This window comes from Rhizobium sp. AN5 (genome assembly GCF_900215255.1).
GTDB classification, from domain to species: Bacteria; Pseudomonadota; Alphaproteobacteria; order Rhizobiales; family Rhizobiaceae; genus Agrobacterium; species Agrobacterium tumefaciens.
Map to the genome: position 1 here is coordinate 804,091 of NZ_OCMJ01000003.1, position 56,787 is coordinate 860,877.

Consider the following 56,787-nt stretch of genomic DNA (forward strand, 5'->3'; position numbering starts at 1 on the left):
GACGATCGCTGGCTCCTCGTCATTGTCTTCCTGGAAGGCACCGGTGATTGCCTCCAGAACGTCGCCAGAGCTGACGATACCTTCGAAATGGCCGTATTCGTCATAGACCAGCACCATATGCACGGTGGAGCGGCGCAATGACTGGATGACATCGACAGCGCTCGTCAGATCCGAGACGACGGGAACTTCGCGCAGAAGCTCGCGCACGTTCAGTTCCTTGCCGGATGCCAGCGCATCGAAAGCGTCCTTGGCAAAAAGCACGCCCAGAATTTCATCGGAAGCGCCGTTGCGCACAGGCAGGCGGGAACGCTGCGTTTCCCGAAGCTGACCACGGATTTCTTCCGCACTGTCTTCAATATCGACGACTTCAACGTCGCGGCGCGGCGTCATCAGGCCACGGGCATTACGGTCGGCAAGGCGCATGACACTGGTGATCATCGCCGATTCCTCGGTTTCGATCACGCCGGCGCTATGAGCTTCCGCCAGAACCGTGCGGATTTCGTCATCCGTGACCGATGCATTGGACGTGCCGCTATGGCCGAGAAGCGCAAGGATGGCCTTGCCGGATTTGTCGAGAAACCAGACCAGCGGCGCGCCGACCTTGGAGAGCATCACCATGGTGGGTGCAACACGGGCAGCGATCTTTTCCGGATCGCGCAGCGCAATCTGCTTTGGCACCAGTTCGCCGACGATAAGCGACAGGTAGGTGATGGCGACGACCACGGAGCCCACGCCCAGCGCATCGGCAACCCGATCGGGAACGCCCTGCACCAACAGCCACGCCGTGAACCGGGCGCCGAGGGTGGCACCGGAAAACGCACCGGAGAGAACGCCGACCAGCGTGATGCCGATCTGCACCGTGGAAAGAAAGCGTCCGGGATTTTCGGAAAGACCGAGCGCCATCGTGGCGCCCTTGCTGCCGTGCGCGGCAAGCACCTTGAGCCTCGCCGGTCTGGAGGAGACAACGGCAAGCTCGGACATGGCAAGCACACCGTTCAATACGGTGAGCAGGACCACGATCATAATTTCAGTAAACAAGTTTAGCTCTTTGGGCTGTTGAACGGCACGTCGCGGTTTTGGCCGCAGCGCCCTCTTTCAAAAAAAAGGGCATGACAGACATACCAATTGAGATAATAGGGAATTGTTCCGCCATTGCAATGACAGCAGTATAAAAAAGCCGTCTCCGGCAGCAATGAAAAATAACTGTCGACACTATATGAGTCAGAAGAAGAATCGGGGAGTGACCCGAAACTTCAAGTGCGATCCACGGCGACCGATGGAGATTTACGATCCTGGGTGCCTACAAATGTAGGTGGGCGCCATGTGTCCAGCCCCACGGGACTGGCCAGGGACAGCTCCCTTTGGATCGAGTATGGCCCCAGGGATTGTGGTTCCTGTCGGGAAGCGCAGAACGCTTCTTAGATATAGGACGTATCCAACCAAACCACCAGAGGGCCACGAAGGAATTTTGCTGCTGGAAAGCTTTGCCGGCGATCAATGCGCCGCAGGCTTTGGCCGCGCCAGGAGTTTTTCGGTAATACCGTTCAGACGGTCGGCCAGATGGCTGATGGCAACGGCGACCATCTCGTCCGATCTTGCCTTGTGTTCGGCCATACCGTCGCGGTTGCGAGAAAGGGACGCGATTTCCCCCTCCAGCTTTTCGATCTTGCGGTTGAGTTCGGAAAGTTCGTCCATCACCATGATGCCCGACATGACGGTCAAGCGCAGATCGCCGATTTCGCCGAACTGGCTCTTTAGATGCCCGACATAACGGTCAAAACGGGTAGCGAGATCGGTCAGGTGCTCTTCCTGCCCTGCCTCGCAAGCCATGCGGTAGGCCTTGCCGTCGATCATAACAGTAACTTGCGCCATGAAACCGCTCCCTATCGATCCAGCACCGCGCGAATAGTCTCCATCGCCGTCACCAGACGGCGGGAAACCTCGCGGTTGACTTCTTCGAGACGGTTGGCGCGAAACTCGGCCTGGTCCAGCTCGTGCGCAAGCCTTGCGCGATCGACATGGACCCGCTTGACCTCGTTATCGATTTCGCCCGTCTCCCTTTGCCGTTCGATACGCATATCGATGGCATTTTCGAGATTTGTGATGGCAGCGCTCAGCTCCGTCACCGCAGATTGTACGGTCTTCTCAGCCGACATCGTTTTTTCCAACTCGCAAGTAACCGGCCGAATCGTCCGGTTTCAGGCCTTTTCAACATCCAAGAGGTTATTACCCGATTTATCATCCCGTCAATCAAACCAGTGCATTGAGGCGTTTTGCTCTGTGGATGAACGAGGAAACGGCGACACATATCGCACGATTTTTCTCGAGACACCCGTTTTGCTAAACGATTTTTATCCTTGAGAGAACCGCAATTGCCCGTGGATTTATTGACTTGCCTGCCTCACCTGCTATGGATCAACCCGCTTTTTGGATAGTTGCGTAAAACTATCTCCCTTCACCCGGAAACAGACGGAAAAGCCATGATTTCTCGCGACAAACACGACCGGATGGCCAATGCAATCCGCTTTCTTGCCATGGATGCAGTAGAGAAGGCCAACTCCGGCCATCCCGGCCTGCCGATGGGCGCAGCTGATGTCGCCACTGTTCTTTTCACCCGCTTTTTGAAGTTCGATCCCAAGAGCTCGCTGTGGCCGGATCGTGACCGCTTCGTGCTGTCTGCGGGCCATGGTTCGATGTTGCTTTACTCGCTGCTCTATTTGACGGGCTACGAGGACATGACGATCGACGAGATCAAGCGTTTCCGTCAGTTCGGCTCCAAGACCGCCGGCCATCCCGAATATGGCCACGCGACCGGCATCGAAACGACGACCGGCCCGCTCGGCCAGGGCATCGCCAACGCCGTCGGCATGGCAATCGCCGAACGCAAACTGGAAGAAGAATTCGGCTCCGACCTGCAGAACCACTTCACCTATGTGCTGTGTGGCGACGGCTGCCTCATGGAAGGCATCAGCCATGAAGCCATCGCGCTTGCCGGCCACCTGAAGCTCAACAAGCTCGTTCTGTTCTGGGATGACAACAACATCACCATCGACGGTGAAGTTGGCCTTTCCGACAGCACCGACCAGATCGCCCGCTTCCAGGCCGTTCACTGGAACACCATCCGCGTCGACGGCCATGATCCGGATGCGATTGCCGCCGCGATCGAAGCTGCACATAAATCCGACCGCCCGACCTTCATCGCCTGCAAGACCGTGATCGGTTTCGGCGCACCCAACAAGCAGGGCACCCACAAGGTTCACGGCAACCCGCTGGGCGCCGAAGAAATCGCCGCCGCCCGCAAGAGCCTCAACTGGGAAGCCGAAGCTTTCGTCATTCCGGAAGACGTTCTGGATGCATGGCGTCTCGCCGGCCTGCGCTCCACCAAGACCCGTCAGGACTGGGAAGCCCGTCTCGAAGCCACTGAAGCCGGCAAGAAGGCCGAATTCAAGCGCCGCTTCGCCGGCGATCTGCCCGGCAACTTCGACAGCGCGATCGATGCCTTCAAGAAGAAGATCATCGAGAACAACCCGACCGTCGCCACCCGCAAGGCTTCCGAAGATGCGCTCGAAGTCATCAACGGTATCCTGCCGGAAATGATCGGCGGCTCGGCCGACCTGACGCCGTCCAACAACACCAAGACCAGCCAGATGAAGTCCATCACGCCGACGGACTTCTCCGGCCGGTACCTGCATTACGGTATCCGCGAGCACGGCATGGCGGCGGCGATGAACGGCATCACGCTCCATGGCGGCCTGATCCCTTACGCCGGCGGCTTCCTGATCTTCTCGGACTATTGCCGTCCGTCGATCCGTCTGGCTGCCCTGATGGGCATCCGCGTCGTCCACGTTCTGACGCATGATTCCATCGGCGTCGGCGAAGACGGCCCGACCCACCAGCCGGTGGAGCAGATCGCCGCGCTGCGCGCCATCCCGAACCTGCTCGTCTTCCGCCCGGCGGATGAAACCGAGACGGCGGAATGCTGGCAGCTGGCGCTTGAGCAGAAGCATCGTCCTTCGGCGCTGGCGCTCACCCGCCAGAACCTTGCGCCTTCGCGCAAGGAATACGAAGAAAAGAACCTTTCCGCTTACGGCGCCTACGAACTCGTATCCGCAAGCGATGCCAAGGTTTCAATCTTTGCATCCGGCTCGGAAGTGGAAGTAGCCCTCAAGGCCGCAGCGACGCTGAAGGACAAGGGCGTTTCCGCCCGCGTCGTTTCCGTTCCCTGCTTCGAGCTCTTCAAGGAACAGCCGGAAACCTACCGCAACGCCATTATCGGCAAGGCTCCGGTCAAAATTGCGGTGGAAGCCGCCATCCGCCAGGGCTGGGATTACTTCATCGGCTCCGACGGCGCTTTCGTCGGCATGCATTCCTTTGGTGCGTCCGCGCCGGCGAAGGATCTCTTCAAGCACTTCGGCATCACGGCGGAAGCTGTCGTCGCCGCAGTCGAGGCAAAACTTGCATGAGGGCTTCCCAAGCCCTCACATTCCGCAAAGACCAAGCACATATCTTGTTCGGGAGACTGTAAATGACTGTAAAAGTTGCCATTAACGGCTTTGGCCGCATCGGCCGCAATGTTCTGCGTGCCATCGTCGAATCCGGCCGCACCGATATCGAAGTCGTTGCCATCAACGACCTCGGCCCGGTTGAAACCAACGCCCACCTGCTGCGCTACGATTCGATCCACGGCAAGTTCCCGGCAGATGTGAAGGTCGAAGGCGACACGATCATCGTTGGCGGCGGCAAGCCGATCAAGGTTACGGCCGTTCGCGATCCGGCAACGCTGCCGCACAAGGAACTGGGTGTCGACATCGCGCTCGAGTGCACCGGCATCTTCACCGCCCGCGACAAGGCCGCTGCCCACCTGACGGCAGGCGCCAAGCGCGTCATCGTTTCCGCTCCTGCTGACGGCGCTGACCTCACGGTCGTCTTCGGCGTCAACGACGATCAGCTGACGAAGGACCATCTGGTCATTTCCAACGCTTCCTGCACCACCAACTGCCTCGTGCCTGTTGTGAAGGTTCTCGATGACGTCGTTGGCATCGATCATGGCTTCATGACGACGATCCACTCCTACACGGGCGACCAGCCGACGCTGGACACCATGCACAAGGATCTGTACCGCGCCCGCGCCGCAGCCCTTTCCATGATCCCGACCTCGACGGGTGCAGCCAAGGCCGTTGGCCTCGTTCTGCCGCACCTCAAGGGCAAGCTGGACGGCACGTCGATCCGCGTTCCGACCCCGAACGTTTCGGTCGTCGACTTCAAGTTCATCGCCAAGCGCGACACGACGGTTGAGGAAGTCAACGAAGCGATCAAGTCCGCTTCCAACGGCAAGCTGAAGGGCATTCTCGGCTACACCGAAGAGCCTTTGGTCTCCCGCGACTTCAACCACGACAGCCACTCCTCGATCTTCGCGATCGACCAGACCAAGGTCATGGAAGGCAAGTTCGTGCGCGTTCTTTCCTGGTACGACAACGAGTGGGGCTTCTCCAACCGCATGTCGGATACGGCCGTCGCATTTGCGAAGACCATCTGAACAGGAATTACGGTTCGCGATCAGAAAAACCGGCAGGCGCAATCCTGCCGGTTTTTCTTTGCCAAAAAATTGCCGGCGGGGCGAGGGACCCGCCGGCATCGATCCTGAAGCAAGGCGGGGCGCTTCGGATCGAAAACCATCGCCCGGCAAGAGGCGCATGAGACCAAGCCGACCAAGTCTGATGAACCACACCACCCGTTATTTCTTGTTGTTGATGATAATTTGATCCGAACTGCTACCGCTCCAGATCGTATCGAAAGTCTGTTGCCTCAAATCGCTCTGCTGCATGGAAAGCTTCATCATGCAGTCAGCGAAATCACGCGAACCTTCAGGGTAACCAAACACCTGGCAACGCTCGCGTTGCGCGGCCATGTTTTCAGCCGTCTGTTCCGTGCTCGAACAGCCCGAAACAATTGGGCCGACCGCCAGCAAGGCAATAAATATAGTAATGGATTTCCGTTTCATCCGATCGCTCCGGTCATGGTGAAAGCAACTCGGACGCGACAACTAACGTAGCGGCATTGTCTCTATGTTACGTCGAAACGCCGGCATGCGAATTGTTTGCGCGGAACGTCCACAGCGCTGCCCGCCATGAACGTTTCGCCCGCGCGCCGAAAAAAATCCCATTTCCTGCCTTCGTCTGGTCCACTTTGAAACGGACAAGAAGAACAGGGACAACGGTCGTGCGCAATGCACTTCGGCCCTGCCGTATCATTCGATACACCCCGCCTTGCGTCGCCTTTCATCGCCACCCACAACAGCGCTGACAGACCGCAACCCGTGGCGCATTGACTGCAAACGTGCAGGGCATTGATTGCGACGGCCAGCGCGGTTTGAAAGAGGCGGTGGACGTGGAATCATTTTATCTTCTGTTGCTGGTGGCAACTGTTCTGGTTCTCGTCGCAGCGTTCTCAAGCCTCATCGCCTTCCGGTTCGGCGCACCTCTTCTGCTGCTCTTCCTGATGATTGGCCTTGCGGCAGGCGTGGATGGCCTCGGTATCCAGTTCACCAACAATCCGCTGGCCTATATGCTCGGCTCGCTCGTTCTCGCCGTCATCCTTTTTGATTCCGGTTTCGGTACGTCGATACAATCCTTCCGGCTTTCGGCAGCGCCCGCCGTCGCCCTCGCCACCGTCGGCGTCATCCTCACATCCGTGTTTTTCGCAGGCGCTGCCGCTCTGCTGCTCGGACTGTCGTGGCTGGAAGGCCTGCTGCTCGGCGCCATCGTCGCCTCCACGGATGCGGCAGCCGTATTCTTCCTCTTGCGCATCGGCGGCATTCATATCCGCGATCAGGTGCGCTCAACGCTTGAGGTCGAATCCGGCACCAATGATCCCATGGCGATTTTCCTCACCGTCGCGCTGGTAGAGATCATCGCCAAGGGACAGGGACTGGCCGGCATCGACACCGGCTTCCTGCTGCTGTTCGTCGAGGAAATGGGTCTCGGTGTTATTTTCGGCCTGCTCGGCGGCGTCATGATCGCCACAGTCGTCAACCGTTTCGCTGCCGACCGCGGGCTGGCGCCGATCTTCGTGCTGGCTCTTGCCCTGCTGGTCTTCTCCTTCACCGGCGCCATTGGCGGCAGCGGATTTCTTGCGGTCTATGTGGCGGGCATCGTTGCCGGCAACCGCCGGATTTTCGCCAAGGAGACCATCCGCCGTTTCCATGAGGGGCTCACCTGGCTTGCCCAGATCATCATGTTCCTGATGCTCGGCCTTCTGGCAACGCCATCGCAATTTCCAGCGATTGCCATTCCGGCCGTGCTGCTTGCACTTTTCCTGATCTTCGTCGCCCGCCCGCTTGCGGTGTGGCTCAGCCTCATGCCCTTCAACTATACCCAGCAGGAAACCTCCTTCGTGGCATGGGTGGGCCTTCGTGGAGCGGTTTCCATCTTGCTCGCCATCATGCCCATTCTTGGCGGGCTGGACGATGCGCAAATCTATTTCAATGCCGCCTTCATCATAGTGCTCGTGTCGCTTCTGCTGCAAGGTTGGACCATCAAGCCGGTGGCAACACGGCTCGGGCTGATCGTGCCGCCGCGCATGGGTGATGTCGACAAGCTGGAAGTGGACCTTCCCGGCACTGCCAATCACGAACTGATTTCCTACCGCGTGGCCAAAGGCAGCGCCATCATGCAGGGCGAGCGTATTCCCCGCTGGGCGATGCCCTCGCTCGTAGTGCGCGACGGCAAATCTATCCGCTACCAATATGCCGGGCGCCTTCGCGAAAATGATCTCGTCTATCTTTTTATCGCGCCCGGTTATACGCGGCTGATCGACCGGCTGTTTGCAAGCGCCCTGCCGGTTGCGGATGACGACGCCGATTTCTTCGGAATCTTTGCAATCTCTCCCGCGCGTCCGGCCACGGAGCTTGACGCCGCCTACGGCCCCGGTCTTATTTCGGCAAACGAGCATGCCATGAGCATCGCGGAACTGATCGAGGCCCGCCTTTCTGGCAAGGCAGATTATGCCGACCGGGTGCGCCTCGGTTCCATCGTTCTCATCGTTCGGGCGCTGGACGAACATGAGGCGATTACCGGGATCGGAATTTCGCTTGAGCCGGTCGAACCGGCTATCGGCCTGCCGATCTTTATCAGCTTTTCGGAAATTCTCCGCCGCGTGCGCGCGTATCTGGCGCAACGGCGCCAGTCGGGTTCCACCGATGTCGGCAAGGGCATTTCCGCGCCTTCAGACGGGGCAAGAGAAAATGAGGCCTGACCGGCTTGCGTCGGCAATCAGGCATAGTATGGTCCGTCCCGAACTCGCAACGAAATCAGGATCGACCTATGCCCGCCTTCAAGACCATCGATGACCTTAACGATATTGCCGGAAAGCGCGTCCTTGTCCGTGTTGATCTCAACGTGCCGGTTGCGGATGGCAAAGTGACGGACAGGACCCGTATCGAGCGGGTTGCACCGACCATTCTGGAGCTTTCCGAAAAAGGCGCAAAAGTCATTCTGCTCGCCCATTTCGGTCGCCCCAAGGGTGAACCGGTCGCCGACATGTCGCTATCCCAGATCGTGCCTGCGGTCGAGGAAGTGCTGGATCACGCCGTTTTCTTCGCAGCCGATTGCATCGGTGCGCCGGCAGCCGACGCAGTCGCGAAAATGAATGATGGCGACATCCTGCTTCTGGAAAACACCCGCTTCCACAAGGGCGAAGAGAAGAATGACACCGCCTTCGTCGAGGCTCTGGCAGCCAATGGCGATATCTATGTGAACGACGCCTTCTCTGCCGCGCACCGTGCGCACGCTTCCACCGAGGGCTTGGCGCGTCATCTGCCCGCCTATGCCGGTCGCACCATGCAGGCCGAGCTTGAGGCGCTGGAAAAAGGCCTTGGCCAGCCTGTTCGCCCGGTCGTCGCCATCGTCGGCGGCGCCAAGGTTTCCAGCAAGATCGATCTCCTGATGAACCTCGTCAAGAAGGTCGATGCCCTCGTCATCGGCGGTGGCATGGCCAACACCTTCCTTGCCGCGCGTGGCGCACAAGTCGGTAAGTCCCTCTGCGAGCACGACCTTGCCGAAACCGCAAAACAGATCATGATCGAGGCGGCGACATCCGGCTGTGCGATCGTACTGCCGGAAGACGGCGTGGTTGCCCGCGAATTCAAGGCCGGTGCGGCAAATGAAATCGTCGATATCAACGCCATTCCCTCTGACGCCATGGTTCTCGATGTCGGCCCAAAATCGGTCGAAAGCATCAAAGCCTGGATTTCGCGCGCGGAAACGCTGGTCTGGAACGGCCCGCTTGGCGCCTTCGAAATCGAGCCCTTCGATGCGGCAACCGTTGCTGCCGCAAAACATGCCGCCGAATGCACGAAGGCCGGCAAGCTCGTCTCCGTCGCCGGTGGCGGCGATACGGTCGCGGCACTCAACCATGCCGGAGTCTCGGACGATTTCACCTATATCTCGACGGCAGGCGGCGCCTTCCTCGAATGGATGGAAGGCAAGGAATTGCCGGGCGTTGCCATCCTGACCGCCGCCAAGTAGACTTCCCACACTTGCCTGACACGAGGCCGGACAAGCGATGCTTGGCCGGCCTTGTTTTTTGGTAAGTGCGCATGGGAGGAAAGTTTCAAACGATTGAAATGATTTCAATCGTTTCAATGAGTTAGCATGCCATTTCCCTGCCCTGGAACTTCTGTTATCGGGAATTTATTGTGCCTTGGGAGAATAGCAAATGACCGAACGTCTCGAAGACATCGCAATCAAAATGGTTGCAGACGGCAAAGGCCTGCTCGCCGCCGACGAATCCACAGGAACGATCAAGAAGCGTTTCGACAGCATCAACCTGGAATCAACCGAGACCGCCCGCCGCGATTATCGCGAAATGCTGTTCCGCTCCGACGACGCCATGAAGAAGTGCATCTCCGGCGTCATCCTTTACGAAGAAACCTTGTTCCAGAAGGCCGCCGACGGTACGCCGTTCGTGGACATCATCAAGGCCGCCGGCAGCCTGCCGGGCATCAAGGTGGATATCGGCGCCAAGCCGATGGCTTTCCACCCGGGTGAATTCATTACCGAAGGCCTTGACGGCCTGTATGAGCGCCTGCGCAAATACCATGAAGCCGGCGCGCGTTTCGCCAAGTGGCGCGGCGTCATCACCATCGGTGATCAGCGTCCGAGCTGGGGTTCGATCAAGGCAAACTCCCAGTCGCTCGCCCGTTACGCTGCCCTCTGCCAGCAGGCAGACATCGTGCCGATCGTGGAACCAGAAGTGCTGATGGACGGCGAACCCGGTACGCACGATATCGATCGCTGTGCGGAAGTCACGCAATGGGTTCTCCAGACCGTGTTCGCGGATCTGTTCGACGCCCGCGTCAACCTTGAAGGCATGATCCTCAAGCCGAACATGATCATCGACGGCAAGAATGCCCGCAAGGCTTCCGTTGATGAAGTGGCGGAAAAGACCGTGAAGGTTCTGAAGGCGACCGTGCCTTCTGCCGTTCCCGGCATCGCTTTCCTTTCCGGCGGCCAGTCCTCCGAAGAGGCAACGGCGCATTTGTCCGCCATGAATGCCGGTTACGACCTGCCCTGGTCGCTGACCTATTCATACGGCCGCGCCCTTCAGGACACCGCACTCAAGGCTTGGGGCGGCAAGCAGGAAAATGTCGCCGCCGGCCAGCGTGCTTTCACACACCGCGCCATGATGAACACCCTGGCTGCCAAGGGCAACTGGAAGCAGGAACTCGAAAAGGCTGCCTGAGGCATAGCCCCCAGGCATTCAGAAAAATTGAAGCCGCCCCTTTGGGCGGCTTTTTCTTTAAGGGCGCAAAAGCAACGTCGCCGACCAGATGACGAAGGCGGCAACCGCTATCTTCCAGCAATCGCCTCTTTTCTTGAGACCTGGCAGGCCCAAGGGGCGGATGATCTGCACAATCATCGCCAGCAGTAAAAAAAGGCCGATCGCCTTTGTCATTTATTGAGCCTTTTCTTTATTTCTGCATCGTCACAGGCTGGACATTTTTACCGTTCACCAGAAGAGTGCAACTCATTCGGGTAACCCCCGTCTTATGGCCTGCCGACCATACGTTCGAACGCATGAGAGTGTCTTCATGAGCAGAAATCTTCTACCCGTATTCGCTCTTTTATCCAGCACTCTGTTTCTTTTTCTCGGTAACGGCCTTCAGGGTCTCGTGCTACCCATGCGCGGTTCGGCGGAAGGCTATTCCAATGAAATTCTGGGCTTTCTCGGCACATCCTGGGCGGCAGGCTTCGTCATTGGCTGTTTTGTGGCGCCCGCCATCGTGCGCCGTGCGGGGCATGTGCGGGCATTTGCCTCCTTCGTGGCGCTTGTCTGCCTGACCGTGCTGATGACCGGCCTCGTTATCGATGATGTCTGGTGGATTACGCTCCGCGCGCTTACGGGCTTCTGCACCGCCGGCACTTCCATGATCATCGAGAGCTGGCTGAACGAGCGCGCGACCAATGAGAGCCGCGGCATGATCTTTTCGCTCTATATCGCCATAACGCTGCTTGGCGTCGTGGCAGGGCAGATGATCGTGCCGATGGGCGATATCAGCAATAGCTCGCTGTTCATGATCTGCGGCATCATCTATTGCATCGCCATTCTGCCGGCCACGCTTTCTAAGGCTGCCAGTCCCCAGCCCTTGCAAAAGGTGAAGCTGGACTTACCCGCCCTCTATCGGAATTCGCCGGTCTCCTTCGTCGGTATCCTGATGATCGGCATCGCCAATGGTGCTTACGGTACGCTTGGCGCCGTTTTCGGCGCGCGGGCGGGCCTTGATCCGACCATGATCGCCATCATGGTTTCCGTCACGATTTTCGTCGGCGCACTCGCCCAGTTTCCTGCAGGCCGCCTTTCGGACCGGATTGACCGCCGTTATGTGCTTGCCGGACTGGCGGGGCTTGGCGCGGTTGCGGGCCTGGCCGTGGCGGCCGTGCAGCCGCATGACGTCTATGTGCTCATTCCGATGATCGCCATTTACGGCGCCGCCGCGAACGCGCTTTATCCCATCGCCGTGGCGCATGCCAACGACTTTGCGGCATCGGAAGACTTCGTCAAGGTTTCCGGTGGACTGCTACTACTTTATGGCATCGGCACCATCATCGGCCCGACGCTCGGCGGTGCGGTCATGACCTATTCCGGCCCCTATGCACTGTTCCTGGTGACGGCCGTCGCCCATGTGCTGATAACGGCCTATGCCATCATCAGAAGCCGTCAGCGCGCCACCCTTTCGAACGCCGAAAAGGACAATTTTTCGACGATGATGCCGACAACGCCCTCACCGCTCGTGACACCGGAAAGCATTGCGCTTGACCCGCGCGCGCCGCAATATCCCGAGGACGATGGCGACCATGTTGAAAAAGGAGCAGGCATATGAGCCTCTTGGACGATGACCGTCCGCAAAAACCGGTAGCGCATGAGATCGGCAGCGATCTCAGCCTTCTTTCGGTGGACGAGCTGAGCAACCGCATCGACATTCTTCAAACCGAAATCACCCGGCTTGAAGAGGAGAGGAAAAGGAAGTCTGCCGGCCGGCTCGCGGCAGAGAACCTCTTCCGGTCCTGACCGGCGGCCTTCAGCAAAACCTCCGGCCAAGTCTTAACTCGATAAGCTGCTGCCGCAAAGGCAAACGAGATTAACGATTCTGATGCAGTCTTTCGTTTACCATTAACCAAAAATTAAGCTTTCTGAGAGATCACTATACATGTCCAGTTCTTCTGGGCCTCAGGCATCTTCTCCATACGGCGAATTGGTCTGATTTTTCTCCCTGTTTTACCTTGAGAGCCGCTTTCGCGGCTCTTTTTTTGCCGATCACCGGATTTCGTAAAACTGTGGGTATTAACCCTTCTTTAATAATTGCCTTGCGCATTTCAGGTAAAGATACCATCCTGAAAACACTAAAGGCCGGAACAAAATATTACCGGTCGTCGTTGCCTGACAGTGTGGTGCGTGAGCAGGGATTTAAAGAAAATGTCGGAACAGGTTTTAAATACCATTAGCTTTGCGGGTCGCGCGGCTGCTTCCAACCAGTTCAAGACCCTCTATACCGAAGGCATGACCTTGGTTGAGGAAACGGCGAGCTATCTTGATGGAGCCGGTCGTACGGCTTCAAAGGTTCTGCCGCGTATGGCGTCTGTCCTTTACGCGGCAGAATCGATGCGCCTCACCACCCGCCTGATGCAGATGGCGTCCTGGCTGCTTCTGCAGCGCGCCGTCAACAATGGCGAGATGACACGCGATCAGGTTCTCAGCGAAAAAAGCAAGGTGCGGCTCGACAGCTTCAACGTCGATCGCAACGCTCCAGGCTGGAACGACCTGCCTGAGTCCTTCCGTGACCTCATCGAGCGGTCGCTCCGCCTCCAGAACCGGGTTGCCCTTCTCGACCGCGAAATCTACCGCCCGTCTGAAGCCACCAAGGTACCGGACAACGAAAATAGCGTGCAGGCGCAGCTTAACCTTCTGCGCACGGCTTTCTCGATCAACTGAGAAAAGACGACCTTATCCGGACAATTTGAAAAGCAGGCTCATAGGCCTGCTTTTTTGTTTTTGGAAGGGAACAGAAATATCTAGGCATGAAATAATGAATTTCATTGTCACAATTCATATTTTAATACACACATACAGCACAACAATAGGAACAAAATGCGTATCCTTAAGTATATCATGGCTATGCCCGGTTGCGCTCTACTAATTGTCGCTTTTATTATTGGCAAAGAATTCTGGGATATAAACGAAAAGATTGACCGGTGCTTTGATGACTACTCTCCGGCATACATCCATGATGACGCCGCGAGAGCCGCTGCCTGTGATTGACCAAACCAGGAACCCGTAAAATTTAAGGCCTCTGGCCGCTATCAACGAAACTGTCGCAATCCCCCTAAGGCAAATCCAGTCGAAACAGGGCAACAAAAAAGCCCGGTAAAACCGGGCTTTTTTAAATGATCCGTCCACAAGTGGATTAGAGGCCGAGGCCGCCGAAACGCTTGTTGAACTTGGAAACGCGACCACCGCGGTCCATAAGCTGCTGGTTGCCGCCCGTCCATGCCGGATGGGACTTGGGGTCGATTTCAAGGTTCATGACTGCGCCTTCCGAACCCCAGGTCGAGCGGGTTTCGTATTCGGTGCCATCGGTCATGACGACCTTGATCGTGTGATAAGCGGGATGGATATCAGCCTTCATGACAATCTTCCTGGTTAAGTGACGTGCGGTCCATTTGCCGCAATTGCGTCAACTGAGCCATTTCAATAAATGAAGCCATAGTCCTGATGGGCTATGGCTTCCCAATTCGATGCGGAGCCTATACATGAAGGTCGCCCAGATAACAAGAGCCTGCTATCCCCTTGTGAAAGGAGATGGCCGCAGGGACCAGAATTTTACCGCGCGCCGGAAATTCACCCGCAAAAGGCCGAAAAACGGCACGGAACGAGGAGTATAGCGGACGTGGCAGACATTGAAGAGCAGAAAGCGGCTAAACAGAGAAACCTGAAGCCGCTGCTTGGCCTGTTTCCGTATCTCAGGCGTTATCGTGGCCTGATGGCGGCAGCCCTTTTTGCGCTTGTGCTTTCTTCCGCCACGACACTTGCGTTGCCGCTTGCCGTTCGCCGTATCATCGATCACGGTTTCCAGACGCCGGACGGTGGCATGATCAACAGCTATTTTGCCGTGCTTCTTGCCATTGCCGTCCTTCTCGCTCTCGCCAGCGCCATGCGCTATTATTATGTCATGACCATCGGCGAAAGGGTCGTTGCCGATCTGCGCCGGGATGTCTTTGCTCATCTCACCACGCTGTCGCAGCAGTTTTTCGATGCCAACCGCTCGGGCGAGCTGACCTCGCGGTTGACCGCCGATACCGTACAGATTCGCTCGGCCTTCGGTTCCTCAGCTTCCGTTGCGCTGCGTAACATCATCATGTGCTGCGGCGCGGTGGCGATGATGATCTATACCAGCCCCGGCCTTTCCGGCCTTGCGCTCCTGGCCATCCCGTTCATCGTTTTTCCCTTGATTGCTTTCGGGCGCTCGGTTCGTGCCCGCTCCCGCAATACGCAGGACACATTGGCCAATTCCGCCGCCTATGCCTCGGAAACGATCGGGGCGAGCCGCACCGTGCAGTCCTTTAACGCCGAGGCGCTTGCGAATGCCCGCTACGGCGCCTCCGTAGAAGCAGCCTATCAGGGCGCGCGCGCAGCGATAGGCGCCCGCTCCATCCTCACCGCCGTCGCCATCGCGCTCGTTTTCGGCAGTGTCGTCGGCATTCTCTGGTATGGCGCGCAAAGCGTTTTGTCCGGCGGCATGACGGCGGGTACGCTTGGCCAGTTCGTGCTTTATTCGGTCATCGCGGCAAGCGGCCTAGGCCAGCTCTCCGAAGTCTGGGGTGAACTGGCGCAGGCGGGCGGCGCGGCTGAACGGCTTTCCGAACTGCTGAACGAGCGCTCGCCCGTTGCCGAGCCGTCAGCACCCGTTTCGATGGTTCAACCGCCGCGCGGCGAAGCGGAATTCGAGAATGTCGGTTTCATTTATCCGCTCGCAACCGGAGGCCCGATCATCTCCGGGCTCTCCTTCAAGGTCAATGCCGGCGAAACCGTCGCCATCGTCGGCCCTTCCGGGGCGGGAAAAAGCACGGTCTTTTCGCTGCTGATGCGGTTCTACGATCCGCAAGAGGGCCGCATCACCATCGATGGCGTCGATATCCGCAATGTCAGCCTTGCCGATCTGCGCGCGCGACTGTCCATTGTTCCCCAGGATGTGGCGATATTCGCCTCTTCCATCCACGATAACATCGCATTCGGTCAGCCGACTGCGACACGCGAAGAAGTGCGCACGGCCGCCATCGCCGCGCAGGCAGACAGCTTCATCGCCCGGCTGAACGATGTTTATGACACGCAGGTGGGAGAACGCGGCGTAACGCTTTCCGGCGGTCAACGCCAGCGCATCGCCATTGCCCGCGCCATCCTGCGCAACGCCCCTATCCTGCTTCTTGACGAAGCGACCTCCGCACTGGATGCCGAAAGCGAAACGCTGGTGCAAAAGGCACTCGATGAGCTGATGAAAACCCGCACCACCATCGTCATTGCCCATCGCCTTGCCACCGTGTTGAAGGCCGACCGCATTCTGGTGATGGATGAGGGCCGTATCATTGAGGAAGGCACGCACCAGAGCCTTATCCGCCAGAACGGCCTTTATGCGAGACTTGCCCGGCTGCAATTCCAGACAGGGCCGGACGAACTGCGCGCTCAAGCGTGAGCCGTGTGGGCTTAAGCCAGCACGCTACGCCCCGCAACACGGCCCGAAAACAGGCAACCGCCGAGGAATGTGCCCTCCAGCGCGTTATATCCGTGCATCCCGCCGCCGCCGAAGCCTGCCACTTCTCCGGCAGCATAAAGACCCGGAACGGGGTTGCCGGCCGCGTCCAGCACCCTCGCCTCAAGGTCCGTATGCAAACCGCCAAGCGTCTTGCGCGTCAACACATGCAGGCGCACTGCAATCAGCGGCCCTTTTGTCGGGTCTAGCAACCGATGTGGTTTTGCAGTGCGCATCAACCTGTCACCAAGATAACGCCGCGCTCCGTGGATCGCCGTAACCTGCGCATCCTTGCTGAAACCGTTTTCGATCTCCCGGTCTCGTGCCTCTATTTGATAGCGAATGTGGTCTATATTCAGCCGATTGTCGCCGTTGATGGCATTCATCGCCGCCACGAGTTCTTCCAGCGTATCACGGACGGCGAAATCCTCGCCACGTTCCATGAAAGCCCGCACCGGCCCCGGTGGCTCCTTGCCCAACCGTTTGAGCAGTAGCCGCACATCCTTACCCGTCAGATCCGGATTTTGCTCCGAACCAGAAAGCGCAAATTCCTTCTTGATGATTGCCTTGGTTAGAATGAACCAGCTGTGACCGCTGCCGCGTTCGCCCAGAATCTTAAGCGTGCCGAGCGTATCGAAGCCCGGCATGGCGGGTGCTGCGAGCCGGTTTCCATCCGCATCGCACCAGAACGACGAGGGGCCGGGCAAAATACGAATGCCATGGTCCGGCCAGATCGGATCGTGATTTTTCACGCCCTCGGTATAATGCCACATACGGTCGCGATTGATGACCGCTCCGCCCGCTGCTTCCGTAATGGCGATCATACGGCCATCCACATGCGCAGGCACGCCACAGACCATGGTCGCGGGGGGCTTGCCCAACCGCTCCAGCGGCCAGTTGCGCCGCACCAGTTCCTGATTGCCGCCGATGCCACCGGAACTGACGATGACCGCCGAGGCCGAAAGGACAAAATCACCCTGCTCTTCCCGGCTGCTTGGTTGCCCGCGCAACACCGGATCCCTGGCAAGAACAACCCCGGAAATGCCGGTCACCCTGCCGTCGGTGATATCCAGATGATCGACGCGGTAGCGGAACCGAAAGGTGAACCGACCGCTTGCCGTCATGGCCTTTGCCTTTTCAACGAAAGGCGCCAGCACACCGGGGCCGGTGCCCCAGGTGACATGGAAACGCGGAACGGAATTGCCGTGGCCATGAGCAAGGGCACCGCCACGCTCGGCCCAGCCGACCACGGGAAACCAGCGCATGCCCAGCCGATGCAGCCATTGACGTTTCTCGCCTGCGGCGAAATTGAGATAAGCCTCCGCCCAGCGGCGCGGCCAATGATCTTCTAGACGATCAAAACCGGCAGAGCCGAACCAGTCCTGCCTCGCAAGATCGAGATTGTCGCGCACCCGCATTCGGCGCTGTTCGGGACTATCAACAAAAAACAGACCACCCAGCGACCAGAAGGCCTGCCCGCCAAGGTTCTGCTCCCCCTCCTGATCCACAAGGCAAACACTGAAACCGCGCTCAACAGCCCCTGTCGCTGCGACCAGACCGGCAAGCCCCGCGCCGACAACGATCACATCATATCGCTCCATCAGCTCCTCCCAGATGCGACAGAATTACGTTTACGCGAACGTAAATTTACTTGCAGCTCAAGGCAACCGCTATGATGCGGCTTAAGGTGTCAGCGTTCGGTGAGCTTCAGTTCGATACGGCGGTTCTGCTGGCGTGCTTCCGGCGTGTCGCCTTCGGCTATCGGCTGATATTCACCGAAACCGGCAGCGACTAGCCGGTTGGCCGGAACACCCTTGGAGATCAGGAACTTCACCACGGAGGTTGCGCGTGCCGAGGAAAGTTCCCAATTGTCACGGAAGCGGCCGGACCCGGAAAGCTGGACATTGTCCGTGTGGCCATCCACGCGCAGAACCCAGTTGATCTCGGTGGGGATTTCCTTGGCAAGATCGATCAGCGCGGCCGCCAGCTTCTCCATCTCCGCCTGCCCTTGCGGATTGAGGTCGTTGCCACCGGAGGGAAAGAGCACTTCGGACTGGAAGACAAACCGGTCGCCGACGATGCGAATGTTTTCGCGATCCGAGAGGATTTCACGCAGACGCCCGAAAAAATCAGAACGATAGCGGTTGAGTTCCTGAACCCGCTGCGCCAGCGCGACATTGAGACGGCGGCCGAGATCGGCGATCTTGACTTGGGATGAGGTGTCCTTGGCTTCCGACGCCTGCAGGGCGGCTTCCACCGATGCGATCTGCGCCCTGAGCGCCGCAATCTGCTGGTTGAGCAATTCGATCTGTGCGGAGGCGCGGGAATTGGCCTGTCTTTGGTCATCCAACTCGCCGGTCAGGCTGCCAATCCGGGCATTGGCGCTTGCATTGTTGCCCGATCCTGCATCGAGAAGCGACTGCAGGCGCGATCGCTCGCTTTCAGATGCGGCAAGCGTTGATTGCAGGCTCGCCAGCGCGTCCTCGATATCCTGCTTGTTGCCCTTTTCCATGGCCAGAAGTTCGGTCAATTCGGCAATCTGGCTGTTGAGGCGCGTCAACACCTCGTCTTTGCCACTAATTTCCCGCGACAGAACAAATTGCGCCAGCACGAAGACCGTCAGCAGGAACATGATGGCCATGAGCAGCGTCGACAGCGCATCGACGAAACCCGGCCAATAATCCACACTCCTGTCGCGGCGGCGGTTGCGCGCAAGCGCCATGGCTACTCGCTCCCGTTATCGTGCCGGGTGCGTCCGGAGGATTTTGTCTCGCCGTCGATACGTGTCGACAACCGGTCGAGCGTGCGGCGAAGCGATTTCGATTCCTCCTGCTGCGCCTCGATCCAGTCACGCAACATCTGCTGCTCGCTGCGCATGTTCTTGACGAGACCTTGAATGCCTTCAGCAAGGCTCGTCATGGCCGCAAGCGAGCGCTCAGTGCTGACCATTGCACCGGGTTCAGCGTTGAATTCCCTTGGCCCATCCGCCGTCGTATCCGTCACCGACGACAGCCAGTTTTCGAGCTGGGTGTAAAAACGGTTCTGGGCACGGCCGGCCTGAAGATCGAGGAAGCCGAGGATCAGCGAGCCTGAAAGGCCGAGAAGCGACGAGGAAAACGCCGTTCCCATGCCGGAAAGCGGCGCGGTGAGACCCGCCTTGAGCGAGCTTAGAATATCGTTGCTGGTGCCGGCGCTGGGATCGAGCGACTGGATGACATTGCTGATGGCGCCGATGGTGCCGATCAGACCCCAGAAGGTGCCGAGCAGGCCGAGAAACACCAGAAGGCCGACAAGATAACGTGAAGTATCGCGCGATTCATCAAGGCGTGTCGCGATGGAATCGAGAATCGTCCGCTGCGTAACTGCAGAAAGCCGGACTTCGCCACGCTTGCCGATCAACGTGCTCATGGGGGCCAGCAGTTTTGGGGCGCGGCCGACTTTCTCGGCGCTACCGGCAGCCCGGAATGCGTTGAACCAGCGGACTTCCGAACGCAGGCTCATGGTCTGCGTGAATACCAAAATAATGCCGATGACGAGAACGCCGAGAATGAAGCCGTTCAAGCCCGGATTCGTCATGAAGGCCGTGTGCGCCTGCCGGTAAAGAATGGCCGCCAGAAAGCCGACGAGGATCAGAAACAGAACCATCGTCCACAGAAACGGTGTGGGGCTGGACAGCTTGTGGCTGTATTGCCGTGTGGTCACCGGCTTCTCCACGCCGAGATCGAGCAACTCCGAATCCGCCATAACGTTCGCATTCCCTTCGGTCACGTATCAACCGGACGCTATTTGAAAATTGCGACGATTTGAAGCGAAAAGCCTGTCTTTCGTCACAGGCATTTCACGAAATGCGGCTTGACTGAAGACCGAAAAAACAAAAACGCCCGGCGATAGTTCGCCGGGCGCCTAAAACCTGGATTAAACGGCAGGTTTTCTGCCGAAATCGATCAACGACCCGGAATCGGGCGGTTGGCAACTTCCACAAGTGCCTTGTGGATATATTCGTTTCCGGCAGCAACACTGCCGCTGCCGAAGATATCCGCGCCGCCCTTGGCGTCGGAGGTGAACCCGCCAGCTTCGCGAATCAGCACCAGACCGGCCGCCACATCCCATGGCGAAAGCTCTGCTTCCCAGAAACCGTCCAGGCGACCTGCTGCAACATAGGCAAGGTCGAGTGCTGCAGCACCCATGCGGCGGATGCCGGCTGCTTCACCCATGACATGGCGAAGTTCGACGAGGAATTTGCCGTGATTACCGCGACCGAGATGCGGCACACCGCAGCCGATGACGCAATCCGTCAAGGCCTTGCGCGCGGCAACGCGGATACGACGATCGTTAAGGAACGCGCCGCCGCCACGCTCGGCGGTGTAGAGTTCGTCGGTCGCTGGATTGAAAATCACGCCGGCTACGACTTCACCGTTCCGCTCGAGCGCGATGGAAACGGCGAAATGCGGAATGCCGTGCAGGAAGTTGGTCGTGCCATCCAGCGGATCGACGATCCAGCGATGCGCACCATCACTGCCCTTTTCCTCACCGCCTTCCTCACCCAGAAAATCGTAGGTGGGGCGGGCTTTCATCAGCTCGTCGCGCACGATCTTTTCAGCCTTGAGGTCCGCCTGCGATACGAAATCGCTCGGTCCCTTGACCGAAACCTGAAGGTTCTGCACTTCACCGAAGTCACGCGACAAAGACTTACCCGCCTTGAGGGCGGCCTGAACCATGACATTGAGAAGGGCTGAACGTGCCATCGAATTTGTTTCCTGGAAAGCTTGCGAACCACCCGCAAGCTAGCCGGGCAGGAACGTCATTATTTTCTTGAATTGAAAGTTTGCGGTTCAAGACCACAAAACGCGCGGAAATTCAAGGCAAAAAGCCTGCACATGTACGCTGGCGCCGAACAACCGGCCGTGCATCACATCGGACGGAAACGATTTGCCGCCTCTATAGCCTTTTTCTGCTGCTCGTCGGTGATCCCGAGATAAAAATCCTCGAGAGACGGATCCTTCAGCCCGGCGCGGCGGGAAAGCACGTACCATTTGGCCGCTTCCACCGGATCGGGCCGTGTGCCGAGCGCCTGAATGTAAAGATGCGCCACCTTGTTCTGTGCCACGACATTGCCGCGCTGTGCAGCACCGTAAAGCCAGCGGAAGCCTTCATCCAGATTTCGCTCGCCGCCAAAACCGTTGACCAGCCAGATGCCGAGATCGACCTGCGCGGTATCGTAGCCGGCCTTTGCGGCCCGCGTCAGCCAATCGCGCGCCTTGGCCTTCTTTTCGGCCGGCACATCCTTGACCGAGTGGTAGATCTGCGACACCGCATATTGCGCGTCGGCAATGCCCTGCTCCGCGGACTTTTCATAATACGGCATGGCCATCAGCAATCCCTTTACGCCGGGATTTTCCGAAACCAGTATCTGCCCCCAGTTGAACTGCGCCGAAGCATTGCCGGCCTCCGCCGCACGGTGCATGTAATCGTCGGCCTTCGCCTTGTCGCGGGTAACGAACTTGCCCTCCATCAAAATGAGGGCGAATTTGAACATCGCGACGGGATCGCCACCCTGTGCCGCCTGCTGGTACCAGAAGGCCGCGGTCTTTTCGTCGCGGGCGATGCCGAGACCACGCGACATCATTTCCGCCACCAGCGTCTGGGCGGACGCATCGCCGTTCTGCGCACGGCTGAGCGCCTTGTCGAGCGCCTGGACATATTCGCCGCGCTGGAAATGCCCATAGGCCTCATCCACCCGGCCCTTAAACTCCTTTTCAGGCGGCAAGGCCGGCAGGTCCGCGCCCATGCGCTGATAGACGTTGACGCCCTGCGACGGTTGCAAGTCCTTCTGCTCTTCGGATTGCACCCTGCCCTGACGGGAAGGCTGCGCCTCATCCTCCAACTGGCGGGAAAGCGCGTTGCTTTCGCTTTGCGGTCCGGATTGGGCAAAAGCGACGCCCGCCGGCGCGCCGAAAGACAGCGCCAGCAGCGAAATAGAAAGGCAGACGTGAACCGAGCGCATCAACATCGCCTGTATCAACCGTCAAACCGTGGCGCTTTTTCGTCAAGCAACGCGTTGATTTCAGAAACGGCCTGAGCAGCACCTGAGGCATTGTCAAAAACGCCGCTGCGCATCGCCACGAATTCCACGCCGGCTTCGGCCACGGCAACCACCGAAGAGATATCGGTGCCGCCCATGACGATGGACGGAATCTCGATCATCGATGCCCACCATTCGCCGAGTGCCAGATTTTTGGGATGCGCTTCCGGCTTGATGTCACCTTCGAGCTTTCCAAAAAACACGTAGTCCGGATTGGACTCACCCATCTCCAGAGCCTTATGCCGATCATCGGCATTGCCGCCGCCAACGATCAGCTTCGGCGCGAAGTTTTCCACGGCTTCGGCAAGCGCCTCGGCATTGCCCGCCACATGCAGGCCATCCGCCTTCACCCGGCTCGCAACGCGGCTGTCGCCCGCGATAAGGGCAGCGGCACCAGCCTCCTGCACCATCGGCACGATCAATTCGGCGCGTTTCTGGAAAGTGGCGTCATCCAGATCATATTGCGGAATGATGACCGAAGCCACATCGCCGCCTCGCAGTGCTTCTTGCAATTCTGTCGCCTGCTTTTGCGCGTCGTCCAATTGCGGGACGATCAGAACAAGGCGGCAACGGTTATCAACTTTGGTCATCGGTCCGTCCATTTCAGGCAGAAGACACTTTCGGCGTTATCTGCACTCGTTTTGATATGATAAATCCGATAGACCGGACCGGCGAAAGGATCAACCTTCATCCATGCTGACCGATTTTCATTTTTTCCTCGTCGCCATCCCCGCAGTCGTGCTTGTCGGCCTTTCCAAGGGCGGGTTGGGCGGCGCGCTGGCACTGATGGGCGTGCCGCTGATGGCGCTTGCAATCCCGCCCGTGCAGGCGGCGGCAATCTTCCTGCCGATCCTGATCGTGATGGATCTCGTGGCGCTATGGGCCTGGCGGCACCACAACCACCGGCAAACGCTCCTCATCATGCTTCCGGGCGCGATCGCCGGCATTACTCTCGGCTGGGCGACCTCAAGCCTCATCTCGGCAGACGCCATGCGCCTCGTCGTCGCCTCGGTGACGATCCTGTTCGTACTGCGTTATTTCCAGGAGAGCTTCAAAAGCCGCAAGGGGCAGGAGATTCCGGCCAGACCGCAGCGTCCGGTGGCCGCAACGCTCTGGTCCAGCCTGTCCGGTTATGCGAGTTTCGTCGCCCATGCGGGTGGCCCACCCTTCCAGATCTATGTTCTGCCGCTGAAGCTCGATCCCAAGACCTATACCGGCATGAGCGTGCGTTTCTTCGCGATCATGAATGCAATCAAGCTCATTCCCTATTTCGCGCTGGGAGCGCTGGATGCAACCAACCTCAAGACATCGGCGAGCCTGTTGCCGGTGGCAATGCTGGCGACGCTTGCCGGCGCAAGGGTGGTGAAATATCTGAAACCATCAGTGTTCTACCCGCTGATGTATACCATGGCGCTGATCGCGGCGCTGAAACTGCTGTGGGACGGGCTGCCTTTCTAGACCCAGGCGGTCACTAAAAAGCCCTGGCAGCACGCACGTACCGCCAGGGCCGAAAAAGAATCCGTCAGTCCTTCATCGAAGGCTGCGGAATGGCATCAATCAATGCCTTGTGGAGGCGCGAAGCCTCTGTAGTTCATCCTTCAGGCGCAGTTTACGGCGTTTGAGATCGGCGATCTCTCTATCGTCAGAGGACGGGGAAGCAAGAATACTTTCGAGCTCCTCCTCCAGAGCACCGTGTTTCTTTTCGAGCGATGCAATATGAGCCTGAATGGTCATGCGGCACGTCCTTCCATTTTTAAGCCTACCTCCAGCTCTCCATCGCTGGAGTTTCAGGTTTGCGACGACAATGTGACATGGATCGTTGGTCTTGTCGAAGGCGAAATGAAGGCAATAAGTGGGCAATTTGGTCGCAAGGGATAACTTCCCGTTACCGCGATTTGATGATAGAGGCTCGAGAACCGATGACATACGCGCCGGAGGCTCTCCGGCTGGCATAAAATGGGGATGACAAGATGCCCGATCAGGACCAGGCGGACATCAGGCTTACGCTGGCGCGGCTGCGCCAGGAGCATGAGGATTATGACGCTGCGATCAACGCGATGATCCAGACCAACTGCGATGCGCTGAGAATACAACGCATGAAAAAGAAGAAGCTGGCCGTCAAGGACAAGATGACCCAGATCGAAGATCAGGTCATTCCCGATATCATTGCCTAGAGTGGCTTTCGTGCTTCCTGCCGGATGCACGAGAGACGCTCTAATCTATTGAATTTACGCATCGCGCCTTGCAGAAATCAAAATCGATTTTTGCGCCTATGCTGTAAGCCGGAGAAGCGAAGTGACAGCAGAGACACCCCCCGTCGCCATCATCATGGGCAGCCAGTCCGACTGGGAGACCATGAAGAATGCCGCCGATACGCTGGATGCGCTGGACGTGGAATACGAAGCCCGCATTATTTCCGCCCACCGCACGCCTGACCGCCTTTATGATTTTGCCAATGGCGCGAAAGACGAAGGCTTCAAGGTCATCATCGCGGGTGCCGGCGGCGCCGCCCATCTGCCGGGCATGACCGCCGCCATGACCCCGCTTCCGGTTTTCGGCGTCCCGGTACAGTCCAAGACGATGTCCGGGCAGGACAGCCTCTATTCCATCGTCCAGATGCCCGCTGGCATTCCCGTCGGAACGCTTGCCATCGGCAAGGCCGGCGCTATCAATGCCGCACTTCTGGCAGCTGCGGTTCTGGCGCTGGGTGACGAGGACCTGGCAGACCGGCTCGATGCATGGCGCGCGCGCCAGTCAGCGGCGGTTGCCGAATATCCCATGGACAGCGCCCAGTGACAGCCTCTGACGTGATGATGAACACGAACAATCTCACCATCGGCATCATCGGCGGCGGGCAGCTTGGCCGCATGCTGGCAATGGCCGCCGCACGCCTCAACCACCGCACCATCGTTCTCGAACCGCAAGCCGATTGTCCGGCGGCGCAGGTCTGCAACAGCCAGATCGTCGCGGAATACGATGACGAGACGGCGCTTGCGGAACTCGCTCGCCTTTGTGATGTCGTGACCTACGAATTCGAGAACGTACCCGTCACCGCAGCCGAGACGCTGAGCGCTTCCGTTCCCGTCTATCCCCCACCGCAGGCTCTCAGCGCCTCGCAGGATCGGCTGACGGAGAAACGCTTCCTCAACGGTTGCGGCATTCCGACCGCCGATTTCCGCGCCGTGGATAATCAGGAAGAACTGGAAGCGGCATTGGCCGCTTTTGGTGGCAAGGGTGTGCTGAAAACCCGCCGCATGGGCTATGACGGCAAGGGCCAGAGGCTTTTCAAGGGTGGTGAGGACATCGCAGGCGCCTTCGCAGCACTCGGTGGCGTGCCGCTCATCCTCGAAAGCTTTGTCGCTTTCGAGCGGGAAATCTCGATCATTGCCGCCCGTTTCAGGGATGGCACCGTTACCTGCTATGATCCGGCCGAAAACATTCATCTGAACGGCATTCTGCACACATCCACCGTGCCGGCAGCACTCTCCGATGCGGCGAAGGCGGTTGCCGTGCAATCGGCGGAAAAGCTTTTGGCCGCGCTCGACTATGTCGGCGTGATCGGCATCGAGTTTTTCGTCCTGACCGATGGTTCGCTCGTTGCCAATGAAATGGCGCCGCGCGTGCACAATACCGGCCACTGGACGGAAGCGGCCTGCGTGGTCTCGCAATTCGAACAGCATATACGAGCCGTCTCCGGTCTTGCCCCCGGCAGCACGGCCCGCCATTCGGATTGTGTCATGACCAATCTCATCGGCGATGACATCAACGATGTGCCAGCATGGCTTTCGAAAAAAGACTGTCTCGTGCATCTTTACGGCAAGACGCAAGCACGGCCCGGCCGCAAGATGGGCCATGTGACCGAGCTTTTGCGCACAGGAAAAGCCTCAGTCTTTTAAGGCAAAGACGCGTGGAAGTGTTGACAGGCAGGGGTCAAACGGGTATTTGCCTGCCAACCGAAAAGAGCGCGCCCCGTTGCGCGCTTTTGATTGTTTGAATAAGCACGGTAAAAGCCGTGCAAAACTGCGGACCAGTAAAATGAAAATCAAGAATTCGCTTAAAGCGCTTAAGGCCCGTCATCGCGATAACCGCCTGGTTCGCCGCAAGGGCCGCGTCTACATCATCAACAAGCAGAACCCGCGCTTCAAGGCTCGTCAGGGCTGATTGAGTGCCGCTGCGGTTCGCGATCACATCGCGGATCACTTTGTTGACAGTGCAGAACTTTGCATTTGATATTGGGCGCAGTCGGGTTAAGCTTTAACCCATGCGCCCAAATCGTTTTTGCACGGCTATCATCGTCGCTCAGGGTTTCCTGCTTTCGGGCCTCCTGCTTTCAGGAATGGCGTCCCTTGCTCATGCGGCAGATGGTCAGCCTCCCGCAGCCCTGGAGGCTGCGCCTTCACCTGCCAAGACGGTCGACAGTCTTTTCGCGTCGCTGAAAAAAGAGCGGAATGCGGTCAAGGCGCGCAGCATTGCCAACCAGATCGCTTCCGAATGGACCGATTCCGGCAGCGCGACAATCAATCTCCTGATGCAATGGGCTGGCGAAGCCGCAGACGAGAAGCGCAACGCCGCTGCTTACGATTTTCTCGACCAGGCTATTTTACTCGATCCGGATTACGTGCAGGCGCCCTATCGCCGCGCCATGGTGCATTTTGCCGATGGCGACACCCGAAAGGCGATGGCGGATATCAATCTGACGCTGGAGAAGGAGCCGCGCTATTTTCCGGCACTGGCAAGCCTTGCAAACATCCTCGAAGCCTCAGGCCGTGACGATCTGGCGCTGAAAGCCTGGGAACGCTATCTCGCGCTCTATCCCGCGGACAAGGACGCCCGCAAAGAGGCCGCTGACCTTTCTGAAAAGCTGGCTGGCACTCGCAGCTGAATATCGCAGACGATCCAAACAAAAATCGCCGCAAAAGCGGCGATTTTTCATTGTAGGACCGTCAACCGATCATTCCATGCCAAGCGCAGCCATATAGGTCTGAAGAATGGTTTCTTCCTCGATACGCTCGTTGGCGTCCTTCTTGCGCAGGCGGATGATGGTGCGGATCGCCTTGGTATCGTAGCCACGACCCTTCGCCTCGCCCATGACATCCTTGATGTCTCCCTGAATGGCAGCCTTTTCCTCTTCGAGACGCTCGACGCGCTCGATGAATTGACGCAGTTCGGCGGCGGCGACGGTTTCGGTGGTGCTCGTTTCGTCCATCATATCATCCTTCATTGGTAGCAGCTCGAGTGAGCCTTGTTCATTAAATCCAGGCGAAGCCTTCGCCGGTCGCCGCCAGCCGGGCAGCAAAAATTCCGGCCTGTGACCTGCCCACTGACGGGCCTCACGTCAAGTCGTTTCCGTCGATCAGGGGTTATTCCGTTGGCTTGTTCTGCTCAAAGGCAGCTTTCTGGACGTCGCTCGCCTCCGCCTGATATTTTTCCTTCCAGTCCTCATAGGGCATTCCGTAGACGATTTCCCGGGATTGCTCCTTGGTGAGTGCAACGCCGGCCTCGTTAGCGGCCTCCCCATACCAGTTGGAAAGGCAATTGCGGCAAAAGCCCGCGAGATTCATCAGGTCGATGTTCTGCACATCGTGACGCTCGCGAAGATGCTCAACGAGACGGCGGAATGCGGCGGCCTCGAATTCAATCTGCTGTTTGTCATTCGGTGTCGTCATGGGGCAGCTCCAGACTCAGTAGGGGCCGGTGCGAGAGGTGAACAGCTCATATTCATGCAAAATGGGATCGTCGTTCATTGCGGCGAAAATGGGAGCGAGCCGGTCCGACCATTCGGCAATCCCTCCCTCATCCGCGATCAAATCCTGCCGAACTTCGAGAAGCGCATGCGGTATGCCCTTCATCATGCAATGGCGATACATGGTATCGCCCTTCAGCGCCCCGTCATAGGGTTCGTTGTCACCAACGAGAATGTCGCCGGTCGCGCGCAGATGCGCCAGAAGCGGATCGACGGCACGATTATCCGTGTCCCAGAGAACCGCGGCATGCCAGGGCCGCGGTGTTTCTTTCCAGAACGGCGTGTACGAATGCAGCGACAGAACAAGCGGCGCTTCCCCCGACGACTGCGCTACACCGGTAAGCACGCGATCGACGGCATTGTGATAGGGACGATGAAAAATCTCGATCCGTCTTTGCCATTCCTCATCCGAAATCGGGTGGTTGCCGGGGATGATCGCCCCGTCCGAAATCTTCATGATAAGGGTCGGATCGTCTTCGCCGCGATTGGGGTCGATCAGAAGGCGCGAAAATCGCCCAAGCACGGCCGGCACACCGAGGCGGGCCGCAAGAGAGCGCGTCAGCCCTTCAATACCAATATCAAATGCGATGTGACGATGAAAAGCGGTTTGCGGAAGGCCAAGTTTGCCGTAGTGTGCCGGCAGGAGGTTCATGGCATGGTCCGCCAGAAGAACCATGCCTTTGTCATAATCGCCTTCTATGATTTCATAGGGTATGAAGTCGTTCATCGATAATTTTCTGGGGCAGGATTGAGGAGAAAAGCTTGATGGCATGGCTTGAGGCCGGGCGCAAGTTTCGGCGACAGAACAGCCATCTACCTTATCGCACTCACGATCCCACGAACAATATAATCGATTAAACTCGCGTTGACTTTCTTTGGCGGCCACGCCAAGAAGTGTGTTCATTATAACCATGGAATCCGGATGGAAGCCGTGACTCAGTCATCTCTCGCTCTTCCTCGCCACTTTCGGCATCTTGCCCGTCTTTTCTCCGCAGCGGCATTGTTTCTGACCCCGTTTGTCTTCGTGGAGGCCGCGCATGCGGATTTCCGCGTCTGCAACAGCACGCAAAACCTCGTGGGGGTCGCAATCGGCTACCGGGCGCAGGACGGCTGGGTCAGTGAAGGTTGGTGGCAGGTCCCCTCCTCCACCTGCGCAACGCTGATAGAGGGTGAGTTGCAGTCGCGTTATTATTATCTTTATGCCGAGGACGCCGCTCACGGCGGCCGCTGGACCGGTGACGTCAACATGTGCGTGGCGGAAAACGAGTTCAAAATCGCCGGCGTAGACGATTGTTATGCCCGCAGCTTCCAGAGAATGGGTTTCAAGGAATATGACACGGGCAGACAGGGCAGCTGGATGGTCCAGCTTTCCGATACGCCAGGCACACAGGGAAATCAAAACTGATGAAGCGTAACCGCAAAGTCAAAATTCTTGCAACTCTCGGCCCCGCCTCTTCCGACGAGGCAATGATCGAAAAGCTGCATCTGGCCGGCGCCGATCTCTTCCGCATCAACATGAGCCATGCGAGCCACGACGTGATGCGGACGCTGATTGAGCGTATTCGCTCCGTTGAAAGCCGTAACGGCCGTCCGATCGGCATTCTGGCCGACCTGCAGGGTCCCAAGCTGCGCGTCGGTAAATTTGCCGAAACCAAGGTTGATCTCGTTCCCGGCCAGACCTTCACGCTGGACAACAACGATACGCCCGGCGACAACACCCGCGTTTTCCTGCCGCATCCTGAAATTCTCGAAGCGGTCAAGCCTGGCCACCGCCTGCTGATCGATGACGGCAAGCTGCATCTGCGCGCTGAGAAGAGCGACGGCAAGAGCATCGTCACCACTGTTGTTTCCGGCACCCGGATTTCCGACCGCAAGGGCATCAGCCTGCCCGACACCCTGCTTGGCGTCGGCGTTCTGACCGACAAGGACCGAGTCGACCTCGACGCCGTTCTCGCAACCAACGAAGTGGACTGGGTTGCCCTTTCCTTCGTTCAGCGCCCGGAAGACCTGGCCGAAGTGCGCAAGATTTCGCGCGGTCGCGTTGGCCTGATGTCCAAGATCGAGAAGCCGCAGGCTATTGAGCGCATCGAAGAGATCATCGAGCTTTCCGACGCATTGATGGTCGCACGCGGCGATCTCGGCGTGGAAATGCCGCTGGAAGCCGTTCCGGGCATCCAGAAACAGCTGACCCGCGCCTGCCGTCGTGCCGGCAAGCCGGTTGTCGTTGCCACACAGATGCTGGAATCGATGATCACAGCTCCGGTTCCGACCCGCGCCGAAGTCTCAGACGTTGCGACTGCCGTATTCGAAGGCGCCGACGCCATCATGCTCTCGGCCGAGTCCGCTTCCGGCGATTATCCGATCGAAGCCGTATCGACCATGGCATCCATCGCCAGCACGGTGGAACAGGACCCTTATTATTCCAACATCATCTACGCGCAGCGCCCACAGCCGGAAGCGACGGGTGCAGACGCCATTTCGCTTGCTGCCCGCCAGATTGCCGAAACGCTGAAGCTCGCCGCGATCGTCACCTACACCTCGTCCGGCACAACGGGCCTTCGCGCCGCGCGCGAGCGGCCGCAGGTTCCGATCATTGCGCTTTCGCCGATCATCCAGACCGCACGCCGCCTGTCGGTCGTCTGGGGCCTGCATTGCGTGGTTACCGGTGACGCCAGCGATCTGGACGATATGGTGAACCGCGCTTGTCGCATCGTCGTGTCCGAAGGTTTCGGCAAGCCGGGCGACCGCATCATCATCTCCGCCGGCGTGCCGCTCGGCACCCCCGGCGCGACCAACATGGTGCGCATCGCCTATATCGGTTCGGACGGCCAGAGTGGCGTCTGATATCCCGATATCAAGCATAATAAAAAACCCGCCGTCACCGGCGGGTTTTTTGTTGGCCTTTCGGCCGCATTGCAAAGCGGGGCTCAGTGCATCTTCACCGGCGTGCTGAAACGGCTGGACTCGATCGCCGCTGCACCGGGCTTGAAGCTTGCCGATGTGGCGGAAGCCGACATGTCGTGGCTGAGCATACGGTTGGCGACGACGCGCGGTGCCTTCACCGAACGGCCGGTCGTACCCTTGTTCTGGTTGAGCGCCCAGTCAGAGATCAGATCCTGCGTCAGACGACCACCGCCGACCATGGCCTGATGGGAAACCGCGGCATCCTGTCTGCTCGGGCGTGAGCCCTTGGTCGGCAAGCCGGCCGTCAGCCCACCATTGATGGAGGGTTTCAGATCGAAGGCGTCACCGAAACCTGCCTCTGGCTCAGCCTTCGCCGTTTCGGCGGGCGCGACCGTAACCTTGTGGTTGACGGCAGCCGGGAACGGCGCGGCTGTCGGCACGGTAGCGGAATTGATCTGCGAACGGGCAGCCTGGCCGCTCTGTTCCAGAGCCGCAACCACAGTCGGCGAAAGCGTATCTTTCCGCTCTTCGGCGAGATCCTCGTCGCCTTCCGGATCGGCATTGGCCTGTGCCAGCAGGGCTTCCGCCACAGCCGGACGATTGGCCGGCACCGGAATAGACGCAAGTTCGCCCGTCGCTGCGGGTGTCGAACCATCTGCGGATGCGGTCAGGATCGATCCTTCAGCGTCGCCACGCATGCCACGCGGCCCAAGAAGCGTCGGCACAGGCACGGATACCTCAGCCAGATCGGCAAACTGCTGACGCTCGGCCGGAGCAGAGGTCGGCGTCGGTGTTGTCGCAGCCTGGAGGGCATCCTGCGCAGCGTTGCGGGCCGGAGAATAAAGCGCGGTGGCAAGGCCGGTGTTTGCCGGAGGCTGGTTGCCGAAAGCTGGACGTGCAATGGGCAGCGGCGCAGTGCTCACACCGGGAAGCGGTTGGGCGGAAGCAACGGCGATCGTCGGTTCTGGCTCAGGTGCCGCAGGCGGCGGCGTTGCAGGGCGAGCGACAGCCGGACGTTCTGCGGGCTGCGGCGTTGCGATGCTATCGGGATCTTCATCCTCGTCGCCTCCGCCAAAGAGCGCCTGCAACAGTGTCTTGCGCTTGCCGCCACCACCGGAGGAAGCAGGGCCGGCACCGGCGCTGGAAGCAACCTGAATGGAGGAGGAATTGACGCGCTTCTTGTAGTCAGCCAGCGCCTGTTCATAACCCGGAAGCGGATTGCCATCGGAAGGAACGTGCAGCGTATTGCCCTTAGGGAAGATACGCACGAGTTCCTGACGGCTCATGCGCGGCCAGGCACGAACGCCACCGACATCCATGTGCACGAAGGGAGAACCCGAGGTCGGGTAAAAGCCGACGCCGCCAATCTGCATCTGCATGCCGATTTCGCGCAGTGTGGCAAGCTTCACGCCCGGAATGTAAAAATCCATGGCCTTGCCGAGCATATGCTGGCTTTTTTCCGCCACGCCCTTGGTGCGCGTGCGCAGGAGGCCGTTAGTCTCAGGCGAACGGAAGGCCGAAACGACGTTGATGTAATCGGTCGCGCCACTGCGGCGATAGACTTCCCAGACAAGATCGAAAAGACGCGGGTCCATCCGCGTCGGCTGGTTACGACGCCAGTCACGCAAAAAGCGGTTCAGCTCCTGCAGACCCTTCTGGTCGTATTTTCCATTGCGCTTGAAGGTTATGACCGCCTTCTCGCGTGTATGGATATAATACAGTTTGAGACTGCGCGTTTCGGCGAAAGCTTCCGTCGCCGAGACGCCTGCGAAAGGCATTGCGGCGAGCATCAAGCAGGCAAAGGTGACAGCGCGTGCCGACAGCTTCGTGCATATATCCTTGATCAAGCCGCGCGCGATCTTGGTCGACAGCGCGATATTTCGATGCAGATATGGCAATTCGATCCCCGCCTGGAAGACAATTTATGTCACATTGCCTCAAATGAACGTCAAATACGGTGACACGATGGCAAAATTGCCACACAGATGCAACCTTCCTCTATATAGTGAATCAGCCACTAACAAGAGGTTTATAGACGGTAAGCGGATATCCTTGCTCAGAAGTTAACGAATCTTGCTATCTGCCGTCGAATAGGCGGTTTGTGCAATCACGCCGCATCCCGCAACGGATCGTCCGGATCAATGCCATAATCCTTCAGCTTGCGATAAAGCGTCGAGCGGCCGATACCAAGTTTCCTTGCGACCTGACTCATCTGCCCGCGATAAAAACGGAGGGCAAAACGGATAAGCTCCTCTTCGATCTCGGCCAGCTTCCTGATATTGCCTGAGTCGTCCATGCTGGAGATCAGGTTCCCCCCCCGGTAGATCGTGGTGGAAATATCTGACGCCTCATCCAGAATGGCGTGACTTTCGGCGGCCGGAGGCGGCGGAGAATAGGCGGCGAGTTTCAGCGACGATCCAGACGGCGACCGGATCGACTCACCTGCATCGTCCCCGCCTGCGAATTCCGGCAATTGCAGCGCGATTTGCGGAAAATCGGAATCCGCCAGTTCCTCGCCCTGCGACAGCACGACGGCGCGGAAGACCGCATTTTCAAGCTGGCGGATATTGCCCGGCCAGTCATAGGCCGTTAGCAGTGCCAGCGCGCTGGCATCGAGGCCGACGGGATTTGGCAATTTCTGTTCCACCGAAAAACGCTCCGCGAACACCCGTGCCAGATGGGGAATATCCTCCTTGCGCCGGCGCAACGCCGGAATGGTGATCGGAAAGACGTTGAGGCGATAATAGAGGTCCTCGCGGAAGCGGCCTTCCTTCACCTCTTCGATGAGATTCTTGTTGGTGGCGGAAATCAGGCGGACATTCACCTTCTGCACACGCGCGGAACCGACGGTTTCGATTTCGCCCTGCTGAACTGCCCGCAGCAGCTTTACCTGCACGTCGAGCGGCAGATCACCGATTTCATCGAGGAACAGCGTTCCGCCATCCGCTTCCATGAACTTGCCAACGTGTTTTTCCGTCGCACCGGTAAAAGCACCTTTCTCGTGGCCGAAGAGAATACTCTCCACCAGATTGTTCGGGATAGCGCCGCAATTGACGGTGATGAACGGTTTGTTCGCCCTGTCGCCAGCCGACTGGATTGCACGGGCGACCATTTCCTTACCGACGCCCGATTCGCCTTCCAGCACCACGGGAATGCTGGACTGGGCGGCGCGCTGCGCCAGTTCTATCACCCTCAGCATGGCCGGGCTTGCGGAAACGATATCAGTAAAATTCACGGCATTGCTCCGTCCGCGCCTGCCCGTGCGGGCCTTTGCCTCTCTCCTGTCGAGCTTGAGGGCATTGGAGATGGCAGCGCCGATCCGTTCCGGCGAGACCGGCTTGACGACGAAATCGAAGGCGCCGGCGCGCATGGCCTGCACGACGGTATCGATGCCGCCCTGCCCCGTCTGGACGATGACCGGAACGTCGGTGCCGAGTTCGCCAACGGCTTTCAGGAAGGCGAGGCCATCCATTTCCGGCATCATCAGGTCGAGGACGACAACATTGATCTCGCCGCTATATTGCTTAAGCAGCTCCAGCCCCGCCCTGCCGTTTTCTGCAAGCAAGGCCAGATGCCCATAACGTTCCACCGCATTTTTGAGCAGGCGGCGCTGGACGGGATCATCGTCTATCACGAGAACATGCGCGGTCATTTTTGGCTCCGGTTTCCGGTTTATGGACCTGCGTCATGCGGTCCCTTGTGGCGCACTCTGGCACGGGAGATTTGAACATCCAGTTTTGAGATTTGCTTGCATTTTATCCATTGCTGCGGGAAACAAAGGCCCCATATGCTGCGCAGGCATAACGACAAGGACGCGTTCGATGACCCTCAATCGCCCAACACCGCACCCCGTATTTTCGCTTGCCGAAACCTCCGGCCCTGTCCTAGGCGACCTGCCCGGCTGGAAACTCTCGGATCTCTATCCCTCGGGCGATTCGCCGGAATACAAGGGCGACATCGAGAAGGCGGCGGCGCTGGCGGCGGCTTTCGAGGATAAATGGAAGGGCAAGCTTGAAGACGCTGCAAAGGCGACGGGCGCCAACGGCATCGGCGCTGCTCTAAAGGAATATGAAGCGCTGGACGATCTTATCGGCCGCATCGGCTCCTTTGCCGGGCTGACGTATTTTTCAGATACGTCCAACCCGGCAAACGGCAAGCTTTACGGCGACGCCCAGGCGAAACTGACGGATATTTCCGCCCATCTGCTGTTCTTCACGCTTGAACTGAACCGCATCGACGACGCTGTGATGGATGCCTGCATGGCAAACGATGCCTTAGCTGGGCACTACAGGCCGTGGCTGGTGGATTTGCGCAAGGACAAGCCGCACCAGCTCGATGACCAGCTCGAACAGCTATTCCTTGAAAAATCGATGACGAGTGCCAGCGCCTTCAACCGCCTGTTCGATGAGACGATGGCCGACCTGCGCTTCGATATAGACGGCGCAAGCCTTTCGCTGGAAGTAACGCTCAATATGCTTCAGGAGCCGGAGCCGGAAACCCGCAAGAAGGCGGCACAGGCGCTCAGCACCACCTTCACGAATAATCTGCGGGTCTTCACCCTCATCACCAACACACTGGCCAAGGACAAGGATATTTCCGACCGCTGGCGCAAGTTCGAAGACATCGCCGACAGCCGCCATCTGGCAAACCGTGTCGAGCGCGAGGTCGTAGACGCTCTGGCTGCCGCCGTGAAAAACGCCTATCCGCGCCTTTCGCATCGCTATTACGCCATGAAGGCGAAATGGCTCGGCATGGAACAGATGAACTATTGGGACCGCAACGCGCCGCTTCCCGATACATCGAATACGATCATTCCATGGGATGAGGCGAAGGACACCGTGCTGTCCGCCTATGGCGATTTTGCGCCGGAGATGGCCGATATCGCCCGCCGTTTCTTCGATGAACAATGGATCGACGCCCCCGCCCGGCCCGGCAAGGCGCCGGGAGCCTTCGCGCATCCGACCGTGCCTTCGGCACATCCTTATGTCCTCGTCAACTATCTCGGCAAACCGCGCGACGTGATGACGCTTGCCCATGAGCTTGGCCACGGCGTGCACCAGGTGCTGGCCGGCGACCAAGGCGCGCTGATGTGCGCGACGCCGCTGACGCTTGCCGAAACCGCCTCCGTTTTCGGAGAAATGCTGACCTTCCGCAAATTGCTTGACGACACGAAGGACGTCAGGGAACGCAAGGCCATGCTCGCCCGCAAGGTCGAGGACATGATCAACACGGTCGTGCGCCAGATCGCGTTTTATGAATTCGAACGCAAGCTGCACACCGCCCGCAAGCAGGGCGAGTTGACCTCCGAACAGATCGGTGAATTGTGGCTTTCCATTCAGGCCGAGAGCCTCGGCCCGGCGATCAAGATTTCCGAAGGGTATGAGACCTGGTGGACCTACATCCCCCATTTCATCCACTCTCCCTTCTATGTTTATGCCTATGCCTTCGGTGATTGCCTGGTGAACTCGCTCTATGCCGTTTACCAGAAGGCTGAGACCGGCTTTCAGGAGAAATATTTCGAGCTTTTGAAAGCAGGCGGCACCAAGCACCATTCGGAACTTCTGAAACCATTCGGCCTCGATGCGACAGACCCTTCCTTCTGGGACAAGGGTCTTGCCATGATCGAAGGGCTGATCGACGAACTGGAAGCGCTTGACGGCAAACAGGCCTGATCGCCTCCGAAAAATACCGATGACAGGCGACGAGCAAAGGCAATGAAACGCAAACCCGCCGATCTGACCTTGAGAGAAACGCTGCGCTGGGAGCCGCAATCAGGCTTTCAGCGCATTGACCAGCATATGCGCCGGCTATTGCGCTCAGCCGATGCGCTCGGTTTCCGAGCACCGGCCAACGCGGTTCAGGTACTGGAGAAGAAGGTGGGCGGCGAAAGTCCGCTCTGCGTGAAGCTGGTCATGAACTACAAGGGTGAACTCGATATAGAAACGACCGACTTTCAGCCGTTGCAGGAGGGAACCGTCTGGCGGATCCGCATCGCGACGCAAACCAGGCTTGATTCCGCCGACACCTTCTATCGCCACAAGTCATCGCGCCGGGAACCCTATGATGCCGCCCGCGCCGAATTTTCAGCCGGGGATGCGGACGAGGTTCTGCTGCTCAACGAGCGCGGCGAGTTGTGCGAGGGATCATCGACCAGCATCTTCGTCGAAATGCCGGACGGGCAATTGCTGACGCCGCCGCTCGACAGCGGCATTCTGCCGGGCGTCCTGCGTGCCGATCTCATCCGCCAGCGCAAGGCACGCGGGCAGGCATTGAAGCCGGAAGATATTGCCGGTCGGCGGCTGTTCGTGGGAAATTCGCTGCATGGGCTGATTGCGGCGGAGCTGGTCTAAACCGTCACCGACAAAAGCCGGTCGCGGCCTTTTTCCTTGGCAGCGTAAAGCGCCTGATCGGCGCGCATGAAAACATCGTCGGCACTTTCTGCCATCCGATAGGTCGTCATTCCAGCGGAACAGCTATAGGAAAAATCCGGAAACTCGGCCAGCGGTCTGGAAAGCCGCACCTTTTGCAGTAGCCGCTCGACAATCTCCCGGCTCTCAACGACCGAACTGCGCGGCAGGATGATCATGAATTCCTCACCGCCGATCCTGCCAAAACAATCCACCCGCCGGACGACGGAATGGGCGATCCCGACAAAATCGCGCAGCACCGCATCGCCGCATTTGTGGCCGAAACGATCGTTGATGTGCTTGAAAAAGTCGATGTCGAGCGTGCAAAGGCAAAAGGGCGCTTCGAGCCCCTTGCCGACCCGCTCCACCTGCAGCGCGAGTTTGGCGAAAACGAAACGCCGATTCGCCGTTCCCGTCAATTCGTCGGTCTGTGAGGCGCGCACCGCCAGATCCCGGTCCTGCCGCAGGGTTCTGTAGCCCTGGCGCAATTCGGTGACATCGCTTGCAACACACAGCATCCAGCCATCCTGCTGCACCGTCTCCGTCATCCAGAACCAGCGGCCGTCATACATGTCCATCTCGAAGGCACGATACGGCAGCTTGCCGCGCCGGGACTGCGCCGACAAAAGCCAGCCCTCGAAATCGCTGTTTCTGACGACCACGCCGGTTCGCAGACGGTGGTTCAAGCGCATGATTTCCGCCCAGGTCGAAAAATCATCGTCGGCAAGCTGAAAGCTTTCCCGAAACGACGGGTTGGCATGCCGCAACCGGTCCTCGGAATCGTAAAGTGCAATAAGAACGGGGGTGGCGCTCTGAAGCGCTGCGACACGCTCAATAAGACTATTCAACAGGCAACACTCCTGTGATGACGAAAAGCCCCCTTTTCGTCATCTTGCAAAAGTCCCCCAAGCCTTAGGACATATACACGAAAAGAAGAACTTTATTATAAACGTAGTCTCTAAAATGCGAAGGGGAAGAATGCGGTCGGAAGGTCTCGACTTCAATCTCGCCGGATCGCAACCGCGCAGAACGGGATCACCATACACCAACCAGTCACAACTTTCGCATCCCGGGCTTGCGCCATCGTCATATGTCCGTCATGCACCTGCCCTTTATTGTGGCACGCTTTTATGATCTAGCTTACTTATTGGCTTAAAAAGGAAAAATGACGAATGACGGACGCAAACCATCCGATTTACGGCGATATTGACGGCCCCATCATCATGATCGGCTTCGGCTCCATCGGGCGCGGCACTCTTCCGTTGATCGAACGTCATTTCAACTTCGACAAGACCAGGCTCGTCGTCATCGACCCGCGCGAGGATATCGCAGCGTATCTGGCCGAGAGAAACATTCGCCATATCCGCACGCATCTGACCAAAGAAAACTACAAGGAGGTGCTCAAGCCACTCCTTAAAGGGGTTCAGGGTCAGGGCTTCTGCGTCAATCTTTCGGTCGATGCCGCATCCGTCGATCTGATGAGGCTCTGCCGCAAACATGGCATGCTCTACATCGACACCGTAGTGGAGCCGTGGCCCGGCTTTTACTTCGATGCAGACGCCGACAATGCCTCCCGTACCAATTATTCGCTGCGCGAGACCATGCTGAAAGAAAAGGCTCGGAAACCGGGCGGCGCAACGGCTGTTTCCACCTGCGGCGCAAATCCCGGCATGGTGTCCTGGTTCGTAAAACAGGCGCTGGTCAATCTCGCCAAGGATAGCGGTCTCGACATCGAAGAGCCGCAACCGCATGACCAGCAGGCATGGGCAAAGCTCATGCAGCAGCTCGGCGTCAAGGGCGTGCATGTGGCAGAGCGCGATACGCAGCGGGCAAAAGATCCCAAGCCCTTCGGCGCATTCTGGAACACCTGGTCCGTCGAGGGTTTTATCGCCGAAGGTTTTCAGCCCGCCGAACTCGGCTGGGGAACGCATGAAAACTGGATGCCGAAAAATGCGAAAAAACAGAAAAAGGGCAGCAAGGCAGCGATCTATCTCGATCAGCCCGGCGCCAATACGCGGGTACGGACATGGTGTCCCGGACAAGGGCCGCAATATGGATTTCTGGTCACCCACAACGAGGCGATCTCGATTTCCGACTATTTCACCGTCCGCAATGACGATGGCGATCTGATCTACCGGCCCACCTGTCACTATGCCTACCACCCCTGCAACGACGCCGTCCTTTCCCTGCACGAACTTTTCGGCAATGGCGGCACACCGCAGCCGATCCAGCATGTGCTTGGCGAAGACGAGCTTGTCGATGGTGCCGACGAGCTGGGTGTTCTTCTCTACGGCCATGACAAAAATGCCTATTGGTATGGCTCGCGGCTAACGTTGCAGGAGGCACGGGCGCTCGCCCCCAGCCAGAACGCGACCGGATTGCAGGTCAGCTCCGCGGTACTGGCCGGAATGGTCTGGGCGCTTGAAAATCCGCAAGCCGGCATCGTCGAGGCGGATGAAATGGACTATCGCCGTTGCCTTGAGGTGCAGCGTCCCTATCTCGGACCGGTCGAAGGACATTACACGGACTGGACGCCGCTCGACGGTCGCCCGGGACTGTTTCCAGACAATATCGACACCTCGGATCCCTGGCAGTTCCGCAACATCCTCGTGCGCTGAGGGCGTGGCGTCTCATATTTGTCACGCAGGTGTTTTCATGACGGATGTCAGGAACCCGGGAGAGCAAACAACGTTGCCTTGAAATAAATAACGCTTCACGGCATGGTCGAAACATCAGGGTTTCATCGAATCGCAGGAGAACAGGCTCATGAACTTCAAGACAAGCGCTGCTTTGCTTTGTGCCGCAATCGCGGTGTCTTCATGCGTTGCGCCGGGTCCCTCCCAGCAGACGTCGATGGCACCATCGCTTGCCCGCGGCCCGGCCGTGGATGGCCGCTGGATCGACCGCAACGGCATCGTATCGACATTCCAGAACGGTGCTTTCTCCACCCGTTCGACCGATACCAACACGCTTCTAGCATCAGGCACCTATGTCACGATTTCGCCGACGCTCTATGAAATCAACATGACGTCGTTGGTGCGCAACACGCAATCGCGCGTCAACTGCGCGCTCGTCTCCCCGTCACAACTGAATTGCACGACAGACAGCAACAGCCAGTTCTCGCTGACGCGTCAGGGCTGATAACACAGCCTTTTCAATGGTATGAGCTTTTAAAACGCACGCCTCACGCGTGCGTTTTGCTTTATTGCGCCACTGTCACAATTTCCGCTTGCGGCAGCTGCCGCTAAATGGAAACATCGCGCTTTGAAAGACTGACATACTTTCAGACTAGAGAATGAGCACGGCCTGATGATGATCGACCGGCCAAGGCTTCCGCTTTGAACAGGAGAGAGGGACCATGAAGAAAATTTTGAGACTGAGTATGCTGAGCGTTTCAGCGATAACGCTTTCAGCCGGAGCGGCTCTGGCCGATTACGAGCTCAACATTCTTCACATTAACGATTTTCACTCCCGTATCGAATCGATCAATAAATTCGACTCGACCTGCTCGGCGGAAGAGGAAGGCAAAAACGAATGCTTTGGCGGCGCCGCGCGCCTCTTGACCGCAATCAACCAGACAAGGGACGCGCTCAAGGCTCAAGGCAAGAACGTTCTCCTGCTCAATGCCGGCGACAATTTTCAGGGCTCGCTGTTTTACACCACCTACAAGGGTACTGTTGAAGCCGAAGTGCTGAACGCCATGAAGTTCGACGCCATGACCGTCGGCAACCATGAATTCGACGATAGCGAAGACGGGCTTGCGGGCTTCCTCGACAAGGTTCAGTTTCCGGTCGTGACCGCCAATGTGGTTGCCAGCGCCGCCTCGAAAATCGGCGATCGCGTCAAGCCGTCCATCGTCCTTGAAGTCGGCGGCCAGAAAATCGGCATTGTCGGCGCTGTCGCCAACGACACGGCGGAACTTGCGACCCCCGGCCCCAACATCACCATTGCGGAAGATGTCGCGAAAATCAGCGAACAGGTACAGAAGCTGAAAGGCGAGGGTGTCAACAAGATCATTGCGCTGACCCATGTCGGATATCCGCGCGACCTCGAATTCATCGCGAAAATCCCGGATGTGGACGTCGTTGTCGGCGGCCACTCGCATACATTGCTCTCCAACACCGACCAGAAGGCCGAAGGGCCTTATCCGACACTCGTCGACAATCCCGGCGGCTACAAGGTTCCGGTCGTTCAGGCAGGGCAATACAGCAAATATCTGGGCGACCTGCGCGTCGTCTTCGATGACAGCGGCGTGGTCAAGGAAAGCAAGGGCGATCCGATCCTGATCGATTCATCCTTCAAACCCGACGAAGCAACGCTCAAGCGTATCGATGAACTGAAAGCACCGATCGAGGCGCTGAAATCTAAGGTCGTCGGCACTTCGGAAGGCCCGATCGAAGGTGACCGTAAGGTTTGCCGCGTCAAAGAATGCTCCATGGGTAATCTGGTAGCGGATGCGACCCTTGCCCGCGTCAAGGATCAGGGCGTCACCATCGCTTTCGCAAATAGCGGTGGCCTGCGCTCCTCCATCGATAGCGGCGATGTCTCGATGGGCGAAGTCCTGACGGTTCTGCCGTTCCAGAATACGGTCGCGACTTTCCAGCTGAAGGGCGAGGATATTCGCGCTGCCCTCGAAAACGGCGTTAGCCAGATCGACGATGGCGCAGGTCGTTTCATGCAGGTCTCAGGCATGAAATATTCCTTCGACCGCTCCAAGCCGGCCGGCAGCCGTGTTACTGCGGTCGAGGTCAAGGAGGGCGACGCTTTCGTGCCTCTCGACCCGGCAAAGACCTACACCGTTGCGGCGAATAATTACGTTCGCACCGGCGGCGATGGCTTCAAGGTATTCGCGACCAAGGCTATCAACGCCTATGACTTCGGCCCCAACCTCGAAGAGGCTGTAGCTGCCTATATTACGGCCAACAGCCCCTATAAGCCCTTCACGGACGGCCGCATCACCGAAGTGACGCCTGCCGGTTATGTGGCTCCGGCAAAGCCCGCTGCACCAGCGCCTGCCGCAACAGCACCGGCGGCAACTGCAACCGCTCCGGCCGCCACACCGGCCCCGGCTCCCGCAGCACCTGCCGCGACTGCACCTGCCACCACCACGCCGGCAGCAGCCGCGGCTGCCGCCAGCAAATATGTCGTCGCAAAGGGCGATTCGCTCTGGAAGATCGCGGCGGAGAAGTATGGCGACGGTGCCCTTTGGACCAGGATTGCCAAGGCAAACACGCTGAAGCATCCGAACCATATCGAGATCGGCGAGGAACTGGAGGTTCCGGCTCAATAAGCCGCGAACACACACAGACAGGGCAATTTGCCGCAGACGGGAAGCCGGCCTCGCACCATGAGGCCGGCTTCTTATTTTCCCTTTAAAAACAGATCATTACAGGCTGCATTTTATCAAAAGACAATGCGTCCGTTACCGCACCTCGGAAATCACCTCCGCAGGTGGTTCAATCCTTACAAATTTCGTCTAGAACACGTGAACAAATTGACGGCACGAGCGTATAGCTTGAGCATTTCCGGCAAAACCGCGTCACGGTTTGCGGCCGGCCATGTATAAAAACAAAAAATGGAGCGTTTCCGCCCTTTATCCCAAACGGAAACGTTCTCACGCAACCAGTACGAGTTCAGGGTGTCATTCATGACGACAGAATTATCCGCACTTCCCGTAGACCATCCCCGCGTAAGATTTGGCAAGGTCGGCGTTCTGCTTGTCAATCTTGGCACGCCGGATGGTACGGACTATTGGCCGATGCGCCGTTATCTGGCGGAATTTCTGAGCGACAAACGCGTGATCGAATGGTCGCGCCTCTACTGGTATCCGATCCTGTACGGCATCGTCCTCAACAAGCGCCCACAGAAGGTCGGCAAGGCCTATGAGGCAATCTGGAACCGCGATCGCAACGAAAGCTATCTGCGCACCTATACCCGCAGCCAGGGCGAACTGATGGCACAGGCGCTGAAGGATTTGCCCAATGTCGTCGTTGACTGGGCCATGCGCTACGGCCAGCCTTCCATCGCTTCGAAAATCGACGCGCTGAAGGAGCAGGGATGCGAGAAAATCCTGCTATTCCCGCTCTATCCGCAATATGCCGCATCGACCACGGCAACGGTGAACGACAAGGCTTTCGAACATCTGATGAAGCTGCGCTGGCAGCCCGCCATCCGCACCGTGCCGCCCTATCATGACGATCCTGCCTATATCGAGGGGCTTGCCGCCTCCGTCAAAAACCATCTGGCAACGCTGGACTGGGAACCGGAGATGCTGATCACCTCCTTCCACGGCATTCCGCAATCCTATTTCAGGAAGGGCGATCCCTATTATTGCCACTGCCAGAAGACCGCCCGTCTGCTGAAGGAAGCGCTGGGACGGACCGAGAAGAACTTCATGATCACCTTCCAGTCGCGTTTCGGGCCGGAAGAATGGCTGCAGCCCTATACCGACAAGACCATGGAAAAGCTGGCATCCGAGGGCATCAAACGCATCGCCGTCATGAACCCCGGTTTCGTATCGGATTGTCTTGAAACGCTGGAGGAAATTGCCGGTGAGGCCGGAGAAATCTTTCTGCATAATGGCGGCGAGAAATTCACCCACATCCCGTGTCTCAACGACAGCGTCGAGGGTATGACAGTTCTCGAAAAGGTTGTACGACAAGAGTTGCAAGGTTGGGTGTAATCTTGCCATAACGATGCGGGTGTAAGATCCCAAAAAGTTCTGGTGCTGGAGGAAGAAGTGATGATTGCATTGGGCGGTTTCGATATCGTCGTCATAGCGGCGGTTGTTTTGGTCATTCTGGTGCTCTTTGCCGGCATCAAGACCGTACCGCAGGGGCATCGCTACACGGTTGAACGGTTCGGGCGCTACACCCGCACACTCGAGCCGGGCCTCAACCTCATCGTGCCGTTCTTCGAAAGCATCGGTTCGAAGATGAATGTGATGGAGCAGGTTCTGCATATACCGACACAGGAAGTTATCACCCGCGATAATGCCAGTGTCTCGGCTGATGCCGTCACCTTCTATCAGGTCCTCAATGCCGCACAGGCCGCTTACCAGATCACCAATCTGGAAATGGCGATTGAAAACCTCACCATGACCAACATCCGCTCGGTAATGGGCTCGATGGATCTCGATGAGTTATTGTCGAACCGTGATGCCATAAACGATCGCCTGCTGCGCGTGGTTGACGAGGCGGTGGGACCATGGGGTATCAAGGTCACGCGCATCGAAATCAAGGATATCGCGCCGCCGAAAGATCTCGTCGATTCCATGGCGAGGCAGATGAAGGCGGAGCGTGAAAAACGCGCCCAGGTGCTGGAGGCCGAGGGCGCCCGCAATGCTCAGATTCTGCGCGCAGAGGGCGCAAAGCAATCCGCCATTCTCGAGGCGGAAGGCCAGCGCGAAGCGGCGTTCCGCGATGCCGAGGCCCGCGAGCGTCTGGCCGAGGCCGAAGCCAACGCCACCCGCATGGTGTCGGAAGCCATCGCTGCCGGCAATGTCCACGCGATCAATTACTTCGTTGCCCAGAAATATACCGAAGCGCTCTCCAATATCGGTACCGCCAAAAACTCGAAAATCGTGTTGATGCCGATGGAGGCTTCTGCGTTGATCGGCTCGCTCGGCGGCATAGGGGCAATCGCCCGCGACGTCTTCGGCGACAAGGGCGATGCACCAACGGCACCCGCCGTCCCCGCATCTTCCCGCTCGGTGCCGCCGTCACGGCCTTCGGCCCAGGCCATCAACGTGACGATTCCCGGTAATCCCTTCGGCTCTTCATCGGAGAAGTGACGATGCTGCAACGGCTTGCCACGGAGTTGGGACCATGGAGCTGGTGGATTGCCGGCTTCATTCTGCTGGCTGCCGAGCTGGTCGCTCCGGGCGTGTTTCTGATCTGGATTGGCATTGCCGCACTGGTGATCGGCGCGCTCTCCCTGCTGTTCTGGGATGCTGCATTCTGGGCGTGGCAATTGCAACTGGTGCTGTTTGCCACCCTCTCCATCGCCTTCGCCCTGCTTGGCCGGAAATATTTCGGCAAAAACCGGGAGGCAAGCGACGAACCCTTCCTCAATCAACGGGAAGCCAGCCTCGTTGGCCGCACAGCGACCCTGCAGGAGCCGGTTGTCGAAGGACGCGGCCGCATAAGGCTGGACGATACCTGGTGGTCCGTTAACGGTGAGGACATGCCAGCTGGAACACGTGTCAGGATCTCAGCTGCGCGTGGCCGCACCCTGACGATAGAGTCGCTCGACCGCCCATAGCGATCAGGCCACACCGATTCTCAACAGATCGTGGAAATGTACCAGCCCTATCGGCCGGTTATCGTCATCAACGACGATCAGCGCACCGATGTGGAATTTTTCCAGCGTCGCCAGAGCGCTGGTCGCCAGCACAGATTTTTTGACCGTTTTCGGAGTACGGGTCATGATGTCGTCAACCGTCAATTCGGCGAGGTTGCGCGACAGGTTGCGCGCCATATCGCCCTCGGTGACGATGCCACACAGACGGCCATCCTCGTCCAGAATGCCGACGCAGCCGAAATGCTTACGGGAAAGAACACTGACTGCTTCCGGCATGGAGGTTCCCTTGCCGACCAGCGGCACCCGGTCGCCGGTATGCATGATATCGCTGACCAACGTAAGGCCCGCGCCCAGTTTGCCGCCGGGGTGAAACACCTTGAAATCACCGGCAGTAAAATTGCGTGCTTCCAGAAGCGCAACGGCGAGGGCGTCGCCAAGTGCCAGCTGCATCAATGTGGAGGTGGTAGGTGCAAGACCGAGCGGGCAGGCTTCCTGTTCATTGGGAACCAGAAGCACGATATCGGCTGCCTTCGCCAGCGATGCACTCTCCGAACAGGTAAGTGCAATCAGCGGGATGGAGAAACGGCGCGAATAATTGATGATGCTACGCAGCTCTGAACTTTCACCGCCTTTGGAGATCGCCAGCACCACATCATCACCGCCGATCATGCCCAGATCGCCGTGGTTGGCCTCCGCCGCATGCACGAAGAACGCAGGCGTTCCCGTGGAGGCGAAGGTGGCCGCGAGCTTGGCGCCTATGTGGCCGCTTTTACCGACACCGGTGATGATGAGGCGGCCATTAGACTGGCCGATCGTTTCGATCGCCTTGCAGAAAGGTTCGGAAAGCCCGTTCCTGAGGGCCTCTTCAAGAGCGGCAAGGCCAGCCCTCTCCATCGAAATCGTCCGCACGGCGGATTCAATCGCATTGTCTTCAACCAGTTTGACGGCTCTCGTAATCATGGCCGACTGTTACTATTTCAACCGGAATAAGTCCACTCTACAGCCGAAAATCGCCGCTCTTTAGTGGCGCAGGTTCGGTGGAGAAATCTCCTCCATCGTTCCCATCCGCTTGAAAGGGATGTTTTCTTCATCGACCAGATATCGCCCGACTGTCCTTATCCACGAGATAGAGCCGTCATCACGGCGCACGGCATATTCCTGATGGTAAAAGCTGGCGGCCTTAAGGGTCGTGAGCGCAGTTTCGATCACATGATTGCGATGGCCGATATCCACTTTCTCGAGCATCTGGAAAATGCTGATGCCCTGCATCGCCTGCCGCAAAGGAATGCCGAAGAGTTCAGCGCAGACTTCGTCTAGATAGAATCGGTCATTGGTAATATCCCAGCAATAAAAACCGACCTGCTTGACGTTCAAAACGGGATTCATGAAACGACGCTGTGACACAAAATAAAAATCAATTGGATTGCTAAAATAAAACGGATGAGTTCCACCCAATCATAGGGCGATTCCGTGCCAAAATGAAACGTTTAAATCTGATCATATTAGAAATATTAGTCATCTCGGCAAATTTTCTTCAGTCGCGGTGCCGAAGCGGCCAAATCGAACGAGGAAGGCCCCCAGCTTTGCCGCAGCCACAGATGTGCTGAAATCCGGGAGGTCTTTATCAACTGTTAACCATAAAAATCCTATTGTTAAAGCGATATTAAAACTTGCGTCGCGTGTCTGGTCTATTGGTCGTCCACTTCATCTGTCTGCCGCTCATTCGGCTTCAGGAAATGCTGAGACGAACTTTCGATCCGACATCGGCCAAATGCGCCGGGTGAAGAGGAATGATTGTGAAGGGCACCGCCACACGTCTGCCGACGTCGCGGAAAGCAGCAACCCTGCTGCTGCTTGCCTGTACGCTTCTCTACACCCCGGGAACTGCTTTCGCGCAAACAGCGGCCACGCGGCAGCCTGTCGCGGTTCCATCCGGCGATGCAACGCCGGCAGAGAACCCGACAACGACAACTGAAACTGAGGCAAGCACGGTGCGAGCAGCACCGCCACAGCAACTATGGCGCCCCTCGAATAATCCGGGCGACCCCATTTCCGAACAGCAGGAAGAAGCCGGCCAGCCTTATGCCGACGCGGAAAACCCTTATGAGCCAACGGTAGACGGCGGTGAAAACCCGCAAAGAGCCACCGAACCCGGACAAACCCCCGGCATCCGGCTCGGTACATTCCTGCTGCGGCCTTCGATCAGCCAGACGATCAATACGGAAAAGCAGACGAACACCGGCGGCCCTTCCAGACGCAACTACCTGACGACGGGTATTCGCGGCACGCTAACCAGCGACTGGTCCCGCCATGCGCTGACTGTAACAGGCGATGGCGCCTGGGAGAAAAATTTCGGCAGCAAGAATGGCGAGGAGCCAAGGGCGCGGATAGAAGCCGATCTGCGCCTCGATCTCGGCGAAGAAACGACGGCTAATCTCAAGGCGGGTTACGAATTCAGTCGTGAAGGCACCACTGACCCCAACGCTTTGACCGGCGCTGCCGTGCAAGGCGGAGAACACCGTTTCACGACCGGCGCATCGATCCAACGGGATTTCGGCAAGCTGCGCGGGCTGGCGGCGCTCGATCTGTCGCGTACGGTCTACACGGATGCAAAGGGCATAAACGGCCAGCCGATCAGTCTTAGCGATCGCGACCAGAACAGCGCGAACCTGCGCGGCCGCATCGGCTACGAATTGTCACCGGCACTGATCCCGTTCCTCGAATTGAACGCGGGGACGACCAAATATGACAGGCGCCTGGACAATACCGGTTACGCACGGTCCTCGAATTCCTACGGCGCCAAAATTGGAGCCGAGGTCGATCTTGGCGAGAAGACCCGCGGCGAGGCCGCCATCGGCTATCTACGCAAACAATATGACGACGACCGCATCGCTTCCATCGGCGCTCTGACACTGGACGGCGAGCTGAACTGGTCGCCCCAGCGCGGCACCAAAGTCAATCTTGGCCTGCGCACGACGATAGAGGATTTCGCCGGCGGACCGCAGGGCGGCTGGATTTCCTATCGACTGGATGCCGGGCTGACCCATGAGTTGCGCAGCAATCTGGTCGCGCGGCTGACCGGGCAGATCGTACACCGGACATTCCCATCCTCTGACAACGAGAATGCCGTGGAATACACCGCAGGCGCTGGCTTGACCTGGGGGCTGAACCGCTATCTCGATCTGACGGCGGACGTTAGTTATCAGTGGACGCCGATTTATGACAGCAACGAACTGCGCATCGGCGCGGGGCTTGTCCTGAAACGATAACGTTGCCCCAAATAGAAATCCCGGCGCGAAGGCCGGGATCCCGTTGTCCATTTGGTGAATTTACTTCAGTCCGTCGATAAGAGCCTTGATCGGCTCCTCGATTGCGGGACGTATGTCAGCGCGTTCGAGCGCGAAAGCGACGTTGGCAAGAATGAAACCATCCTTGGCGCCGCAATCGAACGTCTGCCCGCGGAAATGATAGCCAGCGAATTCCTGCGACTTGGCAAGCGTCAACATGCCGTCCGTCAGCTGGATTTCGTTGCCGGCGCCCCGTTCCTGATTTTCCAGAATGTCGAAAATCTCAGGCTGAAGGATGTAGCGACCGTTGATGTAGAAATTCGAAGGTGCCGTACCCTTGGCAGGCTTCTCGACCATTTCAGTGATCTTGAAACCCTCGCCCACGGCGTTACCCACGCCGACGATACCGTATTTATGCGTCTGATCGGGAGCGCATTCCTGCACCGCGATGACGTTGCCGGCGGTCTGGTCATAAAGTTCGACCATGCCCTTGAGGCAGCTTTTCTGTGAGTGCATGATCATATCAGGCAGCAGCACGGCGAAAGGCTCGTCGCCGACGATATCACGCGCACACCAGACCGCATGGCCAAGACCGAGCGGCACCTGCTGACGCGTGAAGCTTGCCGTGCCCGCCTTGGGCAGAAGGCCGGCCAGCAATGTAAGCTCGGCATTCTTGTTGCGCTCGCGCAGCATTTGTTCGAGTTCAAATTGAATATCAAAATAATCTTCAATCACCGCCTTGCCGCGGCCGGTGACAAATACAAAATGCTCGATGCCCGCTTCCGCCGCCTCGTCGACGACGTATTGGATGACCGGCTTGTCAACGACAGTGAGCATTTCTTTCGGAACCGCCTTGGTTGCGGGCAGGAAACGCGTACCCAGACCTGCGACCGGAAATACGGCCTTCCGAATTTTCTTATGTTCTACCACATATCCCTCCTGAGAGATAAAACTTGATCACAATCCCCGCACAGTGTTGTTATTTCAAAAATAACAACGTTTTGTAAAGGGTGACGCTACCATCTATTAATGGTAAAGAATTTGTTGACATTCTTTTGTTATGCATGACGACGCCCGATGCGTTTTCGCAATCGAAATGATATTCGAGAGAACGAAAGACTGACGATGACAAAGATGATCCTTTCAAATGTCCGCAAATTCGGCTGCATGATGGTTGCAGGTCTGGCGATCTCGCTGGCCCCCGTCTCGGCCCGGGCCGATGCTGGGTTCAAGCAGTGGATCAACCAGTTCTACGCAACAGCCGCGAAAGAAGGCATTAGCAAGGCGACCTACCAGAAAGCCTTTGCTGGTGTCAGCGAGCCGGATCCGGATGCGCTGCGCAAGGCGACCTTCCAGCCGGAATTCACCACCCAGATCTGGGATTATCTCGATTCCCGCGTCAACCCCTATACGGTGCGCATCGGCCGCGAGATGAAGATGAAGCATGCGACGACGCTCAACTGGATCGAGCGAAACTTCAACGTCGACAAACACATCATTCTCGCAATCTGGTCGATGGAATCAAATTACGGCGCGGTTCTCGAAAAGCCGGAGCGCCTGCACAATATTCCGCAGGCACTGGCCACGCTCGCCTATTCCGACCCCAAACGCGCCAAGTTCGCGCGCACGCAATTGATCGCCGCACTTAAAATCCTGCAGGCGGGCGATGTCACGCCCAAGCAGCTGACGGGTTCCTGGGCGGGGGCGATGGGCCATACCCAGTTCATTCCGACCAGCTACCTGCTCTATGCTGTCGATGCGGACGGCAACGGTAAGCGCGACATCTGGCACTCGGTTCCGGACGCGCTGGCGACGGCCGCCAATCTTCTCGCCAAGAACGGCTGGGAGCCCGGCCGGACCTGGGGTTACGAAACAGCCGTGCCGCGTGGCGGTGCCCGTTATGAGGGGCAGACGAAGTCCATTGCGGAATGGACCAAGCTTGGCTTTGCCCGCCCGAACGGCAAGAATTTCACCCGCGGCTCCGATCGCGCCATGCTGAAACTGCAGGGTGGGGCAAATGGTCCAGGTTTCCTGATGATGAAAAACTTCTTCACTATCAAGAAATACAACGCCTCCGACAGCTATGCGCTGGCCGTTGGCCTGCTTGCGGACGAGATCGCCGGTTATGGCGGCATGCAGCAGAAATGGCCGCGTCCGGACGGCACGCTGGATATTCGTGAAAAATTCGAACTCCAGACCCGCATGAAAGAACTGGGCTATTACGATGGCGAGGTCGATGGCAATTTCGGCTCCGGTTCGAAGGCGGCGATCAGCGCCATCCAGTCGCGCATGGGTCTGGAAACCGACGGTCAGCCGTCGCAGCGATTGCTGAGAGCCCTGCGGAATTGATAATATGCCGGTGAATTCGGCGGCGGTCTTCAACGCCGCCGAAGCATCCGGAAGGATCTATGTCATGAGTAGGAAACCTGCGGCAAAAAGCACAAGGACGGGCTGGCGCATCTGCGCCATCATTCTTTGTGCTGTCTTGTGCATGCCGCTTGTCCCTTCGCAAACCTTCGCCCAGGAACAGCGGCGCACCCTGTTCGAAATGCTGTTTGGCCGGCCCGTGGGCCGGGAGGACACGCCCGGCCGCGAATACCAGCCCCGCAATCGTCGGGATTTCCCGGCTGCCCCGCGTGAAAAATCAGTCACCCGCCCGCAACCCGCAAGAAAAGCGCCTTCGGTGGTTCAGATGCGAACCGTAAAACCGGAGCCGACCGCCAAGCTTGAAAATGCCAGGCGCGTTCTGGTCGTCGGTGATTTTCTGGCCGGTGGCATGGGGGAAGAGTTGGTCAATGCCTTCGCCAGCTCTCCGGGAATTTCGGTCGATGTGCGCGCGAATGGTTCTTCGGGCCTCGTACGCACGGATTATTACGACTGGTTCGCCAATCTGCCGCAGTTCATAACCGAAACAAATCCCGCCACCATCGTCATCATGATGGGATCGAACGATCGCCAGCAGATGCAGATCGGCGATATCAGGGAAAAATTCGGCACCGATGTCTGGTTCAAGGAATATGAGCGGCGGATCGATGAACTTCTGACCCTTGCCGGCCGCCCGAAGGTGCCGCTGCTGTGGGTTGGCCTGCCTGCCTTCCAGTCAACCTCACTCTCGGCCGATCTCGTCGGCTTCAACCGGCTTTATCGCAGCCATATCGAAAAATACGGCGGCGAATTCGTCGATGTCTGGGACGGCTTCGTCGACGAGGCCGGTAAATTTGTTATCACCGGCTACGACATGAACGGCCAGCAGGCCCGTCTGCGTGAGGCAGATGGCGTCGGCATGACGCAGGCCGGAAAACGCAAGCTTGCTTTTTACGTCGAGAAATTCGTGCGCAGGCACCTCGACAGCGCCGGACCGGACCTCGTGAAGCTGGACGGCAGCAATTTGCCTGCACTCACCTCCCTTCCCGCGCTTGGCATCGACGCGGGACAGGTGCGCACCCAGCCGATCAGCCTGACCGATCCGAACCTCGATGGCGGTGACAAGCTGCTTGGCGATGTCCCTTCGACGACCGTATCGACACGTGTCTCGGTGGTAGAATCGCCACGTGAACGACTGACCAAGCGGGGCGAGATGGCCGATGCACCGGCGGGTCGTATCGATGACTACCGGGTTGTCCCGGATACCGCTCAGGCCAGGCAATAGCCACTTCTCCGCCTTCGCTGCTACGGCTCGAGCCGGCGTAATGTTGAGGCAACCCGGCAATGGCAGGATAAATACAGCTTTGCAGCAAATGCGGGGTCGGCCAATTGCCCTCCCCTGCCCGCGTCTTACTGCACGGTGATATTTATCCGATGCCCCCGCGTCCCTTCCTCTCCGGGAAGGCACACGCCAGACACTGCCGAGAACAATTCATGCGCCTGCTGCTTGTTGAAGACGAACGCGAAATGGCAGCAGCCCTTTCCGCCGCCCTGCACCGGTTCGACATCATCGTGGACAATGTCGGCACGCTCGATCTTGCCCGGCATGCGATCATGGACGGTGTTCACGATCTTGTCGTGCTAGACCGGCAATTGCCCGATGGCGATGGCATCCAGCTTATAGAAGATCTGCGCCTGCTGCCTGTCACACCGCCCGTCATCGTGCTGACAGCGCAAGGCACGCTTGCTGACCGGGTGAACGGCCTGAACCTTGGCGCGGACGATTATCTGGCCAAGCCCTTCGCTGTCGAGGAGCTCCTTGCCCGCATCCGCGCCCTGATGCGCCGGCCAGCCGGCAGCGTGACGATGACGGCGAAACTGGGCAAGCTGGAATTTTGCTTCGAAACCCGCGAAGTTCGCATCAAGGGAGAGTTTATTCCCCTGACCAGACGCGAATTGCTGATCCTCGAAGCCCTGTTGCGTCGGCAGGGCAGAACGGTGCTGCGATCGGTACTGGAAGAGGCCGTTTACAATTTCGACGATGAAATCCAGTCCAATGCGCTTGATTCACATATCTCCCGTCTGCGCCGTAAATTGCAGGCGGCGGATGCGGGTCTGGAGGTTCACGGTATTCGCGGCGTCGGTTATCTGCTGAGGGCAACCGCATGAAGCCGGCCAAAAGGAAATCACTCAAACGTCGTCTGACCATTCAACTGCTGCTGTTCCAGATCGGCAGCCTTTTCATCGTCACTGCCGCCTTCGTCGCTTACCTGTCCAGTGGCGGCGCGGGCAGCGCGCTGCTCAGCCCGGCAGCGGCCCAGATTACAGCCAATGCCATCATGCGTGACAAGGATGGCCGGCTGATGGTTGACGAAACAAATGAATTTATCGAACTGCGCAGCAGCATGCCCGGTTTCTGGTTCGTTGCGGTCAGCGAAAAAGGTGAAATCCTGCAGGGCGGGCCGGTGCCGGAAGCATTCAGCAACATGGATCAACAGCTCAGCGACATCAAAGTCTCGGATGTGCGCGATGCGGCATTATCCTATTCCTATCTTGCCGTCGTGCGCATTGCCGTCGTTCGCCGCGCTTCGGGACCGGCCGGCGAATTCGTCATGATTGGCAAAGGTGGGGCGTTCAGCATGACATTCCCCGTGCTGCTGTTCTCCAACATCTTGATCATGCCGATCCTCATTATCATGTCCATCGTGACGATCTTGACCATTCCGTGGATCATCCGCAGGGAATTTTTTGCCCTTTCCGCCATAGCGCACTCGGCAGAGACCATCGATATCGACAAGCGCGGATATCGACTACCGGATGCCGATATTCCACGGGAGGTGCAGCCGCTCGTTCATGCCGTCAACGGCGCACTGCAACGGCTGGACGATGGTTACGAACGGCACAAGCGTTTCATTCTCGATGCCGCCCATGAATTGCGGACCCCTGTCGCCATTCTCCAGACCCGTGTCGAAACGTTGCTGGACGGACCGGACCGGAGCAGGATATTGGCCGATGCCAGCCGTATCGCCGTGCTTGCCGAACAGTTGCTCGATCTGCAGCGACTTGGCGGGCAAAAAGCGCCGCTTATTCCACTAGATCTTGTTGGTCTGTGCCGGTCTGTCGTCGCTGATATGGCGCCGCTTGCAATCTCTCAAGGCTACGAACTTTCGTTCGAGCCGGACGAAGAGCCCATCCTCGCCCTTGCCGATGACGCCTCGCTGCAACGCGCCCTGATGAACGTCGTGCAAAACGCCATCGAACATGGCGGCAATCGCGGAACGATCACCATAAAAGTGGGGGCCAACCGCGTGATCGACATATCCGACGAAGGCAACGGAATTCCCGAAGAGGACCGGGAAGCCGTGTTTGACGCATTTCACCGGTTAAGACCGAAGGATCGCGGTACCGGGCTCGGTCTAAACCTCGTGCAGGAGATCGTCCGCTACCATGGAGGGGAGATCACCATCAGTGATTCCCCATCCGGCGGCGCCTCCTTCCGCATCAGCCTTCCCTATTGCTGAAACGAACCCAGTCTTCGGACACGACGTAATGTCATTGCAATTCTCAGGCGCGATATGTTGCCGTCCCCTGAATGCGAAACCTCCATCGCGTTTCGGTTCTCCAGTCAAACGAAAGGCCTGTTGTGAAACACAACAGGCCTTTCCGTTTTTGTTACGACGGCTTGCGCCGCGTCAACTCGCTCAGCGCGGAAGGACAGTTGCGCCCATCAGCTCTTCGTCGATCGCACGTGCCGCCTGACGGCCTTCGCGGATTGCCCAGACCACCAGCGACTGGCCACGGCGAACGTCGCCCGCCGCCCACAGCTTGTCGACCGAGGTCTTGTAGTCCGTTTCGTTGGCGATCACGTTGGTGGAACCGCGACGATCGGTATTGAGCGACAGTTTGCCATCCATTTCCTTCAGCACGCTATCGGTGAAAGGACCGGAGAAACCGATGGCGATGAAGGCAAGATCAGCCTTGATGATGAACTCCGTACCGGCAATGGGCTTGCGCCGGTCGTCCACCTGACAGCACTTTACACCCGTCAAAACGCCGTCTTCACCGACGAATTCAAGCGTGGCCACCTGGAACTCGCGAACTGCGCCTTCTGCCTGCGAAGAAGAGGTGCGCATTTTCGTTGCCCAGAAGGGCCATACGGCAAGCTTGTCTTCCTTTTCCGGCGGCATCGGGCGGATATCGAGCTGGGTAACTTTAACCGCACCCTGACGGAAGGCCGTACCGACGCAGTCAGACGCCGTATCGCCACCGCCGACGACGACGACATGCTTGCCGCCGGCGAGGATCGGATCGGCCGGCCAGCCGATGCTGTCGATGTTTTCGCGGCCAACGCGGCGGTTCTGCTGCACGAGGTAAGGCATGGCGTCGTAAACGCCATTGAAATCGGCGCCACCGATGCCGGCCGGGCGCGGGGTTTCCGAACCGCCGCAATAAAGAACCGCATCGTGATCAGCCAGAAGCGCTTCGACCGTTACATCCACGCCGACGTTGACGCCGCAATGGAAGGTAACACCTTCACCCTTGATCTGCTCGACGCGGCGGTCGATGAAGTTCTTCTCCATCTTGAAATCCGGAATACCGTAACGCAGCAAACCGCCGGGCTTCGATTCACGCTCGTAAACGTGGACCTCATGACCGGCGCGGCCAAGCTGCTGCGCTGCCGCCATGCCGGAAGGACCGGAACCGATGATGGCGACCTTCTTGCCGGTGTGGATCGTCGCCGGCTTAGGCACGATAAAGCCCAGCTCGTAGGCCTTATCGGCAATCGCCTGTTCGACGGTCTTGATGGCGACCGGCGCATCCTCGAGGTTCAGCGTGCAGGCTTCCTCGCAGGGTGCCGGACAGACGCGGCCGGTGAATTCCGGGAAGTTGTTGGTGGAATGGAGGTTGCGGATCGCCTCTTCCCAGTTGTTGTTATAAACCAGATCGTTCCAGTCTGGGATCTGGTTATGCACGGGACAGCCCGTCGGGCCGTGACAGTAGGGAATGCCGCAATCCATGCAGCGCGCCGCCTGCTTCTGCACCTCGGCATCCGACATCGGAATGGTGAATTCGCGGAAATGGCGGATACGGTCCGATGCGGGCTGATACTTGCCCACCTGCCGGTCGATCTCAAGAAAACCTGTAACCTTGCCCACGTTTATGTCCTCACATCAAAGCGGAGCGCCTGTCGGGCCCCAGTACCAGTAAGCGAAACCGAAAGCCGCCCCCAATACGATGAATTCAAATCCGGTCTCGCCGCTTGTCCAATAGATCGCCATGGGAACGGCGACCGCGATCATCAGCGAGACCAGTTGGTGTAGTATCCTCACGCGGCGGATTATTCCGCCGCCACGCCCATGCGCATGCGCTCCATTTCCTCAAGCGCACGACGGTATTCG

General features: G+C 58.2%; 55 protein-coding genes and 1 other RNA gene (2 of these 56 cut by a window edge). 30 read left to right on the plus strand and 26 right to left on the minus strand.

Annotated elements, in window-relative coordinates; translation table 11 throughout:
* The 4 genes from CRP02_RS07100 to CRP02_RS07120 all read right to left on the minus strand — a co-directional run.
* On the minus strand, window positions 1-1,023 hold the 5' portion of the coding sequence (locus tag CRP02_RS07100; protein WP_179783996.1) for a hemolysin family protein. It extends 240 nt beyond the left edge of the window; the window shows 1,023 of its 1,263 coding nt (coding positions 1-1,023); the start codon lies at window positions 1,021-1,023; its stop codon lies beyond the left edge, outside the window.
* A gap of 234 nt (window positions 1,024-1,257) precedes the next feature.
* Window positions 1,258-1,416: non-coding RNA, 6S RNA (gene ssrS, locus CRP02_RS07110), on the minus strand.
* 78 nt (window positions 1,417-1,494) lie between these two features.
* Window positions 1,495-1,872, minus strand: a complete 378-nt coding sequence (locus CRP02_RS07115; RefSeq protein WP_097170660.1) for a cell division protein ZapA — start codon at window positions 1,870-1,872, stop codon at window positions 1,495-1,497.
* A gap of 11 nt (window positions 1,873-1,883) precedes the next feature.
* On the minus strand, window positions 1,884-2,156 hold the full coding sequence (locus CRP02_RS07120; RefSeq protein ID WP_003511407.1) for a DUF4164 domain-containing protein: 273 nt from the start codon (window positions 2,154-2,156) through the stop codon (window positions 1,884-1,886).
* A gap of 324 nt (window positions 2,157-2,480) precedes the next feature.
* Between CRP02_RS07120 and tkt the strand changes: the two genes are divergently transcribed.
* Window positions 2,481-4,463, plus strand: a complete 1,983-nt coding sequence (tkt, locus tag CRP02_RS07125; RefSeq protein WP_097099916.1) for a transketolase — start codon at window positions 2,481-2,483, stop codon at window positions 4,461-4,463.
* A gap of 62 nt (window positions 4,464-4,525) precedes the next feature.
* The gene (gap, locus tag CRP02_RS07130; RefSeq protein ID WP_003511409.1) at window positions 4,526-5,536 is read left to right on the plus strand and encodes a type I glyceraldehyde-3-phosphate dehydrogenase; all 1,011 of its coding nucleotides are present in this window, start codon (window positions 4,526-4,528) and stop codon (window positions 5,534-5,536) included.
* Window positions 5,537-5,734: 198 nt separating this feature from the next.
* On the opposite strand, the gene CRP02_RS07135 is transcribed toward gap, so the two are convergent.
* Window positions 5,735-6,001, minus strand: coding sequence for a hypothetical protein (locus CRP02_RS07135; RefSeq protein WP_097170661.1), 267 nt, complete (start codon window positions 5,999-6,001; stop codon window positions 5,735-5,737).
* Window positions 6,002-6,387: 386 nt separating this feature from the next.
* Between CRP02_RS07135 and CRP02_RS07145 the strand changes: the two genes are divergently transcribed.
* The 3 genes from CRP02_RS07145 (at window position 6,388) to CRP02_RS07155 (ending at window position 10,740) form a co-directional block, all read left to right on the plus strand.
* The gene (locus CRP02_RS07145; RefSeq protein WP_097171282.1) at window positions 6,388-8,253 is read left to right on the plus strand and encodes a potassium/proton antiporter; all 1,866 of its coding nucleotides are present in this window, start codon (window positions 6,388-6,390) and stop codon (window positions 8,251-8,253) included.
* A 68-nt stretch (window positions 8,254-8,321) separates the two neighbouring features.
* Window positions 8,322-9,524: a phosphoglycerate kinase gene (locus CRP02_RS07150; RefSeq protein WP_097170663.1), complete on the plus strand. Its 1,203-nt coding sequence runs from the start codon at window positions 8,322-8,324 to the stop codon at window positions 9,522-9,524.
* Window positions 9,525-9,714: 190 nt separating this feature from the next.
* On the plus strand, window positions 9,715-10,740 hold the full coding sequence (locus CRP02_RS07155; protein WP_003511414.1) for a class I fructose-bisphosphate aldolase: 1,026 nt from the start codon (window positions 9,715-9,717) through the stop codon (window positions 10,738-10,740).
* A 57-nt stretch (window positions 10,741-10,797) separates the two neighbouring features.
* Here the strand turns inward: CRP02_RS07155 and CRP02_RS27480 are convergent, their stop codons facing one another.
* Window positions 10,798-10,953, minus strand: a complete 156-nt coding sequence (locus CRP02_RS27480) for a hypothetical protein (protein WP_013761835.1) — start codon at window positions 10,951-10,953, stop codon at window positions 10,798-10,800.
* 136 nt (window positions 10,954-11,089) lie between these two features.
* Between CRP02_RS27480 and CRP02_RS07160 the strand changes: the two genes are divergently transcribed.
* From CRP02_RS07160 to CRP02_RS07170, 3 genes are all read left to right on the plus strand, one after another.
* On the plus strand, window positions 11,090-12,379 hold the full coding sequence (locus CRP02_RS07160) for an MFS transporter (protein WP_003511417.1): 1,290 nt from the start codon (window positions 11,090-11,092) through the stop codon (window positions 12,377-12,379).
* Window positions 12,376-12,567: a DUF1192 domain-containing protein gene (locus tag CRP02_RS07165; protein ID WP_003511418.1), complete on the plus strand. Its 192-nt coding sequence runs from the start codon at window positions 12,376-12,378 to the stop codon at window positions 12,565-12,567. The genes CRP02_RS07160 and CRP02_RS07165 overlap by 4 nt, the downstream gene beginning before the upstream one ends.
* Before the next feature lie 405 nt (window positions 12,568-12,972).
* On the plus strand, window positions 12,973-13,488 hold the full coding sequence (locus CRP02_RS07170; protein ID WP_003511419.1) for a DUF1465 family protein: 516 nt from the start codon (window positions 12,973-12,975) through the stop codon (window positions 13,486-13,488).
* 472 nt (window positions 13,489-13,960) lie between these two features.
* Here CRP02_RS07170 and rpmE read toward each other — a convergent pair whose 3' ends face one another.
* Window positions 13,961-14,182, minus strand: coding sequence for a 50S ribosomal protein L31 (rpmE, locus tag CRP02_RS07175; protein WP_003506183.1), 222 nt, complete (start codon window positions 14,180-14,182; stop codon window positions 13,961-13,963).
* A gap of 261 nt (window positions 14,183-14,443) precedes the next feature.
* Here rpmE and CRP02_RS07180 point away from each other — a divergent pair, with 261 nt between their 5' ends.
* Entirely contained in the window at window positions 14,444-16,243 is a 1,800-nt protein-coding gene (locus CRP02_RS07180; protein WP_097170664.1) for an ABC transporter transmembrane domain-containing protein, read from the plus strand.
* A gap of 11 nt (window positions 16,244-16,254) precedes the next feature.
* Here CRP02_RS07180 and CRP02_RS07185 read toward each other — a convergent pair whose 3' ends face one another.
* The 6 genes from CRP02_RS07185 to CRP02_RS07210 form a co-directional block, all read right to left on the minus strand.
* Window positions 16,255-17,901 (minus strand): FAD-binding dehydrogenase, encoded by a 1,647-nt coding sequence (locus CRP02_RS07185; RefSeq protein WP_097170665.1) that lies wholly within the window; start codon window positions 17,899-17,901, stop codon window positions 16,255-16,257.
* A gap of 89 nt (window positions 17,902-17,990) precedes the next feature.
* Window positions 17,991-19,022, minus strand: coding sequence for a peptidoglycan -binding protein (locus CRP02_RS07190; RefSeq protein ID WP_097099910.1), 1,032 nt, complete (start codon window positions 19,020-19,022; stop codon window positions 17,991-17,993).
* A 2-nt stretch (window positions 19,023-19,024) separates the two neighbouring features.
* Window positions 19,025-20,044: a flagellar motor protein MotA gene (locus tag CRP02_RS07195; protein ID WP_097170666.1), complete on the minus strand. Its 1,020-nt coding sequence runs from the start codon at window positions 20,042-20,044 to the stop codon at window positions 19,025-19,027.
* A 200-nt stretch (window positions 20,045-20,244) separates the two neighbouring features.
* Entirely contained in the window at window positions 20,245-21,045 is an 801-nt protein-coding gene (locus tag CRP02_RS07200) for an inositol monophosphatase family protein (RefSeq protein ID WP_097170667.1), read from the minus strand.
* Between the two features lie 164 nt (window positions 21,046-21,209).
* On the minus strand, window positions 21,210-22,310 hold the full coding sequence (locus CRP02_RS07205) for a tetratricopeptide repeat protein (protein ID WP_179783959.1): 1,101 nt from the start codon (window positions 22,308-22,310) through the stop codon (window positions 21,210-21,212).
* Window positions 22,311-22,318: 8 nt separating this feature from the next.
* On the minus strand, window positions 22,319-22,972 hold the full coding sequence (locus CRP02_RS07210; RefSeq protein WP_003511427.1) for a thiamine phosphate synthase: 654 nt from the start codon (window positions 22,970-22,972) through the stop codon (window positions 22,319-22,321).
* Between the two features lie 103 nt (window positions 22,973-23,075).
* Between CRP02_RS07210 and CRP02_RS07215 the strand changes: the two genes are divergently transcribed.
* Window positions 23,076-23,840, plus strand: coding sequence for a sulfite exporter TauE/SafE family protein (locus tag CRP02_RS07215; RefSeq protein WP_003511429.1), 765 nt, complete (start codon window positions 23,076-23,078; stop codon window positions 23,838-23,840).
* A gap of 99 nt (window positions 23,841-23,939) precedes the next feature.
* Here CRP02_RS07215 and CRP02_RS07220 read toward each other — a convergent pair whose 3' ends face one another.
* Window positions 23,940-24,116, minus strand: a complete 177-nt coding sequence (locus CRP02_RS07220; RefSeq protein ID WP_003511430.1) for a YdcH family protein — start codon at window positions 24,114-24,116, stop codon at window positions 23,940-23,942.
* A 236-nt stretch (window positions 24,117-24,352) separates the two neighbouring features.
* Here CRP02_RS07220 and CRP02_RS07225 point away from each other — a divergent pair, with 236 nt between their 5' ends.
* The 5 genes from CRP02_RS07225 (at window position 24,353) to CRP02_RS07245 (ending at window position 27,264) form a co-directional block, all read left to right on the plus strand.
* Window positions 24,353-24,556: a YdcH family protein gene (locus CRP02_RS07225; protein ID WP_003511431.1), complete on the plus strand. Its 204-nt coding sequence runs from the start codon at window positions 24,353-24,355 to the stop codon at window positions 24,554-24,556.
* 154 nt (window positions 24,557-24,710) lie between these two features.
* Entirely contained in the window at window positions 24,711-25,178 is a 468-nt protein-coding gene (gene purE, locus CRP02_RS07230; RefSeq protein WP_034501985.1) for a 5-(carboxyamino)imidazole ribonucleotide mutase, read from the plus strand.
* 14 nt (window positions 25,179-25,192) lie between these two features.
* Window positions 25,193-26,278, plus strand: a complete 1,086-nt coding sequence (locus CRP02_RS07235; RefSeq protein ID WP_097170669.1) for a 5-(carboxyamino)imidazole ribonucleotide synthase — start codon at window positions 25,193-25,195, stop codon at window positions 26,276-26,278.
* A 139-nt stretch (window positions 26,279-26,417) separates the two neighbouring features.
* Entirely contained in the window at window positions 26,418-26,543 is a 126-nt protein-coding gene (gene ykgO, locus CRP02_RS07240; RefSeq protein ID WP_003497670.1) for a type B 50S ribosomal protein L36, read from the plus strand.
* A gap of 100 nt (window positions 26,544-26,643) precedes the next feature.
* Window positions 26,644-27,264, plus strand: coding sequence for a tetratricopeptide repeat protein (locus tag CRP02_RS07245; RefSeq protein WP_097170670.1), 621 nt, complete (start codon window positions 26,644-26,646; stop codon window positions 27,262-27,264).
* Between the two features lie 69 nt (window positions 27,265-27,333).
* Here the strand turns inward: CRP02_RS07245 and CRP02_RS07250 are convergent, their stop codons facing one another.
* The 3 genes from CRP02_RS07250 to CRP02_RS07260 form a co-directional block, all read right to left on the minus strand.
* Window positions 27,334-27,591 carry a DUF2312 domain-containing protein gene (locus tag CRP02_RS07250; RefSeq protein ID WP_006314683.1) on the minus strand — a complete coding sequence of 86 codons (258 nt, stop codon included), beginning with the start codon at window positions 27,589-27,591 and terminating at the stop codon, window positions 27,334-27,336.
* 151 nt (window positions 27,592-27,742) lie between these two features.
* On the minus strand, window positions 27,743-28,048 hold the full coding sequence (locus tag CRP02_RS07255) for a DUF1244 domain-containing protein (protein ID WP_097170671.1): 306 nt from the start codon (window positions 28,046-28,048) through the stop codon (window positions 27,743-27,745).
* A 15-nt stretch (window positions 28,049-28,063) separates the two neighbouring features.
* Window positions 28,064-28,852 (minus strand): N-formylglutamate amidohydrolase, encoded by a 789-nt coding sequence (locus CRP02_RS07260; RefSeq protein WP_097099904.1) that lies wholly within the window; start codon window positions 28,850-28,852, stop codon window positions 28,064-28,066.
* 273 nt (window positions 28,853-29,125) lie between these two features.
* On the opposite strand from CRP02_RS07260, the gene CRP02_RS07265 reads away from it, so the two are divergent.
* Both CRP02_RS07265 and pyk read left to right on the plus strand, forming a co-directional pair.
* Window positions 29,126-29,530, plus strand: coding sequence for a DUF1036 domain-containing protein (locus CRP02_RS07265; RefSeq protein ID WP_370647635.1), 405 nt, complete (start codon window positions 29,126-29,128; stop codon window positions 29,528-29,530).
* Window positions 29,530-30,969, plus strand: coding sequence for a pyruvate kinase (gene pyk / locus CRP02_RS07270; protein WP_003511440.1), 1,440 nt, complete (start codon window positions 29,530-29,532; stop codon window positions 30,967-30,969). Before CRP02_RS07265 ends, pyk begins: the two co-directional genes overlap by 1 nt.
* Window positions 30,970-31,052: 83 nt before the next feature.
* On the opposite strand, the gene CRP02_RS07275 is transcribed toward pyk, so the two are convergent.
* Window positions 31,053-32,927, minus strand: coding sequence for a DUF882 domain-containing protein (locus CRP02_RS07275; RefSeq protein ID WP_174003543.1), 1,875 nt, complete (start codon window positions 32,925-32,927; stop codon window positions 31,053-31,055).
* A 209-nt stretch (window positions 32,928-33,136) separates the two neighbouring features.
* Window positions 33,137-34,681: a sigma-54-dependent transcriptional regulator gene (locus CRP02_RS07280; RefSeq protein ID WP_097170672.1), complete on the minus strand. Its 1,545-nt coding sequence runs from the start codon at window positions 34,679-34,681 to the stop codon at window positions 33,137-33,139.
* Between the two features lie 169 nt (window positions 34,682-34,850).
* Between CRP02_RS07280 and CRP02_RS07285 the strand changes: the two genes are divergently transcribed.
* Window positions 34,851-36,701, plus strand: a complete 1,851-nt coding sequence (locus CRP02_RS07285; RefSeq protein WP_097170673.1) for a M3 family oligoendopeptidase — start codon at window positions 34,851-34,853, stop codon at window positions 36,699-36,701.
* Window positions 36,702-36,743: 42 nt separating this feature from the next.
* Window positions 36,744-37,379: an aminotransferase class IV family protein gene (locus tag CRP02_RS07290; protein WP_097170674.1), complete on the plus strand. Its 636-nt coding sequence runs from the start codon at window positions 36,744-36,746 to the stop codon at window positions 37,377-37,379.
* Here CRP02_RS07290 and CRP02_RS07295 read toward each other — a convergent pair.
* Window positions 37,376-38,284: a GGDEF domain-containing protein gene (locus tag CRP02_RS07295; RefSeq protein WP_097099900.1), complete on the minus strand. Its 909-nt coding sequence runs from the start codon at window positions 38,282-38,284 to the stop codon at window positions 37,376-37,378. The two genes, CRP02_RS07290 and CRP02_RS07295, sit on opposite strands and share 4 nt — an antisense overlap.
* A gap of 324 nt (window positions 38,285-38,608) precedes the next feature.
* Between CRP02_RS07295 and CRP02_RS07300 the strand changes: the two genes are divergently transcribed.
* The 6 genes from CRP02_RS07300 to CRP02_RS07325 all read left to right on the plus strand — a co-directional run bounded on the left by CRP02_RS07300 (window position 38,609) and on the right by CRP02_RS07325 (window position 45,698).
* Window positions 38,609-40,054, plus strand: a complete 1,446-nt coding sequence (locus tag CRP02_RS07300; protein WP_097099899.1) for a homospermidine synthase — start codon at window positions 38,609-38,611, stop codon at window positions 40,052-40,054.
* 148 nt (window positions 40,055-40,202) lie between these two features.
* Window positions 40,203-40,577: an outer membrane lipoprotein Omp10 gene (gene omp10, locus CRP02_RS07305; RefSeq protein WP_003511448.1), complete on the plus strand. Its 375-nt coding sequence runs from the start codon at window positions 40,203-40,205 to the stop codon at window positions 40,575-40,577.
* 217 nt (window positions 40,578-40,794) lie between these two features.
* Entirely contained in the window at window positions 40,795-42,726 is a 1,932-nt protein-coding gene (locus tag CRP02_RS07310; RefSeq protein ID WP_065662450.1) for a 5'-nucleotidase C-terminal domain-containing protein, read from the plus strand.
* A 357-nt stretch (window positions 42,727-43,083) separates the two neighbouring features.
* Window positions 43,084-44,118 (plus strand): ferrochelatase, encoded by a 1,035-nt coding sequence (hemH, locus tag CRP02_RS07315; RefSeq protein ID WP_013761853.1) that lies wholly within the window; start codon window positions 43,084-43,086, stop codon window positions 44,116-44,118.
* A 60-nt stretch (window positions 44,119-44,178) separates the two neighbouring features.
* Window positions 44,179-45,228 carry an SPFH domain-containing protein gene (locus CRP02_RS07320; RefSeq protein ID WP_019564923.1) on the plus strand — a complete coding sequence of 350 codons (1,050 nt, stop codon included), beginning with the start codon at window positions 44,179-44,181 and terminating at the stop codon, window positions 45,226-45,228.
* Window positions 45,229-45,230: 2 nt separating this feature from the next.
* Window positions 45,231-45,698, plus strand: coding sequence for an NfeD family protein (locus CRP02_RS07325; RefSeq protein ID WP_097170675.1), 468 nt, complete (start codon window positions 45,231-45,233; stop codon window positions 45,696-45,698).
* Window positions 45,699-45,701: 3 nt separating this feature from the next.
* Here CRP02_RS07325 and CRP02_RS07330 read toward each other — a convergent pair whose 3' ends face one another.
* The gene (locus CRP02_RS07330; protein ID WP_013761856.1) at window positions 45,702-46,697 is read right to left on the minus strand and encodes a KpsF/GutQ family sugar-phosphate isomerase; all 996 of its coding nucleotides are present in this window, start codon (window positions 46,695-46,697) and stop codon (window positions 45,702-45,704) included.
* Window positions 46,698-46,757: 60 nt separating this feature from the next.
* Window positions 46,758-47,123, minus strand: coding sequence for a PAS domain-containing protein (locus CRP02_RS07335; protein WP_097099896.1), 366 nt, complete (start codon window positions 47,121-47,123; stop codon window positions 46,758-46,760).
* Between the two features lie 404 nt (window positions 47,124-47,527).
* Here CRP02_RS07335 and uppP point away from each other — a divergent pair, with 404 nt between their 5' ends.
* Window positions 47,528-49,006: a polysaccharide biosynthesis protein UppP gene (gene uppP / locus CRP02_RS07340; RefSeq protein WP_097170676.1), complete on the plus strand. Its 1,479-nt coding sequence runs from the start codon at window positions 47,528-47,530 to the stop codon at window positions 49,004-49,006.
* A 60-nt stretch (window positions 49,007-49,066) separates the two neighbouring features.
* On the opposite strand, the gene galU is transcribed toward uppP, so the two are convergent.
* Window positions 49,067-49,954, minus strand: a complete 888-nt coding sequence (galU, locus tag CRP02_RS07345) for a UTP--glucose-1-phosphate uridylyltransferase GalU (protein ID WP_003511458.1) — start codon at window positions 49,952-49,954, stop codon at window positions 49,067-49,069.
* 195 nt (window positions 49,955-50,149) lie between these two features.
* Between galU and CRP02_RS07350 the strand changes: the two genes are divergently transcribed.
* The 4 genes from CRP02_RS07350 to CRP02_RS07365 all read left to right on the plus strand — a co-directional run bounded on the left by CRP02_RS07350 (window position 50,150) and on the right by CRP02_RS07365 (window position 54,909).
* The gene (locus tag CRP02_RS07350) at window positions 50,150-51,373 is read left to right on the plus strand and encodes a lytic murein transglycosylase (RefSeq protein WP_003511460.1); all 1,224 of its coding nucleotides are present in this window, start codon (window positions 50,150-50,152) and stop codon (window positions 51,371-51,373) included.
* Between the two features lie 64 nt (window positions 51,374-51,437).
* The gene (locus tag CRP02_RS07355) at window positions 51,438-52,673 is read left to right on the plus strand and encodes an SGNH family hydrolase (RefSeq protein ID WP_097171283.1); all 1,236 of its coding nucleotides are present in this window, start codon (window positions 51,438-51,440) and stop codon (window positions 52,671-52,673) included.
* 209 nt (window positions 52,674-52,882) lie between these two features.
* A complete protein-coding gene (locus CRP02_RS07360) occupies window positions 52,883-53,557 on the plus strand; it encodes a response regulator transcription factor (protein WP_097099892.1) in 675 nt (224 codons plus the stop codon).
* Window positions 53,554-54,909 carry a sensor histidine kinase gene (locus CRP02_RS07365; protein WP_097170677.1) on the plus strand — a complete coding sequence of 452 codons (1,356 nt, stop codon included), beginning with the start codon at window positions 53,554-53,556 and terminating at the stop codon, window positions 54,907-54,909. Before CRP02_RS07360 ends, CRP02_RS07365 begins: the two co-directional genes overlap by 4 nt.
* Before the next feature lie 180 nt (window positions 54,910-55,089).
* Here the strand turns inward: CRP02_RS07365 and CRP02_RS07370 are convergent, their stop codons facing one another.
* The 3 genes in view from CRP02_RS07370 to gltB are tightly spaced (at most 15 nt apart) and all read right to left on the minus strand, a layout consistent with a single transcriptional unit that may run on beyond the window.
* A complete protein-coding gene (locus CRP02_RS07370; protein WP_003511464.1) occupies window positions 55,090-56,544 on the minus strand; it encodes a glutamate synthase subunit beta in 1,455 nt (484 codons plus the stop codon).
* 15 nt (window positions 56,545-56,559) lie between these two features.
* Entirely contained in the window at window positions 56,560-56,718 is a 159-nt protein-coding gene (locus tag CRP02_RS27485; RefSeq protein WP_179783927.1) for a hypothetical protein, read from the minus strand.
* Between the two features lie 8 nt (window positions 56,719-56,726).
* Window positions 56,727-56,787, minus strand: the 3' portion of a protein-coding gene (gltB, locus tag CRP02_RS07375; RefSeq protein WP_097170678.1) for a glutamate synthase large subunit. It continues 4,685 nt past the right edge of the window; 61 of the gene's 4,746 nt are visible here — the last part of the coding sequence; its start codon lies beyond the right edge, outside the window; it ends in the stop codon at window positions 56,727-56,729.

Excerpts from the sequence above, each read along its gene's own strand:
- CRP02_RS07155 (WP_003511414.1), top strand. The coding sequence starts at position 9,715 with ATGACCGAACGTCTCGAAGACATCGCAATCAAAATGGTTGCAGACGGC.
- tkt (WP_097099916.1), top strand. The coding sequence starts at position 2,481 with ATGATTTCTCGCGACAAACACGACCGGATGGCCAATGCAATCCGCTTT.
- CRP02_RS07335 (WP_097099896.1), bottom strand. The coding sequence starts at position 47,123 with ATGAATCCCGTTTTGAACGTCAAGCAGGTCGGTTTTTATTGCTGGGAT.
- CRP02_RS07330 (WP_013761856.1), bottom strand. The coding sequence starts at position 46,697 with ATGATTACGAGAGCCGTCAAACTGGTTGAAGACAATGCGATTGAATCC.
- CRP02_RS07135 (WP_097170661.1), bottom strand. The coding sequence starts at position 6,001 with ATGAAACGGAAATCCATTACTATATTTATTGCCTTGCTGGCGGTCGGC.
- CRP02_RS07195 (WP_097170666.1), bottom strand. The coding sequence starts at position 20,044 with ATGGCGGATTCGGAGTTGCTCGATCTCGGCGTGGAGAAGCCGGTGACC.
- CRP02_RS07165 (WP_003511418.1), top strand. The coding sequence starts at position 12,376 with ATGAGCCTCTTGGACGATGACCGTCCGCAAAAACCGGTAGCGCATGAG.
- CRP02_RS07160 (WP_003511417.1), top strand. The coding sequence starts at position 11,090 with ATGAGCAGAAATCTTCTACCCGTATTCGCTCTTTTATCCAGCACTCTG.
- CRP02_RS27480 (WP_013761835.1), bottom strand. The coding sequence starts at position 10,953 with ATGACAAAGGCGATCGGCCTTTTTTTACTGCTGGCGATGATTGTGCAG.
- ykgO (WP_003497670.1), top strand. The coding sequence starts at position 26,418 with ATGAAAATCAAGAATTCGCTTAAAGCGCTTAAGGCCCGTCATCGCGAT.
- CRP02_RS07325 (WP_097170675.1), top strand. The coding sequence starts at position 45,231 with ATGCTGCAACGGCTTGCCACGGAGTTGGGACCATGGAGCTGGTGGATT.
- CRP02_RS07300 (WP_097099899.1), top strand. The coding sequence starts at position 38,609 with ATGACGGACGCAAACCATCCGATTTACGGCGATATTGACGGCCCCATC.
- CRP02_RS07150 (WP_097170663.1), top strand. The coding sequence starts at position 8,322 with ATGCCCGCCTTCAAGACCATCGATGACCTTAACGATATTGCCGGAAAG.
- CRP02_RS07355 (WP_097171283.1), top strand. The coding sequence starts at position 51,438 with ATGAGTAGGAAACCTGCGGCAAAAAGCACAAGGACGGGCTGGCGCATC.
- CRP02_RS07115 (WP_097170660.1), bottom strand. The coding sequence starts at position 1,872 with ATGGCGCAAGTTACTGTTATGATCGACGGCAAGGCCTACCGCATGGCT.
- CRP02_RS07190 (WP_097099910.1), bottom strand. The coding sequence starts at position 19,022 with ATGGCGCTTGCGCGCAACCGCCGCCGCGACAGGAGTGTGGATTATTGG.
- uppP (WP_097170676.1), top strand. The coding sequence starts at position 47,528 with ATGATTGTGAAGGGCACCGCCACACGTCTGCCGACGTCGCGGAAAGCA.
- CRP02_RS07350 (WP_003511460.1), top strand. The coding sequence starts at position 50,150 with ATGACAAAGATGATCCTTTCAAATGTCCGCAAATTCGGCTGCATGATG.
- CRP02_RS07220 (WP_003511430.1), bottom strand. The coding sequence starts at position 24,116 with ATGACCATTCAGGCTCATATTGCATCGCTCGAAAAGAAACACGGTGCT.
- CRP02_RS07360 (WP_097099892.1), top strand. The coding sequence starts at position 52,883 with ATGCGCCTGCTGCTTGTTGAAGACGAACGCGAAATGGCAGCAGCCCTT.
- CRP02_RS07210 (WP_003511427.1), bottom strand. The coding sequence starts at position 22,972 with ATGACCAAAGTTGATAACCGTTGCCGCCTTGTTCTGATCGTCCCGCAA.
- CRP02_RS07245 (WP_097170670.1), top strand. The coding sequence starts at position 26,644 with ATGCGCCCAAATCGTTTTTGCACGGCTATCATCGTCGCTCAGGGTTTC.
- CRP02_RS07285 (WP_097170673.1), top strand. The coding sequence starts at position 34,851 with ATGACCCTCAATCGCCCAACACCGCACCCCGTATTTTCGCTTGCCGAA.
- CRP02_RS07205 (WP_179783959.1), bottom strand. The coding sequence starts at position 22,310 with ATGTTGATGCGCTCGGTTCACGTCTGCCTTTCTATTTCGCTGCTGGCG.
- CRP02_RS07170 (WP_003511419.1), top strand. The coding sequence starts at position 12,973 with ATGTCGGAACAGGTTTTAAATACCATTAGCTTTGCGGGTCGCGCGGCT.
- CRP02_RS07200 (WP_097170667.1), bottom strand. The coding sequence starts at position 21,045 with ATGGCACGTTCAGCCCTTCTCAATGTCATGGTTCAGGCCGCCCTCAAG.
- CRP02_RS07225 (WP_003511431.1), top strand. The coding sequence starts at position 24,353 with ATGCCCGATCAGGACCAGGCGGACATCAGGCTTACGCTGGCGCGGCTG.
- CRP02_RS07320 (WP_019564923.1), top strand. The coding sequence starts at position 44,179 with ATGATTGCATTGGGCGGTTTCGATATCGTCGTCATAGCGGCGGTTGTT.
- CRP02_RS07185 (WP_097170665.1), bottom strand. The coding sequence starts at position 17,901 with ATGGAGCGATATGATGTGATCGTTGTCGGCGCGGGGCTTGCCGGTCTG.
- CRP02_RS07310 (WP_065662450.1), top strand. The coding sequence starts at position 40,795 with ATGAAGAAAATTTTGAGACTGAGTATGCTGAGCGTTTCAGCGATAACG.
- rpmE (WP_003506183.1), bottom strand. The coding sequence starts at position 14,182 with ATGAAGGCTGATATCCATCCCGCTTATCACACGATCAAGGTCGTCATG.
- omp10 (WP_003511448.1), top strand. The coding sequence starts at position 40,203 with ATGAACTTCAAGACAAGCGCTGCTTTGCTTTGTGCCGCAATCGCGGTG.
- CRP02_RS07290 (WP_097170674.1), top strand. The coding sequence starts at position 36,744 with ATGAAACGCAAACCCGCCGATCTGACCTTGAGAGAAACGCTGCGCTGG.
- CRP02_RS07365 (WP_097170677.1), top strand. The coding sequence starts at position 53,554 with ATGAAGCCGGCCAAAAGGAAATCACTCAAACGTCGTCTGACCATTCAA.
- CRP02_RS07120 (WP_003511407.1), bottom strand. The coding sequence starts at position 2,156 with ATGTCGGCTGAGAAGACCGTACAATCTGCGGTGACGGAGCTGAGCGCT.
- hemH (WP_013761853.1), top strand. The coding sequence starts at position 43,084 with ATGACGACAGAATTATCCGCACTTCCCGTAGACCATCCCCGCGTAAGA.
- CRP02_RS07215 (WP_003511429.1), top strand. The coding sequence starts at position 23,076 with ATGCTGACCGATTTTCATTTTTTCCTCGTCGCCATCCCCGCAGTCGTG.
- gap (WP_003511409.1), top strand. The coding sequence starts at position 4,526 with ATGACTGTAAAAGTTGCCATTAACGGCTTTGGCCGCATCGGCCGCAAT.
- CRP02_RS07260 (WP_097099904.1), bottom strand. The coding sequence starts at position 28,852 with ATGAACGACTTCATACCCTATGAAATCATAGAAGGCGATTATGACAAA.
- CRP02_RS07255 (WP_097170671.1), bottom strand. The coding sequence starts at position 28,048 with ATGACGACACCGAATGACAAACAGCAGATTGAATTCGAGGCCGCCGCA.
- purE (WP_034501985.1), top strand. The coding sequence starts at position 24,711 with ATGGGCAGCCAGTCCGACTGGGAGACCATGAAGAATGCCGCCGATACG.
- CRP02_RS07280 (WP_097170672.1), bottom strand. The coding sequence starts at position 34,681 with ATGACCGCGCATGTTCTCGTGATAGACGATGATCCCGTCCAGCGCCGC.
- CRP02_RS07235 (WP_097170669.1), top strand. The coding sequence starts at position 25,193 with ATGATGAACACGAACAATCTCACCATCGGCATCATCGGCGGCGGGCAG.
- CRP02_RS07250 (WP_006314683.1), bottom strand. The coding sequence starts at position 27,591 with ATGATGGACGAAACGAGCACCACCGAAACCGTCGCCGCCGCCGAACTG.
- pyk (WP_003511440.1), top strand. The coding sequence starts at position 29,530 with ATGAAGCGTAACCGCAAAGTCAAAATTCTTGCAACTCTCGGCCCCGCC.